The sequence below is a fragment of the Paenibacillus sp. P5_B5 genome (assembly GCF_056400365.1).
In genome coordinates this window covers 1-57,671 of sequence record NZ_JBFULK010000019.1, presented here as the reverse complement: position 1 = coordinate 57,671, position 57,671 = coordinate 1, and the positions used below count along the sequence as shown (strand labels likewise).

Annotated in this window: 65 protein-coding genes, 1 rRNA gene and 1 other annotated feature (1 of these 67 running past the window's edge); of the genes, 2 read left to right on the top strand and 64 right to left on the bottom strand. The window is 42.1% G+C overall.

Annotation, left to right across the window (positions count from 1 at the left end; all coding sequences use genetic code 11):
* The 48 genes from rplF to epsC form a co-directional block, all read right to left on the bottom strand.
* A protein-coding gene (gene rplF / locus AC1DOK_RS20810; RefSeq protein WP_477556245.1) for a 50S ribosomal protein L6 crosses the window boundary here: on the bottom strand, positions 1-68 show its 5' end (the start). The gene continues 475 nt to the left of window position 1, outside the view; only the first 68 of its 543 coding nucleotides appear in the window; its start codon is at positions 66-68; its stop codon lies beyond the left edge, outside the window.
* Between the two features lie 32 nt (positions 69-100).
* Positions 101-499, bottom strand: a complete 399-nt coding sequence (gene rpsH / locus AC1DOK_RS20805; protein ID WP_477556244.1) for a 30S ribosomal protein S8 — start codon at positions 497-499, stop codon at positions 101-103.
* 32 nt (positions 500-531) lie between these two features.
* Positions 532-717 (bottom strand): type Z 30S ribosomal protein S14, encoded by a 186-nt coding sequence (locus AC1DOK_RS20800; RefSeq protein ID WP_477556243.1) that lies wholly within the window; start codon positions 715-717, stop codon positions 532-534.
* A gap of 20 nt (positions 718-737) precedes the next feature.
* On the bottom strand, positions 738-1,280 hold the full coding sequence (rplE, locus tag AC1DOK_RS20795) for a 50S ribosomal protein L5 (protein WP_477556242.1): 543 nt from the start codon (positions 1,278-1,280) through the stop codon (positions 738-740).
* 27 nt (positions 1,281-1,307) lie between these two features.
* Positions 1,308-1,664 carry a 50S ribosomal protein L24 gene (gene rplX / locus AC1DOK_RS20790; RefSeq protein WP_477556241.1) on the bottom strand — a complete coding sequence of 119 codons (357 nt, stop codon included), beginning with the start codon at positions 1,662-1,664 and terminating at the stop codon, positions 1,308-1,310.
* Between the two features lie 42 nt (positions 1,665-1,706).
* The gene (gene rplN / locus AC1DOK_RS20785; RefSeq protein ID WP_477556240.1) at positions 1,707-2,075 is read right to left on the bottom strand and encodes a 50S ribosomal protein L14; all 369 of its coding nucleotides are present in this window, start codon (positions 2,073-2,075) and stop codon (positions 1,707-1,709) included.
* Between the two features lie 36 nt (positions 2,076-2,111).
* Positions 2,112-2,378 carry a 30S ribosomal protein S17 gene (rpsQ, locus tag AC1DOK_RS20780; RefSeq protein WP_477556239.1) on the bottom strand — a complete coding sequence of 89 codons (267 nt, stop codon included), beginning with the start codon at positions 2,376-2,378 and terminating at the stop codon, positions 2,112-2,114.
* Positions 2,379-2,406: 28 nt separating this feature from the next.
* Positions 2,407-2,604, bottom strand: coding sequence for a 50S ribosomal protein L29 (gene rpmC / locus AC1DOK_RS20775; RefSeq protein WP_477556238.1), 198 nt, complete (start codon positions 2,602-2,604; stop codon positions 2,407-2,409).
* The gene (rplP, locus tag AC1DOK_RS20770; RefSeq protein ID WP_477556237.1) at positions 2,594-3,028 is read right to left on the bottom strand and encodes a 50S ribosomal protein L16; all 435 of its coding nucleotides are present in this window, start codon (positions 3,026-3,028) and stop codon (positions 2,594-2,596) included. The genes rpmC and rplP overlap by 11 nt, the downstream gene beginning before the upstream one ends.
* Positions 3,029-3,030: 2 nt before the next feature.
* A complete protein-coding gene (rpsC, locus tag AC1DOK_RS20765) occupies positions 3,031-3,693 on the bottom strand; it encodes a 30S ribosomal protein S3 (protein WP_477556236.1) in 663 nt (220 codons plus the stop codon).
* A gap of 13 nt (positions 3,694-3,706) precedes the next feature.
* On the bottom strand, positions 3,707-4,039 hold the full coding sequence (gene rplV, locus AC1DOK_RS20760) for a 50S ribosomal protein L22 (protein WP_477556235.1): 333 nt from the start codon (positions 4,037-4,039) through the stop codon (positions 3,707-3,709).
* Between the two features lie 30 nt (positions 4,040-4,069).
* On the bottom strand, positions 4,070-4,348 hold the full coding sequence (rpsS, locus tag AC1DOK_RS20755; protein ID WP_477556234.1) for a 30S ribosomal protein S19: 279 nt from the start codon (positions 4,346-4,348) through the stop codon (positions 4,070-4,072).
* A gap of 36 nt (positions 4,349-4,384) precedes the next feature.
* Positions 4,385-5,215 carry a 50S ribosomal protein L2 gene (rplB, locus tag AC1DOK_RS20750; protein ID WP_477556233.1) on the bottom strand — a complete coding sequence of 277 codons (831 nt, stop codon included), beginning with the start codon at positions 5,213-5,215 and terminating at the stop codon, positions 4,385-4,387.
* 46 nt (positions 5,216-5,261) lie between these two features.
* Positions 5,262-5,558 carry a 50S ribosomal protein L23 gene (gene rplW / locus AC1DOK_RS20745; protein WP_477556232.1) on the bottom strand — a complete coding sequence of 99 codons (297 nt, stop codon included), beginning with the start codon at positions 5,556-5,558 and terminating at the stop codon, positions 5,262-5,264.
* Positions 5,555-6,181, bottom strand: a complete 627-nt coding sequence (gene rplD, locus AC1DOK_RS20740) for a 50S ribosomal protein L4 (RefSeq protein WP_477556231.1) — start codon at positions 6,179-6,181, stop codon at positions 5,555-5,557. The genes rplW and rplD overlap by 4 nt, the downstream gene beginning before the upstream one ends.
* 16 nt (positions 6,182-6,197) lie before the next feature.
* Entirely contained in the window at positions 6,198-6,824 is a 627-nt protein-coding gene (rplC, locus tag AC1DOK_RS20735; RefSeq protein ID WP_477556230.1) for a 50S ribosomal protein L3, read from the bottom strand.
* Between the two features lie 43 nt (positions 6,825-6,867).
* Entirely contained in the window at positions 6,868-7,176 is a 309-nt protein-coding gene (gene rpsJ, locus AC1DOK_RS20730; RefSeq protein WP_477556229.1) for a 30S ribosomal protein S10, read from the bottom strand.
* 412 nt (positions 7,177-7,588) lie between these two features.
* Positions 7,589-8,038 carry a hypothetical protein gene (locus AC1DOK_RS20725; RefSeq protein WP_477556228.1) on the bottom strand — a complete coding sequence of 150 codons (450 nt, stop codon included), beginning with the start codon at positions 8,036-8,038 and terminating at the stop codon, positions 7,589-7,591.
* 20 nt (positions 8,039-8,058) lie between these two features.
* Positions 8,059-9,063 carry an ABC transporter ATP-binding protein gene (locus tag AC1DOK_RS20720; RefSeq protein ID WP_477556227.1) on the bottom strand — a complete coding sequence of 335 codons (1,005 nt, stop codon included), beginning with the start codon at positions 9,061-9,063 and terminating at the stop codon, positions 8,059-8,061.
* A complete protein-coding gene (locus AC1DOK_RS20715; protein ID WP_477556226.1) occupies positions 9,060-10,076 on the bottom strand; it encodes an ABC transporter ATP-binding protein in 1,017 nt (338 codons plus the stop codon). The genes AC1DOK_RS20720 and AC1DOK_RS20715 overlap by 4 nt, the downstream gene beginning before the upstream one ends.
* 13 nt (positions 10,077-10,089) lie before the next feature.
* The gene (locus tag AC1DOK_RS20710) at positions 10,090-10,935 is read right to left on the bottom strand and encodes an ABC transporter permease (protein ID WP_477556225.1); all 846 of its coding nucleotides are present in this window, start codon (positions 10,933-10,935) and stop codon (positions 10,090-10,092) included.
* Positions 10,936-10,941: 6 nt separating this feature from the next.
* Entirely contained in the window at positions 10,942-11,892 is a 951-nt protein-coding gene (locus AC1DOK_RS20705; RefSeq protein ID WP_477556224.1) for an ABC transporter permease, read from the bottom strand.
* Positions 11,893-12,027: 135 nt separating this feature from the next.
* Positions 12,028-13,629: an ABC transporter substrate-binding protein gene (locus AC1DOK_RS20700; protein ID WP_477556223.1), complete on the bottom strand. Its 1,602-nt coding sequence runs from the start codon at positions 13,627-13,629 to the stop codon at positions 12,028-12,030.
* A gap of 341 nt (positions 13,630-13,970) precedes the next feature.
* Positions 13,971-15,161: an elongation factor Tu gene (gene tuf / locus AC1DOK_RS20695; protein WP_477556222.1), complete on the bottom strand. Its 1,191-nt coding sequence runs from the start codon at positions 15,159-15,161 to the stop codon at positions 13,971-13,973.
* 106 nt (positions 15,162-15,267) lie between these two features.
* Positions 15,268-17,343 (bottom strand): elongation factor G, encoded by a 2,076-nt coding sequence (fusA, locus tag AC1DOK_RS20690; RefSeq protein WP_477556221.1) that lies wholly within the window; start codon positions 17,341-17,343, stop codon positions 15,268-15,270.
* A 34-nt stretch (positions 17,344-17,377) separates the two neighbouring features.
* Positions 17,378-17,848, bottom strand: coding sequence for a 30S ribosomal protein S7 (rpsG, locus tag AC1DOK_RS20685; RefSeq protein ID WP_477556220.1), 471 nt, complete (start codon positions 17,846-17,848; stop codon positions 17,378-17,380).
* Positions 17,849-17,916: 68 nt separating this feature from the next.
* Complete coding sequence (gene rpsL, locus AC1DOK_RS20680; protein ID WP_477556219.1) at positions 17,917-18,336, bottom strand: 30S ribosomal protein S12; 420 nt, start codon at positions 18,334-18,336, stop codon at positions 17,917-17,919.
* Between the two features lie 180 nt (positions 18,337-18,516).
* Positions 18,517-18,768 (bottom strand): ribosomal L7Ae/L30e/S12e/Gadd45 family protein, encoded by a 252-nt coding sequence (locus AC1DOK_RS20675; protein WP_477556218.1) that lies wholly within the window; start codon positions 18,766-18,768, stop codon positions 18,517-18,519.
* Positions 18,769-18,945: 177 nt separating this feature from the next.
* Positions 18,946-22,566 (bottom strand): DNA-directed RNA polymerase subunit beta', encoded by a 3,621-nt coding sequence (gene rpoC / locus AC1DOK_RS20670; RefSeq protein WP_477556217.1) that lies wholly within the window; start codon positions 22,564-22,566, stop codon positions 18,946-18,948.
* Positions 22,567-22,663: 97 nt separating this feature from the next.
* On the bottom strand, positions 22,664-26,197 hold the full coding sequence (gene rpoB, locus AC1DOK_RS20665; RefSeq protein WP_477556216.1) for a DNA-directed RNA polymerase subunit beta: 3,534 nt from the start codon (positions 26,195-26,197) through the stop codon (positions 22,664-22,666).
* Positions 26,198-26,700: 503 nt separating this feature from the next.
* Positions 26,701-27,297 carry a class I SAM-dependent methyltransferase gene (locus AC1DOK_RS20660; RefSeq protein WP_477556215.1) on the bottom strand — a complete coding sequence of 199 codons (597 nt, stop codon included), beginning with the start codon at positions 27,295-27,297 and terminating at the stop codon, positions 26,701-26,703.
* A 122-nt stretch (positions 27,298-27,419) separates the two neighbouring features.
* Positions 27,420-27,782: a 50S ribosomal protein L7/L12 gene (gene rplL, locus AC1DOK_RS20655; protein ID WP_477556214.1), complete on the bottom strand. Its 363-nt coding sequence runs from the start codon at positions 27,780-27,782 to the stop codon at positions 27,420-27,422.
* 66 nt (positions 27,783-27,848) lie between these two features.
* Positions 27,849-28,355 (bottom strand): 50S ribosomal protein L10, encoded by a 507-nt coding sequence (rplJ, locus tag AC1DOK_RS20650; protein ID WP_477556213.1) that lies wholly within the window; start codon positions 28,353-28,355, stop codon positions 27,849-27,851.
* A gap of 73 nt (positions 28,356-28,428) precedes the next feature.
* Positions 28,429-28,586: a sequence feature (ribosomal protein L10 leader region), on the bottom strand.
* 67 nt (positions 28,587-28,653) lie between these two features.
* Positions 28,654-29,346: a 50S ribosomal protein L1 gene (gene rplA / locus AC1DOK_RS20645; RefSeq protein ID WP_477556212.1), complete on the bottom strand. Its 693-nt coding sequence runs from the start codon at positions 29,344-29,346 to the stop codon at positions 28,654-28,656.
* A gap of 83 nt (positions 29,347-29,429) precedes the next feature.
* On the bottom strand, positions 29,430-29,855 hold the full coding sequence (gene rplK, locus AC1DOK_RS20640; RefSeq protein ID WP_477556211.1) for a 50S ribosomal protein L11: 426 nt from the start codon (positions 29,853-29,855) through the stop codon (positions 29,430-29,432).
* Between the two features lie 241 nt (positions 29,856-30,096).
* Positions 30,097-30,630, bottom strand: a complete 534-nt coding sequence (gene nusG / locus AC1DOK_RS20635) for a transcription termination/antitermination protein NusG (RefSeq protein ID WP_477556210.1) — start codon at positions 30,628-30,630, stop codon at positions 30,097-30,099.
* A gap of 9 nt (positions 30,631-30,639) precedes the next feature.
* Positions 30,640-30,855, bottom strand: a complete 216-nt coding sequence (gene secE / locus AC1DOK_RS20630) for a preprotein translocase subunit SecE (RefSeq protein WP_477556209.1) — start codon at positions 30,853-30,855, stop codon at positions 30,640-30,642.
* Positions 30,856-30,873: 18 nt separating this feature from the next.
* Complete coding sequence (gene rpmG, locus AC1DOK_RS20625; protein WP_132420682.1) at positions 30,874-31,023, bottom strand: 50S ribosomal protein L33; 150 nt, start codon at positions 31,021-31,023, stop codon at positions 30,874-30,876.
* Positions 31,024-31,241: 218 nt separating this feature from the next.
* Complete coding sequence (locus AC1DOK_RS20620; RefSeq protein WP_477556208.1) at positions 31,242-31,613, bottom strand: cupredoxin domain-containing protein; 372 nt, start codon at positions 31,611-31,613, stop codon at positions 31,242-31,244.
* A 63-nt stretch (positions 31,614-31,676) separates the two neighbouring features.
* A complete protein-coding gene (locus AC1DOK_RS20615) occupies positions 31,677-33,323 on the bottom strand; it encodes a b(o/a)3-type cytochrome-c oxidase subunit 1 (RefSeq protein WP_477556207.1) in 1,647 nt (548 codons plus the stop codon).
* Positions 33,324-33,373: 50 nt separating this feature from the next.
* A complete protein-coding gene (locus AC1DOK_RS20610; protein WP_477556206.1) occupies positions 33,374-33,850 on the bottom strand; it encodes a cytochrome c oxidase subunit II in 477 nt (158 codons plus the stop codon).
* A gap of 63 nt (positions 33,851-33,913) precedes the next feature.
* Positions 33,914-34,084, bottom strand: a complete 171-nt coding sequence (locus tag AC1DOK_RS20605) for a cytochrome c oxidase subunit 2A (RefSeq protein ID WP_477556205.1) — start codon at positions 34,082-34,084, stop codon at positions 33,914-33,916.
* 246 nt (positions 34,085-34,330) lie between these two features.
* Positions 34,331-34,978, bottom strand: a complete 648-nt coding sequence (gene sigH, locus AC1DOK_RS20600) for an RNA polymerase sporulation sigma factor SigH (RefSeq protein WP_477556204.1) — start codon at positions 34,976-34,978, stop codon at positions 34,331-34,333.
* A gap of 120 nt (positions 34,979-35,098) precedes the next feature.
* Positions 35,099-35,611, bottom strand: coding sequence for an NYN domain-containing protein (locus AC1DOK_RS20595; protein ID WP_477556203.1), 513 nt, complete (start codon positions 35,609-35,611; stop codon positions 35,099-35,101).
* A gap of 6 nt (positions 35,612-35,617) precedes the next feature.
* The gene (gene rlmB, locus AC1DOK_RS20590; protein WP_477556202.1) at positions 35,618-36,361 is read right to left on the bottom strand and encodes a 23S rRNA (guanosine(2251)-2'-O)-methyltransferase RlmB; all 744 of its coding nucleotides are present in this window, start codon (positions 36,359-36,361) and stop codon (positions 35,618-35,620) included.
* Between the two features lie 73 nt (positions 36,362-36,434).
* Positions 36,435-36,866 (bottom strand): Mini-ribonuclease 3, encoded by a 432-nt coding sequence (locus AC1DOK_RS20585; protein ID WP_477556201.1) that lies wholly within the window; start codon positions 36,864-36,866, stop codon positions 36,435-36,437.
* Positions 36,867-36,892: 26 nt separating this feature from the next.
* Entirely contained in the window at positions 36,893-38,290 is a 1,398-nt protein-coding gene (gene cysS, locus AC1DOK_RS20580) for a cysteine--tRNA ligase (RefSeq protein ID WP_477556200.1), read from the bottom strand.
* Positions 38,271-38,963: a serine O-acetyltransferase EpsC gene (gene epsC / locus AC1DOK_RS20575; protein ID WP_477556199.1), complete on the bottom strand. Its 693-nt coding sequence runs from the start codon at positions 38,961-38,963 to the stop codon at positions 38,271-38,273. Before epsC ends, cysS begins: the two co-directional genes overlap by 20 nt.
* 104 nt (positions 38,964-39,067) lie before the next feature.
* Here epsC and AC1DOK_RS20570 point away from each other — a divergent pair, with 104 nt between their 5' ends.
* The gene (locus AC1DOK_RS20570) at positions 39,068-39,298 is read left to right on the top strand and encodes a hypothetical protein (protein WP_477556198.1); all 231 of its coding nucleotides are present in this window, start codon (positions 39,068-39,070) and stop codon (positions 39,296-39,298) included.
* A gap of 108 nt (positions 39,299-39,406) precedes the next feature.
* On the opposite strand, the gene gltX is transcribed toward AC1DOK_RS20570, so the two are convergent.
* The 4 genes from gltX to AC1DOK_RS20550 form a co-directional block, all read right to left on the bottom strand.
* Positions 39,407-40,864 (bottom strand): glutamate--tRNA ligase, encoded by a 1,458-nt coding sequence (gene gltX / locus AC1DOK_RS20565; protein ID WP_477556197.1) that lies wholly within the window; start codon positions 40,862-40,864, stop codon positions 39,407-39,409.
* A 94-nt stretch (positions 40,865-40,958) separates the two neighbouring features.
* Positions 40,959-41,435 (bottom strand): 2-C-methyl-D-erythritol 2,4-cyclodiphosphate synthase, encoded by a 477-nt coding sequence (gene ispF / locus AC1DOK_RS20560; RefSeq protein WP_477556196.1) that lies wholly within the window; start codon positions 41,433-41,435, stop codon positions 40,959-40,961.
* Positions 41,432-42,136 (bottom strand): 2-C-methyl-D-erythritol 4-phosphate cytidylyltransferase, encoded by a 705-nt coding sequence (gene ispD, locus AC1DOK_RS20555; protein ID WP_477556195.1) that lies wholly within the window; start codon positions 42,134-42,136, stop codon positions 41,432-41,434. The genes ispF and ispD overlap by 4 nt, the downstream gene beginning before the upstream one ends.
* Before the next feature lie 236 nt (positions 42,137-42,372).
* On the bottom strand, positions 42,373-43,437 hold the full coding sequence (locus tag AC1DOK_RS20550) for a PIN/TRAM domain-containing protein (protein WP_477556194.1): 1,065 nt from the start codon (positions 43,435-43,437) through the stop codon (positions 42,373-42,375).
* Positions 43,438-43,570: 133 nt separating this feature from the next.
* Here AC1DOK_RS20550 and AC1DOK_RS20545 point away from each other — a divergent pair, with 133 nt between their 5' ends.
* On the top strand, positions 43,571-43,966 hold the full coding sequence (locus AC1DOK_RS20545) for a nucleoside triphosphate pyrophosphohydrolase family protein (RefSeq protein WP_477556193.1): 396 nt from the start codon (positions 43,571-43,573) through the stop codon (positions 43,964-43,966).
* Between the two features lie 108 nt (positions 43,967-44,074).
* Here AC1DOK_RS20545 and pssA read toward each other — a convergent pair whose 3' ends face one another.
* The 12 genes from pssA to rrf all read right to left on the bottom strand — a co-directional run bounded on the left by pssA (position 44,075) and on the right by rrf (position 57,668).
* The gene (gene pssA / locus AC1DOK_RS20540; protein WP_477556192.1) at positions 44,075-44,812 is read right to left on the bottom strand and encodes a CDP-diacylglycerol--serine O-phosphatidyltransferase; all 738 of its coding nucleotides are present in this window, start codon (positions 44,810-44,812) and stop codon (positions 44,075-44,077) included.
* A gap of 64 nt (positions 44,813-44,876) precedes the next feature.
* A complete protein-coding gene (gene disA / locus AC1DOK_RS20535) occupies positions 44,877-45,956 on the bottom strand; it encodes a DNA integrity scanning diadenylate cyclase DisA (protein WP_477556191.1) in 1,080 nt (359 codons plus the stop codon).
* Between the two features lie 295 nt (positions 45,957-46,251).
* A complete protein-coding gene (gene radA / locus AC1DOK_RS20530; RefSeq protein WP_477556190.1) occupies positions 46,252-47,676 on the bottom strand; it encodes a DNA repair protein RadA in 1,425 nt (474 codons plus the stop codon).
* 285 nt (positions 47,677-47,961) lie between these two features.
* Positions 47,962-50,409, bottom strand: a complete 2,448-nt coding sequence (locus tag AC1DOK_RS20525) for an ATP-dependent Clp protease ATP-binding subunit (RefSeq protein ID WP_477556189.1) — start codon at positions 50,407-50,409, stop codon at positions 47,962-47,964.
* A 48-nt stretch (positions 50,410-50,457) separates the two neighbouring features.
* Positions 50,458-51,525 (bottom strand): protein arginine kinase, encoded by a 1,068-nt coding sequence (locus AC1DOK_RS20520; protein WP_477556188.1) that lies wholly within the window; start codon positions 51,523-51,525, stop codon positions 50,458-50,460.
* 12 nt (positions 51,526-51,537) lie between these two features.
* Entirely contained in the window at positions 51,538-52,083 is a 546-nt protein-coding gene (locus AC1DOK_RS20515; protein ID WP_477556187.1) for a UvrB/UvrC motif-containing protein, read from the bottom strand.
* A gap of 36 nt (positions 52,084-52,119) precedes the next feature.
* Positions 52,120-52,581 (bottom strand): CtsR family transcriptional regulator, encoded by a 462-nt coding sequence (locus AC1DOK_RS20510; protein ID WP_477556186.1) that lies wholly within the window; start codon positions 52,579-52,581, stop codon positions 52,120-52,122.
* 195 nt (positions 52,582-52,776) lie between these two features.
* Positions 52,777-53,460, bottom strand: coding sequence for an LrgB family protein (locus AC1DOK_RS20505; protein ID WP_477556185.1), 684 nt, complete (start codon positions 53,458-53,460; stop codon positions 52,777-52,779).
* Entirely contained in the window at positions 53,453-53,815 is a 363-nt protein-coding gene (locus AC1DOK_RS20500) for a CidA/LrgA family protein (RefSeq protein ID WP_477556184.1), read from the bottom strand. Before AC1DOK_RS20500 ends, AC1DOK_RS20505 begins: the two co-directional genes overlap by 8 nt.
* A gap of 18 nt (positions 53,816-53,833) precedes the next feature.
* Positions 53,834-55,138, bottom strand: a complete 1,305-nt coding sequence (gene aceA / locus AC1DOK_RS20495; protein WP_477556183.1) for an isocitrate lyase — start codon at positions 55,136-55,138, stop codon at positions 53,834-53,836.
* A gap of 37 nt (positions 55,139-55,175) precedes the next feature.
* Positions 55,176-56,744, bottom strand: a complete 1,569-nt coding sequence (gene aceB / locus AC1DOK_RS20490; protein ID WP_477556268.1) for a malate synthase A — start codon at positions 56,742-56,744, stop codon at positions 55,176-55,178.
* 807 nt (positions 56,745-57,551) lie between these two features.
* A 5S ribosomal RNA gene (gene rrf, locus AC1DOK_RS20485) occupies positions 57,552-57,668 on the bottom strand.
* Positions 57,669-57,671 lie beyond the last annotated feature (3 nt).

Here is a 57,671-nt window from a genome sequence, read left to right as displayed (position 1 = left end):
ACGGTATTATCAATTGTAACAGTCACACCGTTAGGAATAGCGATTGGCTTGCGACCAATACGTGACATGTATTTGCACCTCCATTCAATTGCGCTTTATATTACCAAACGTAAGCAATTACCTCTCCGCCGGCTTTAGAGAAACGAGCTTCCTTATCAGTCATTACCCCTTTAGAAGTAGAGATAATAGCGATTCCGAGGCCGCCGAGCACACGAGGGATTTCTTGGCTTTTCGCGTAAACGCGTAGGCCTGGCTTTGAGATTCTTTTTAGACCTGAAATTACGCGCTCGTTATTTTGGCCGTATTTCAAGAATAAACGGATAATCCCTTGTTTGTTGTCCTCCACAAACTCTGCATCACGAATGAAGCCTTCCTTTTTCAAGATCTCAGCGATTTCTCTCTTGATCTTGGAAGCTGGGATTTCAACTGTTTCATGACGTACGATATTCGCATTACGAATGCGAGTTAGCATGTCTGCAATTGGATCTGTCATAACCATTTGTGTAAACCTCCTTCCCGAAAATCAATGGATTACCAGCTTGCTTTTTTAACACCTGGTATTTGACCTTTATAAGCTAATTCGCGGAAACAAATTCTGCAAATCTTAAATTTACGAAGCACGGAGTGCGGGCGACCGCAGCGTTCGCAGCGGGTGTAAGCCTGCACTTGGAACTTCGGTGGACGTTGTTGCTTGATTTTCATCGAAGTTTTTGCCACTGAAAATTACACCTCTTTCATTATTTAACGAACGGCATACCTAATTGCGTTAGCAATTCGCGGGATTCTTCATCGGATTTAGCAGTCGTTACGATAACGATATCCATACCGCGCACTTTATCCACTTGATCATACTCAATTTCTGGGAAAATTAATTGTTCTTTTAAACCAAGTGTGTAGTTACCGCGACCATCAAATGCTTTTGATGATACACCACGGAAGTCACGAACACGAGGAAGAGAAACGTTGAACAATTTATCGAGGAAGTAGTACATGCGATCTCCACGCAATGTCACTTTCGCTCCGATTGGCATATTCTCACGAAGCTTGAAACCAGCAATTGATTTCTTCGCTCTTGTGATCACTGGTTTTTGACCAGTGATTTTTTGCAGATCCGTCACAGCGCTATCTAGCACTTTCGAGTTGGAAACTGCTTCACCTACACCCATGTTGATTACAACTTTTTCGATCTTCGGTACTTGCATTACCGTCGTATAGTTGAACTTCTGCATTAACGCAGGAGTGATTTCGTTAAGAAAACGTTCTTTCATTCTTGCTGCCATGTGTAAAGGCCCTCCTTTCCTTGGCTACTATTTATCGATTACTTCACCGGATTTTTTCGCTACGCGAACTTTTTCACCGTTCTCAAGCACTTTATAACCGACACGGGTAGGCTTGCCGCTTTTTGGATCAATCAGCATCACGTTGGATACATGGATCGCAGCTTCCTGATTCAAAATTCCGCCTTGCGGATTTTGTTGTGATGGTTTCGCATGTTTCTTAACCATGTTGATACCTTCAACCAGGACACGGTTTTGACGGGGATAAGCAGCTAAGACGCGGCCTTTTTTGCCTTTGTCTTTACCTGTAATCACGATCACCGTATCGTCCTTTTTCACGTGAAGCTTATTGTTATGAGACTCAAGTCTCTTTTTCAATCTTGGCATGTTCTACACCTCCTAAACGCTTCCCTAGTGGGAAACCCCTAATTAAATGACCTCTGGAGCCAGAGATACGATCTTCATGAAGTCCTTTTCGCGAAGTTCACGAGCTACAGGTCCGAAAATACGAGTACCACGTGGACTCTTATCTTCCTTCACAATTACTGCTGCGTTTTCGTCAAATGCGATGTAGGAACCGTCTTTACGACGAGTTGAGTTTTTCGTACGCACGATAACTGCTTTAACTACATCACCCTTTTTGACAACGCCCCCTGGTGTTGCTTCTTTCACGGAACAGACAATTAGGTCTCCGATGTAACCAGCTTTACGGCCAGTACCACCAAGAACTTTGATACACATAAGTTTCTTTGCACCTGAATTATCCGCAACACTTAAACGAGTAAAAGCTTGAATCATTGTATTCCCTCCTCCCTGTAGTTCACAGTTACATTATTAGATGATAACCGCTTTATTAACAACTTCTGTCAATCTCCAACGCTTATCTTTGGAGAGTGGACGAGTTTCCATGATTTTAACAACATCGCCAATTTTAGCTTCGTTATTCTCGTCATGAGCTTTGAATTTCTTCGTATATTTGATTCTCTTGTGGTAGAGATCATGTTTTTTGTAAGTCTCAACTGCTACAACAATGGTTTTATCCATCTTGTCGCTGACGACTTTACCAACCTGAACTTTACGTTCATTGCGCTGTTCAGCCATTTGTGAACCCTCCTATTCTTACGAATCCTTAACTAATACCAAGTTCTCTTTCGCGCAAAATAGTCTTCGCACGTGCGATTTCTTTGCGCAGTTCACGAATTTGAACTGGGTTGTCCAGTTGACCAGTAGCTAGTTGAAAACGGAGGTTAAAGAGCTCGTCTTTGAATCCGTTGATTTTGTGTTCAATTTCAGTAGTGGTAAGGTTACGGAATTCACTAGCCTTCATTTGCTTCACCACCCACTTCTTCCTTCTTCACGAACTTACACTTAATTGGCAACTTGTGCATTGCCAAGCGCATTGCTTCGCGAGCTACTTCTTCACTTACACCAGCAAGTTCAAACATGATCTTACCTGGTTTTACTACTGCTACCCACTTCTCAACGTTACCTTTACCACTACCCATACGTACTTCAAGCGGCTTCTGTGTAACTGGTTTAGCAGGGAAAATTTTGATCCAAACTTTACCACCACGTTTAATATAACGAGTCATCGCAATACGAGCTGCCTCGATCTGACGGTTTGTTACCCAAGCTGGTTCAAGTGCTTGTAATCCAAATTCGCCAAAGTGTACCTCAGTACCACCCTTTGCACGGCCAGCCATACTGCCGCGATGCTCTTTACGGTGTTTTACGCGTTTAGGCACCAACATGATTAGTTGCCTCCTTCCGATTGAACTTTCTTCTTAGCAGTCGGAAGAACCTCTCCACGATAGATCCACACTTTTACGCCGATAAGGCCATAAGTGGTGTGTGCTTCAGCAGTACCATAATCAATATCTGCACGAAGTGTGTGGAGTGGAACCGTTCCTTCGCTATAACCTTCTGAACGAGCGATTTCCGCTCCGCCTAGACGGCCGCTAGTAGCTACTTTAATACCTTTTGCGCCAGCGCGCATTGTTCTTTGCATAGCTTGCTTCATTGCGCGACGGAATGATACACGACGCTCTAATTGTTGAGCTATACCTTCTGCAACCAAGATTGCATCAATTTCTGGAGTTTTGATTTCTGCGATGTTAATATGAACTTTTTTGTCAGTCATATTAGCAAGATATCCACGGATAACTTCTACTTCCGCTCCACCTTTACCGATTACCATACCAGGCTTAGCAGTGTGAATTGTTACATTCACGCGATTAGCCGCACGCTCGATATCGATGTGGGATACTGCAGAGTCTTTCAGTTTATTCTTCAAGTATTCGCGAATTTTAACATCTTCAATAAGAAGTTTGCCGAAATCCTTGTCTGCATACCACTTGGATTCCCAATCACGAATAATACCTATTCTAAGACCAACCGGGTTTACTTTTTGACCCACACTTTATCCCTCCTTATTTCTCAGATACCACAACAGTAATGTGGCTGGTACGCTTATTGATACGACTTGCGCGTCCCATAGCACGAGCGCGGAAACGCTTCAGAGTCGGTCCCTGATTTACGTAAATCTCACTGATCACTAACTTGTTAGGGTCAAGTGAAAAGTTGTGCTCTGCGTTAGCAATTGCGGAATTCACAAGCTTCTCTACAACAAGAGAAGCGGATTTTGGTGTGTGACGTAAAATTGCAATCGCATCACCAACTGCTTTCCCTCTAATCAAGTCAACAACGAGCTGAGCTTTACGAGGAGCAATCCGAACAAAATTTGCAGCAGCTTTTGCTTGCATGGTAGTACCTCCTCTCAGACAGTATTGCTATTAGCGCTTGCCTGTTTTCTTATCGTCATCATGACCTTTATACGTACGAGTAGGTGCAAACTCACCTAATTTGTGTCCAACCATATCCTCAGTTACGTATACAGGTACGTGCTTTCTTCCATCGTAAACGGCGAATGTATGGCCGACGAATTGTGGGAAAATCGTAGAACGGCGAGACCAAGTCTTGATTACAGTTTTCTTTGTAGTAGAATCAACTGCTTCCACTTTTTTGAGTAAGTAACCGTCAATGAATGGCCCCTTTTTTAAGCTGCGTCCCATTGATGCTCCTCCCTTCTCTTAATCAGAATTCGTTCCTTATTTCGTGCGACGACGTACGATGTACTTGTCGGAAGCTTTGCCTTTTTTACGTGTTTTGAATCCAAGTGTCGGTTTGCCCCATGGGGACATTGGAGACTTACGACCGATTGGAGCGCGGCCTTCACCACCACCGTGTGGGTGATCGTTCGGGTTCATTACTACCCCGCGGACTTCAGGTCGTTTGCCAAGCCAGCGATTACGTCCAGCTTTACCGATCTTGATCAATTCATGGTCTCCGTTACCTACAGCACCAATAGTTGCGCGGCAAACCTTAAGAACTTTACGAACTTCACCGGATGAAAGGCGAACTGTTACATAACGCTCTTCTTTACCAAGCAATTGAGCTTCTGTACCTGCAGAGCGAACCATTTGTCCACCATGCCCAGGCTTAAGTTCAATATTGTGGATAACTGTACCAACTGGAATGTTCTCTAGTGGTAATGCATTACCGACTTTAATGTCAGAACCTACACCAGACTGGATCACATCGCCTACTTTAAGACCTTTTGGCGCTAAGATATATCTTTTTTCACCATCCGCATAATGAATCAATGCGATGTTAGCAGTACGGTTCGGATCATACTCAACTGTAGCAACGCGGCCTGGTATGCCATCTTTGTTACGTTTAAAGTCAATAATACGATATTTACGCTTATGACCGCCACCTTGGTGACGAGTAGTAATTTTACCTTGGTTGTTACGTCCAGCTTGTTTGCTCAATGGAGCAAGCAAGGATTTCTCCGGAGTGGATGTTGTGATTTCTTCAAAAGTCGAAACTGACATTCCACGTCGAGCCGGTGACGTTGGTTTATACTTTTTAATTGGCACCTTGATTCCCTCCTTACTTAACTAGTAAAACCTACTAAGAGGCTTTTTAGACTTGAGATGATTCAAAAATTTCTAGGTCTTTGCTTTCAGCTGTTAACTTAACGATAGCTTTCTTCCATTCGGAAGTGTAACCATTGTATTTGCCATAACGCTTCGGCTTAGCCGGCATTCTGAGCGTGTTAACTGCTTCAACTTTAACGCCAAAAATTTGCTCAATCGCTTGTTTAATCGCAGTCTTATTAGCTTTCATTTCAACTTCGAAAACATATTTCTTTTCCGCCATCATGTCACTAGTACGTTCAGTAATAATCGGGCGTTTGATTAGATCGCGTGGATTTGTCATTGAGCAAGTACCTCCTCAACTTTTTGCACCGCGTCTTTGGTAATAATAAGCTTGTCATACAACATAACGTCAAGTACGTTAATTCCGTCAGCAGCGACGAATTTCACACCTGGGATGTTACGAGTTGATAAAGCTACGTTCTCATTGTATTCAGCGGAAACAATTAGTGCTTTGCGTTCTACTTTGAGGTTATTCAAAATTGCAGCGAATTCTTTCGTTTTAGCTGCTGCCATTTCCAATTGATCAAGAACGATTACTTCGTTATCAATCACTTTGGATGATAGAGCAGATTTGATCGCTAAACGACGAACTTTCTTCGGTAATTTGTAAGCATAGCTACGTGGAGTAGGTCCGAATACAATACCGCCGCCCTTCCATTGTGGTGAGCGAATGCTACCTTGACGAGCACGTCCAGTTCCTTTTTGTTTCCACGGCTTACGTCCACCACCACGCACTTCCGAACGACCCTTCGTCTTGTGCGTGCCTTGACGCTCCGATGCTTGTTGCATCAGTACCGCTTCATGCAAAACGTGAATGTGTGGTTCAATTCCGAAAACCGCATCAGACAATTCAACTTCCCCTACCTGAGCGCCGGAAACGTTATATAAAGCTACCTTTGGCATCGATGTTCCTCCTTTCTTACTTTTTAACAGCAGACTTAACAGTTACATAGCATTTCTTTGGTCCAGGAATGGATCCTTTAACCATGATGATGTTACGTTCTGTATCCACTTTGATTACTTGAAGATTTTGTAAAGTTACAGTTTCAGAACCCATATGTCCAGGTAATTTCTTACCTTTCATTACGCGGTTAGCTGCAATCGAACCCATTGAACCTGGACCGCGGTGGTAACGCGAACCGTGAGCCATTGGACCAGTGTGTTGATTGTGGCGTTTAATAACACCTTGGAAACCTTTACCTTTGGAAGTACCTGTTACGTCAACGTATTCACCTGCTGTGAATAGATCCGCTTTAAGCTCCTGGCCAACTTCATATGCACCAGCTTCAATACCGCGGAACTCCTTAACGTAGCGCTTAGGTGTTGCGCCAGCTTTCTTCGCATGACCAACTTCTGGCTTGTTTGCATTTTTTTCTTTCTTATCTTCAAAACCGATCTGAATGGATTCATAACCATCGTTGTCTACATCTTTCTTTTGTAGAACCACGCAAGGACCCGCTTGGATCACAGTTACAGGAATCACTAGACCTTCTGGTGTAAATACTTGAGTCATCCCAAGTTTTCTACCTAAGATACCTTTTGTCATCGTTGACACCTCTTTTCCTTTTTGCCTTATGCTTTATTATTAATTACAATTTGATTTCAATGTCCACGCCGGACGGCAAGTCTAATCTCATTAATGCATCTACAGTTTGTGGAGTCGGATTCACAATGTCGATAAGACGTTTGTGTGTACGCATTTCAAACTGCTCACGAGAATCTTTGTACTTGTGCACCGCACGAAGAACCGTAATGATTTGCTTCTCTGTAGGAAGCGGAATCGGACCAGATACTGAAGCGCCTGAACGCTTAGCTGTCTCAACGATCTTCTCAGCTGATTGATCGATCACACGGTGATCATAAGCCTTCAAACGGATACGTATTTTTTGCTTTGCCATATAATTCCCTCCTTCTATCGCCCAATTTCGTATCGGACATACTCCGCGAAAATCTCCTGACAACCTATCCCATGGCAAAGGGCCCGGGTGTATCAGCAACCTCCCGCATCATCGCAACGTCACAGACCAACGCTCACTATTATATATAAAATAATCGCCTAATGCAAGTAAAATATTTTTGGTTTAAAAGAATTAATTTTACTAGCTGTATAAATGCGTTGTGTTACCTTACCTTAACAGGATTTTAACAACCTCGCCATATCAAATTATTAGCAAATATGGAGAACCAACATTGTGATCTATCATTTCTATATAAAACGAAAGAGACCACGTTCCTAGCAATAATAGCTAAGAGTATGATCTCATGATCGTATTCCTTCTATATAACGTGCACGAGTTGGAACAGACAATATTATAGAGTTAACCCTCTAACAACTAAAGATATCATCTGATAATCATTAGTTTCTTCTATAATATGCATAACCCAGTTATTAGCGAGTCTGTCTTTCAGTACATGAGCATCCTCACTAGCCAACTTTAAGCCTTGTATACGTCCCTCAGTCGCTACAAAATCAACACCACGTTTAATACCGAATCTTTGCTCAAGCCATACCTGTAGGCCATTAAACGTGTTAAATGTGATCTGGTAACCATCTTGGATAGCTCGCTCAAGCTGTTCACCATGTGAAGATGAATAAGAAATAAATTCGTTATAGTTATAATGCTCTGCTTGAGCTGACTCTAATGGCTTAATATCTCCTGAATTTGCACATTCAAGCAGAATTGCATCTGATATACCTGCTTGTCTTGCACGTTCAAGTAGTATCGCCGTATGCTGGGATAATTTTATTCTTTCATTCATTACATATCCCTCCTCTTCTATTATTTATCATTTAAATAGCAAGCTGCAAAATGACCTGGAGAGATTTCTTTAAGTTCCGGTTCTGCCTCAGCACATTGCTTCATTGCATGTGGACATCTAGGGCGAAACTTACATCCGACTATATCTTCCAACGGGCTCGGTAAATCTCCTTGCAACAAGGGCCTACTTGCCACCACCGCCTTAGGATCAGGAACTGGAATGGCTGCTAGCAATGCTTGAGTATAGGGATGAGCCGGATGTAGATATAACTCTTCACTTGTTGCTACTTCCACAAGCTTACCTAGATACATAACACCTATACGATCTGAAATATGGCGTACCATTGACAGGTCATGTGCAATAAACAAATAAGTAAGACCGAATTCTCCTTGTAAGTCTTCCAGCATATTCACAACTTGAGCTTGAACCGATACATCTAACGCTGAAATGGGTTCATCACACATAATGAATTCAGGATTTGCAGCTAATGAACGTGCAATACTGATCCGTTGCCTTTGGCCACCACTGAATTCATGTGGATATCGATCTGCATGTTCTGTTTTTAATCCAACCTTAGATAATAGTTCAAGTACTATTTCACGACGTTCAGAACGATTCTTATTCGAATGAATTTCTATTGGTTCGCTAATTAGCTGCATGACATTCATACCCGGGTTAAGCGATGAATACGGATCTTGGAAAATCGCTTGCATGCGTTTACGGTAGGGATGCATTTCCCTTTCACTCATAGCCGCTACATTACGACCATCATATAAAATCTCTCCCGAGGTAACATCATATAACCGAATTATACAACGTCCGAGAGTGGATTTGCCACAACCTGATTCTCCGACGAGTCCGAATGTCTCACCACGATGGATTTGGAAGCTAACGTTATCCACCGCTTTCAAAACCTTCGATGTACGGCCTAACAATGTTGTCTCCACCGGAAAATACTTCTTTAGTCCTCGAACATCTACTAGAACTTCTTTATCATGCAATTTATCTTGCCCCTGCTGACTCATTTCAAAGCCCCCTCTCTAGCAAGCTCCACTGCTTCTCCAGCTTGAACTCGTTCATCAAGTAACCAGCACATCGCTCTATGCCCAGGTCCCCTATCGAAGTAAGGAGGTCTTTGGTTACAAATTTCCATAGCATGAGGACATCTTTCTTTGAACGGGCAGCCTGTTGGTGGGTTCAGCATGTTAGGCGGTGTACCTTCAATGGGAAGCAGTCTTTCTTTGACACCATTCACTTGCTGAGGCAGTGAACGCATCAAGCCTTGCGTATATGGATGCTGTGGTGCTTCGAATATATCGATCACAGTACCTTCCTCCATGATGAGTCCACCATACATGACGATAACTCGCGTACACACTTGTGCGACGACCCCAAGATCGTGTGTAATTAGTAATATTGATGTGCCTGTGGTATCTCTTAATTGCTTCATAAGCGTTAAAATTTGTGCTTGAATAGTTACATCCAAGGCGGTAGTAGGTTCGTCCGCAATAAGCAGCTCAGGATAGCAGGATAAGGCCATAGCAATCATCACACGCTGACGCATACCTCCACTAAATTCATGTGGATATTGATCTATCCTCTTTTCAGGTGATGAAATGCCGACCTGCTTGAGTAGTTCAATGGCTCTTTGACGAGCTTCAGCTTTACTAAGCTTTTGATGTCGCTGTATGACCTCAATCAGCTGCTTGCCTATTCGAAGAACTGGATTAAGTGACGTCATCGGATCCTGAAAAATCATCGCAATCCGATTCCCTCTAATGTTCCGTAGTTCTTCCTCTGTCATCTCTAATATATTCTCACCCTGCAGGCGAACTTCACCTTCAATTATACGACCTGGAGGCTGGATTAAGCCTAATATGGATTTCGCTGTAATGCTCTTTCCACTTCCAGATTCTCCTACAATACCGACCATTTCTCCTTCGCTAACTGTGAAGCTGACGCCCCTAACGGACTGGACTTCGCCACTGCGTGTAAAAAATGACGTTTTTAAGTTATGAACCGTCAATAGCTCTGTCATATGCTTCACTCCATTACCGTTGATTTATTTTTGGTTCAAATGCAGCTCTGAATACATCTCCTAAGAAGTTAAAACTTAATACGGTTAACAATATAAATAGACCTGGGAATAAAGCGAGATAAGGTGCTTCGCCTATAAAGCCTTGCGCATCATACAGCATACTGCCCCAAGAGGAGTCAGGTGGCCGTACCCCAAGCCCCAGGAAGCTTAATGCCGATTCCATCATAATCGCACCCGCAATGTTAATGGATGCTGCAACAATAATGGTAGGCATGATATTTGGCACGATATGTCTCATTATAATTTTAAAAACACTTTGACCTGAGACTCGTGCATAAAGTACATATTCACGTTCTTTAATCGATAACGTTTCTGCACGCACAATCCGAGCAATGTTCATCCAGCTAAGTAGACCGATAATAATCACAATCGTAGTGATACTCGGCTTTAGATAAGCATTCAATATTAACATAATGAAGAAAGAAGGAATGGATAGGAAAATGTCCACCACGCGCATCATTAAATTATCAAACCATCCTCCAAAATAACCACTCATCGTGCCGACCGCGGTACCTACTGTAATGGATATTACCATTGCTATAAAACCTACGCTTAATGAGGCCCTTCCACCATATAACACTCGAGCCAAGTAATCACGACCATGGTCGTCTGTACCAAACCAATGAGTCGCGCTCGGTGGCTGTAATATTTCCGTTACAACCATTGCATTGGGATCATAAGGAACTAGAAAAGCAAATATAGACATTAAGATAAATACAACAAGGATAATTAGAGCAGCTAACCCTGCTTTTTGCTGTTTGAGTTGATCTTTAAGAAACCGCCATTTTAATTGATTCATCTTGTGTCACCTCGCCGTCTTGATTCTTGGGTCAACTACGCCATATAGTATATCAGCAATTAAATTACCAATTACGAGGAAAATAGAAGTGATCATCGTAATACCCATAATGATAGGATAATCAAGACTAAATACCGCTGAAATACCAAGCGACCCCATACCTGGCCACGAAAAGACGGTCTCTGTTATGAAAGCACCAGCAATAAGCTCGGAAAGTGACATTCCTAAAATGGTGATGACTGGCAGCAAGACGTTCTTTAATACATGACGAACAAGTACAACTGCTCGTGTCGAGCCATACGCATACTGAATCTGGACATAATCTTCTTCTAATTGACTAATTGTGTTTGAGCGAATATAACGCATATAAACGGATATCTGCATTAAGCTGAGAACGATACAAGGCATTATTCCGTGCTTAATAATATCTAGGATGGAATCAGATCCGATTGTTCGCATTCCCATGCTTGGCAGCCACTGCAGCTTTATTGCAAAAACGTAAATTAACATCATCGCAAACCAAAAGCTTGGAATTGAAATCCCAATATAAGAAAATAAACTTAAGGCACGGTCAACCAATCGGTTTTTATTGGCAGCTGAAATTAATCCAAGTGGAATAGCAATAAGTAAGGATAAAACCAGTGCAGAACCCATTAGACCGAGAGTAGCTGGTATTCGCTCGGCGATAAGTGTGGAGACCGGTCTATGATTAGCCAAAGAATAACCCAAATTACCTGAGAATACATTTTTCAGCCAGTATAGATACTGCATGTACACCGGCTGGTTAAGACCAAGACTCTCTCTAATTCTCTCTATATCTTCTGGACTCATATTCGGTGTAACGAACGAATTAACAGGATCGCCAGGTGCAAGCTTAATCAACGCAAAAGACACAATCGAGATAAAAAACAACAACGGAATGGCCTGCAGAATCCGACGCAAAATGTACTTTAACAATGTAACTCCCCCCGCAGACAACGCTGGCAATTTATGCACATGCGCTTTTATAAATCAAATGAGTTGTGCGATATCATTTCAAAATAGCGAAAATAAGCTGCTATAGACAGCTTATTTTCGTATAAAGAATCAATTTTATTGCTTCATATACACTTTGGACAAATCCTCGAACATGACAACTGGTTTCGGAACAGCTTCCTGCAAGCCGCCAAACTTCTTATCTACTGCAACAATACCTTTGGTGTAGGCAACTGGATAATAAGTCATTTCATTCGCAACCGTTTGTTGGATTTTCTTGTAGATTTCGCCGCGCTTGGCAGGATCCATTTCTACTGCACCTTGTTTCCATAAATCATCAAATTCTTTATTTTTGTAATGAGCGTAGTTATAGAGTTCATCACTCATAAACAAGGATTTATAAGCGTCAGGCTCATAACCCATAATATAACCGCCAAAAGACAAATCATAATCCTTATTATTCGCATCTAACGATTTATTGCCGAATACAGTAATATCCATTGGAAGAAGTTCAACCTCAATGCCTACATCTTTAAGCTTTTGTTGGACATAAAGTGCTTGACTTGTTTGTGGCTTGTTGGAATTCACATAAGCTAACTTAAGCTTTAATCCACCCACTCCAGCAGAACTCAATAATTCTTTTGCTTTATTCAAATTGTAGTCATATGTTTCAACTTCCTTGGTGTGATAAAGTGTATCGGGCGTTAAAATGGATGGTGCAGGCTCTGCAAAATCAAGTGAGTTGTAGGACGCTGCAATCATCTCATTCTTATCTAAAGCATAAGCAATCGCTTGTCGTACTTCTTTCTTCTGCATAGCTTCATTATTCAGATTGAAGGTCATGTATTGCAGACGACCTTCTGGGTAGACTACCATTTCAAACTTGCCTGTATCATTTAATCTCTTGTAATCTTGTGTATCGATCATTTTCATTTGGATCTCACCATTTTGAAGAGCAAGATTTGATGCATTCGGATCTTTCGCAATACGATAAGTTGCTGTATCTAATTTGGGTTTACCACCAACATAGTTATCAAAACGCTCTAGCATTACATATTCACCTGAACGATATTCCTTAAATTTAAAGGGACCAGATCCAACAGGCTTTGCGTTCTTTTGACTTTTCTCAATATCAGCTTCCCCTTCAAAAATATGCTTTGGAATCGGGAAGATTTGGACAAGCGCTCCCTCAAAAGCTGCTGATACCTGCGGCAGTATAAATTCTACCGTCAAGTCGTCAACCTTATTAACTTTGATTGGCTTGCCATCCAATACAAAATAACTGCGGAAAAAGCTATGCTGCTTTTCATCCAAAATGCTATTAATCGTGAAGACAACATCATCTGCTATCAGCTTATGACCATCATGCCATGTTAAGCCACTACGCAGCTTTAACGTATATTTCAAGTTATCTTCTGACGGTGTTAAGCTCTCTGCTAATACAAAGGTTTTTACCCCATTATTAACACTAAACAACGGTGCAAACAGCGCTTGGTTAATCGTCAAAGTTATACGATCACTTGCATACATTGGATTTAATGCTTTTGGATCATCTTGCACTGCAATAACTAAGTTGCCACCTTCTTTAGGTGTGCCAGTTTCTGGAGCTGCTGAACCGTTAGGTGTACCAGCATTTTGACCTCCATTTGAACTACATGCACTAGCAATTACCATGATGAACATTAGCGCTATCGCTAATATTGACCGTTTCTTTCTCATGCTGCTTCCCCCTCAATGTGGTCAATCATAAATCTAAAATTTATTATAACAAATTATTTTAAAACTTCAATACCTTAATCCGAGTAATTATATCTGATTAATATATAATTAAATCGGCTTTATCCATTTCTAACTATAGTTTCTTATATTATGTATTATAAGTTTGAATTTCATAACAGAAGAAGAAACGACTTCGCCATCTGTTAGACGGAAGCGTTTCTTCAAGTAATACTTAGAATTTGTTATATGAAAAGTTATAAATTCTATAATACTAAAGAAAGCTCATTGCTTTATAGGCAATGAGCTTCTTGTCATTACTTAACGCTAGGCGCAAAGTAAAATTATTTAATGATTGTAGCAACTGCGCCTGCACCAACAGTACGTCCGCCTTCGCGAATCGCGAACTTAGTACCTTGCTCAATAGCAATTGGGTTAATCAAATCTACAGTAACTTCGATGTTGTCGCCAGGCATAACCATTTCAGTACCTTCTGGAAGGTTGATGATACCTGTTACGTCAGTTGTACGGAAGTAGAACTGTGGACGGTAACCAGGGAAGAAAGGCTTATGACGGCCACCCTCTTCTTTAGTCAAAACGTAAATTTGTGCAGTGAACTGCGTGTGTGGTTTAACTGAACCTGGCTTAGCAAGACATTGACCACGCTCGATGTCGTTACGGTCAACACCACGAAGCAATGCTCCGATGTTGTCACCCGCTTGAGCGGAATCAAGAAGCTTACGGAACATTTCAACGCCAGTAACTACGCATTTGCGAGTTTCTTCAGCGATACCAACGATTTCAACTTCGTCTTGTACTTTAACTGTTCCACGCTCTACACGGCCAGTAGCAACTGTTCCACGACCAGTGATTGAGAATACATCCTCAACTGGCATAAGGAAAGGCTTGTCTGTTTGACGCTCAGGTTGTGGAATGTAAGTATCAACTTGTTCGAACAACTCGATGATTTTGTCAGCCCACTCGCCATCAGGGTTTTGCAACGCTTCACGAGCAGAACCACGGATGATTGGAGTGTCGTCGCCTGGGAATTCGTATTCGCTAAGCAAATCGCGAATTTCCATTTCAACTAGCTCAAGCAACTCTTCGTCTTCAACCATGTCGCATTTGTTCATGAATACAACGATGTAAGGCACGCCTACTTGACGTGACAACAAGATGTGCTCACGAGTTTGTGGCATAGGACCGTCAGCTGCGGAAACAACTAGGATCGCTCCGTCCATTTGTGCAGCACCAGTGATCATGTTTTTAACATAGTCAGCGTGACCTGGGCAGTCAACGTGTGCATAGTGACGGTTTGGAGTTTCATACTCAACGTGGGAAGTTGAGATTGTGATACCGCGCTCGCGCTCTTCTGGAGCTTTGTCGATTTGATCAAATGCGATAGCTGCGCCACCATATCTTTTGGAAAGAACAGTTGTAATTGCAGCTGTCAAAGTTGTTTTACCATGGTCAACGTGACCGATTGTACCGATGTTAACATGCGGTTTTGTACGTTCAAATTTAGCCTTTGCCATTTTAAACAATACCTCCTTGGGTAAATGAATGTTATTAATTATATAGGCAGGCCGAGATATCCAAATTCTGGTGAATAGGATATAACGACCGGCTTTTGACTAGAAATTACTCGCCTTTATGCTTAGCAATAATCTCGTCTGCAATATTTTTAGGCACTTCTTCATAGTGAGAAAGTTCCATTGAGTAAGTACCGCGACCTTGAGTACCAGAACGAAGTACTGTTGAGAATCCGAACATTTCGGACAAAGGTACTTTACCACGAATGAACTGAGCTCCTGCACGAGAATCCATACCTTCGATACGACCACGACGGGAGTTAAGCATACCCATTGCGTCACCCATGTACTCTTCAGGAACTGTAACTTCAACCTTCATGATTGGCTCAAGAAGGGCTGGATTACACTTGTCTTTAGCAGCTTTGAGTGCCATGGAACCAGCGATTTTAAACGCCATTTCATTGGAATCGACATCATGATAAGAACCGTCTACGACAGTTGCTTTAAGGTCAACGAGTGGGAAGCCAGCGATAACGCCGTTCTTCATGGATTCTTCGATACCTGCACCAATCGGGGCAATGTACTCTCTAGGAATCGCTCCACCGACAACCTTGCTTTCAAAGATAAAGCCGGAACCAGCTTCAAGCGGTTCAAACTCAATCCAACAATGTCCGTATTGACCACGGCCACCGGATTGACGAACGAATTTACCTTCAACTTTAGCGCCATTACGGAATGTTTCGCGATAAGCAACTTGAGGTTTACCCACGTTGGTTTCCACTTTAAATTCACGACGCATACGGTCTACGATAATTTCTAGGTGAAGCTCACCCATACCTGAAAGAATGGTTTGACCAGTTTCTTCATCAGTACGTGCTCTTAATGTCGGATCTTCTTCCGTCAATTTAGAAAGCGCGATACCCATTTTGTCTTGGTCAGCTTTAGTTTTTGGCTCAACTGCGAGGTCGATAACCGGATCAGGGAAGTTCATTGACTCCAAGATAACCGGATGCTTCTCATCACATAATGTGTCGCCAGTACCTGTATCTTTCAAACCAACTGCAGCTGCAATATCTCCGGAGTAAACTTCGGAAATTTCTTGACGGCTGTTCGCATGCATTTGAAGGATACGACCGATACGCTCACGTTTGCCTTTAGTTGCATTGATTACATATGATCCTGATTGCAATACACCGGAATACACACGGAAGAACGTGAGTTTACCAACATAAGGGTCAGTTGCAATTTTAAATGCAAGAGCAGCAAACGGCTCTGAATCGGAAGATTCACGCACAGTTTCTGTACCATCTTCAAGGGTACCCTTGATTGCTGGAACATCAATCGGAGCTGGTAGGTAATCTACAACAGCGTCCATCATCAATTGAACCCCTTTATTACGGTAAGAGGATCCACAGATAACTGGGAAAATTTTAACTTCACATACGCCCTTACGAAGCGCAGCTTTAAGCTCAGTAGTTGTAATTTCTTCACCCTCAAGGTACTTCATTGTTAAATCTTCGTCTAGCTCAGCAACTTTCTCGATGAGTTCGTTACGAAGTTCAGCAACTTTATCCTTGAATTCTGCAGGAATTTCAACTTCTTCGATATCAAGACCTTTATCGTCTCTGAACATGTGTGCACGTTCTTGAACGATATCGATAATACCTGTAAAGTCATTCTCTGCGCCGATTGGAAGTTGAATCGCAACAGCGTTCGCACCCAATTTAAGACGCATTGAATCGATAACATTAAGGTAGTCAGCACCAATGATATCCATCTTGTTAACATAAGCAACACGAGGAACACCATATTTGTCAGCCTGTCTCCAAACGGTTTCAGACTGTGGCTCTACGCCCTCTTTCGCACTAAATACACCAACTGCCCCATCCAACACGCGAAGGGAACGTTCAACTTCAACTGTGAAGTCAACGTGTCCCGGGGTATCAATAATATTGATGCGGTGACCTTTCCATGCAGCGGTAGTAGCAGCGGAAGTAATCGTAATTCCGCGCTCCTGCTCTTGTTCCATCCAGTCCATCGTAGCTGCACCTTCGTGCACCTCTCCGATTTTATGCGTACGGCCTGTGAAGAACAAGATACGCTCAGTAGTCGTTGTCTTACCAGCATCAATATGCGCCATAATACCAATATTACGCGTATCTTTTAAGGAGAACTCTCTTGACATACGTTTGTCTCCTTTCTAAATTGCAAGTATTATCCTACCAACGGTAGTGAGCAAATGCTTTGTTTGCTTCCGCCATTTTGTGAGTATCCTCACGCTTCTTAACAGAAGAACCTGTGCTATTGCTTGCATCGATAATCTCGTTTGCAAGTCTCTCTTCCATCGTTTTTTCACCACGAAGACGAGAGTAGTTCACTAACCAACGAAGACCTAAAGTCGTACGACGCTCAGGCTTAACTTCGATAGGTACTTGATAGTTAGCTCCACCTACACGACGAGCTTTAACTTCAAGAACAGGCATAATGTTCTTAATAGCTGTCTCGAACACTTCCATCGGTTCTTTACCAGTACGGTCTTTCACGATGTTAAAAGCGTTATATAGAATGGATTGTGCTGTCCCTCTTTTTCCATCAATCATGATGCGGTTGATAAGACGAGTGACCAACTTGCTATTATAAATTGGATCTGGTAATACATCTCTGCGAGTAACTGGACCTTTACGAGGCATAGTTATCCCCCTTTCTTTGAAAAATCATCCGTTTGGACGCTATGCATGTCATGCATTAGTCACGGATATTATTTTTTTACTTTAGGACGTTTTGTTCCGTATTTTGAACGGGATTGCTTACGGTTGTTCACACCAGCAGTATCAAGAGCACCACGAACGATGTGATAACGTACCCCTGGTAAGTCTTTAACCCTACCACCGCGGATCAATACCACGCTGTGTTCTTGCAAGTTGTGACCGATCCCTGGGATGTAAGCTGTTACCTCGACACGGTTAGTCAAACGTACACGGGCATATTTACGAAGAGCCGAGTTCGGCTTTTTCGGAGTCATTGTACCTACACGAGTACAAACACCGCGCTTTTGTGGAGCACTAAGATCCGTAGCTTCTCTTTTCAAGGCATTAAAGCCTCTTTGAAGAGCTGGGGATTTTGATTTAACCACTTTCGCTTGGCGTCCTTTACGTACTAATTGGTTAATTGTTGGCATTTCGCCACCTCCTCTCTAATAATAGAACCATTTCAATGCTATTTTGTTGACGATAGTTGAACACTTCAAGGAGAAGTGATCTCGGCGATAACAAGCCCACAGATCCAGGCGAGTCGTAAAAGAGCAAAGAGAAAGTTTTTGCCTTGGGCTTCGAACCCCTTTGACAAAAACAGTTCTGGTTTATTCGATTACGATTGCCACCATAGCTGTGCCTACATCGATACCACACGCTTTACCAAGCAACTTCATGGATTCTACGTAGTCAACTTCAACTCCAAGTTTAGAACAAAGAGCTGCCATTCTCATCGTCAATCGCGGATCTGCATCATTCGCCATAATAACTAATTGCGCTTTACCTAGCTCAACAACTCGCGTTGCTTGCTTTGTGCCAATGCTTAATTGCTTTGCCTGCTTCACCTTTTCGTAAGACATGGATGAAATCCCCCACTCAAAGTTTCGCATAAATAACGATCAACCCTAGGCACACTCAAGTATGATAACATTTCAGGCCAAGTGTGTCAAGAATAGATATTGAAATTTATCTCGTAAATATAAAACACCGTCCACACACATCAAGCGTAATGGACGGTGTTCTTGTTATTCAACAAACTATTCGACAGCTACCGTTTCTTTCTCAACTGAATCGGATTGCTGAAGGTCATCATTCGGTGTTGTAATTCGGATGTTGCGGTAACGAGGCATACCTGTACCCGCTGGAATTAGTTTACCGATAATAACATTCTCCTTCAGACCAAGCAATTGGTCGACCTTACCTTTGATTGCTGCATCCGTCAAGACACGAGTTGTCTCTTGGAACGAGGCTGCAGATAAGAAGGAGTCTGTTTCAAGTGACGCCTTCGTGATACCTAATAGGATCGGTTTAGCGACCGCTGGTTCAGTACCTGCGAAAAGTGCCACTTTATTTGCTTCTTCATATTCATGCATGTTAACGAAGGCACCAGGCAATAGTGTGGTATCACCAGCATCAACAATACGGATTTTACGTAACATTTGGCGAATCATAACTTCAACGTGCTTGTCGTTGATTTCAACCCCTTGGTTACGGTAAACGCGTTGAACCTCTTGCAGAATGTAGTTCTGCACCCCACGGATACCTTTGATGCGTAGCATCTCCTTCGGATCGATCGAACCATCAGTAAGCTCGTCACCTGCTTCAATATGCTGACCAATTGTTACACGAACACGCGAACCGTATGGTACAGGATATACGCGGGATTCTGCTTCACCTTCAACTTCGATTTCGCGACGATCTTTCGCTTCGCGAATATCTTTGACAACACCATCAACTTCAGTAATGATCGCTTGACCTTTCGGATTACGAGCCTCAAATAGCTCCTGAATCCGCGGCAAACCTTGTGTAATATCGTCTCCGGCAACGCCCCCGGTATGGAACGTACGCATCGTAAGTTGTGTTCCTGGCTCACCAATCGATTGTGCAGCAATAATACCAACTGCTTCCCCAATCTCAACATGTTGACCAGTCGCAAGGTTACGACCATAACATTTCTTACACACACCGTGTACAGAACGGCAAGATAGAACAGAACGGATCTGTAGTTTCTCTACGCCTGCATCAACGATTGCATTTGCCTCATTAGCTTCAATTAATTCATTGCGGCCAATGATAACTTCACCTGTTTGAGGATGACGGATTGTTTCAAATGCATAACGTCCTTCAATACGGTCAAACAAGTCTTCAATAACTTCTTTACCATCTTGAATCTTGGTGACAGTAAAGCCTTTATCTGTTCCACAATCATCTTCGCGAACGATAACGTCTTGTGCAACGTCAACCAGACGGCGAGTTAGGTAACCAGAGTCAGCTGTACGTAACGCTGTATCGGCTAGACCTTTACGCGCACCATGCGTCGAAATAAAGTATTCTAAAACCGTTAAGCCTTCACGGAAGTTCGACTTAATCGGTAATTCGATAATTTTACCAGCCGGGTTGGCCATTAGACCACGCATACCGCCGAGCTGTGTAATCTGAGATTTGTTACCCCGTGCTTTAGACTCAACCATCATGTTGATTGAGTTATATTTATCGAGGGATTTCATCAAGATATCTGTGATTTCATCCTTCGCTTTACTCCAAATACCGATAACACGGTCATACCGCTCATCATCTGTAATTAGACCACGACGGTATTGCTGCGTAACTGTACGAACACTTTCTTCTGATTTTCTAAGGATTTGATCTTTCTCCTCAGGTACGACTACGTCAGAAACGGCAACAGTAATTCCCGCTTTTGTCGAGTACGTAAATCCAAGTTCTTTGATTTTATCCAGAATAACCGAAGTCTCTGTTGTATGGTATTTACGGAAGCATTCTGCAATTATCGTTCCTAAATAATCTTTACCTACCGCTTTACACTCCGGTGTATCGGCCATCATTGCACGCAGGTCTGCACCTTTGTCGAAGGCAAAATACTGATCAGGTGTACCATACAGTAAGTTTGTTTTAGTAGGTTCATTGATAAACGGCAGATCTGCAGGGAAGATTTCATTGAAAATAACTTTCCCAACCGTTGTAATTAACATTGCTTCTTGCTGACGTTCAGTAAAGCATGTTTTGTTCAGTGCTTTTACTGGGATAGCAATACGAGCGTGAAGCGCTGCTTTACCACTTTGGTAAGAAGAAACTGCTTCATTGACAGTACGTACAATTGCACCGCTGCCTTTGGCTTGCTTGTTGTCCATCGTCAGATAGAATGATCCTAGAACCATATCCTGTGAAGGTGTTACAACTGGCTTACCGTCTTTCGGGTTAAGAATGTTACCTGCTGCAAGCATAAGAAGACGAGCTTCAGCTTGAGCTTCGGCAGATAGTGGTACGTGAACGGCCATTTGGTCACCGTCGAAGTCAGCGTTATAGGCTGTACATACGAGCGGATGCAGCTTGATCGCGCGACCTTCAACAAGAATCGGTTCAAATGCTTGAATACCGAGTCTGTGAAGCGTTGGTGCACGGTTAAGTAGAACCGGATGTTCACGAATCACTTCTTCAAGAACGTCCCATACATCTGGAGATACACGTTCTACTTTGCGCTTCGCACTCTTAATGTTGTGTGCTAGGCCTTTATTAACAAGTTCTTTCATTACGAAAGGCTTAAATAATTCGAGTGCCATTTCCTTCGGTAATCCACATTGGTACATCTTCAGGCTCGGTCCAACAACGATAACGGAACGGCCGGAGTAGTCAACACGTTTACCTAGTAAGTTCTGACGGAAGCGTCCTTGTTTACCCTTCAGCATATGGCTGAGAGATTTAAGAGGACGGTTACCAGGTCCAGTAACTGGACGGCCACGACGACCATTGTCGATAAGCGCATCGACAGCTTCTTGAAGCATACGCTTCTCATTCTGTACGATGATATCTGGTGCGCCTAGGTCTAGCAAACGTTTCAAACGATTGTTACGGTTGATTACACGGCGATACAGGTCGTTAAGGTCAGAAGTCGCGAAGCGACCGCCATCCAGCTGTACCATCGGGCGAAGCTCAGGAGGAATAACAGGAAGAACATCAAGGATCATCCAGTCAGGATGGTTCTTGGAGTTACGGAATGCTTCCATAACTTCTAGACGCTTGATCGCACGATTACGACGTTGACCTTGAGCCGTTTTCAACTCTTCTTTGAGTCGATCTACTTCACGATCAATTTCGATATCCTGTAATAGTTTCTTAACTGCTTCAGCACCCATTCCTGCTTGGAATGCATAACCGTACTTTTCGCGGTAAGAGCGATATTCCTTCTCCGAAAGCAATTGTTTTTTCTCAAGTGGTGTGTCACCGGGATCAGTTACAACATAAGAGGCAAAATAGATGACCTCTTCAAGTGACCGTGGTGACATATCCAAAGCAAGACCCATACGGCTTGGAATTCCTTTGAAATACCAGATGTGCGATACAGGAGCTGCTAATTCAATATGCCCCATGCGTTCGCGGCGCACCTTTTGACGTGTTACTTCGACGCCGCAGCGATCGCAGACAACACCTTTGTAACGCACGCGCTTGTACTTGCCGCAATGACATTCCCAATCTTTCGTCGGTCCAAAAATCTTCTCACAGAACAAACCCTCTTTCTCCGGTTTCAGTGTTCTGTAGTTAATTGTTTCCGGCTTCTTTACTTCTCCGCGGGACCACGAACGAATTTTGTCAGGCGATGCCAGACCGATTTTCATAAACTCGAAGTTGTTAACGTCCAACAAGGAGCAACCCTCCTTAAAGTTATGGTGACTTTATAAAGAGGAAACGGCATCACCATACGTTTAAAGGTGAGCACGTTTCCTTAGTAATTAAGACAGCTTACTCCACTCCGACTTCGGCGCCCTCAAGATTCAAATTGAGCTTATCATTCACAGCGTCTTCGTCATCATCGGATTCTTTCATTTCAATTTCTTTCTCATCGCCTGATAGGATTTTGACGTCCATACCTAAGCTTTGTAACTCTTTGATAAGAACCTTAAACGATTCTGGTACACCAGGCTCTGGAATGTTCTCACCTTTGACAATTGATTCATATGTTTTCACACGACCAACAACGTCATCGGATTTAACAGTCAGAATTTCTTGAAGTGTATAAGCCGCACCGTATGCCTCAAGCGCCCAAACTTCCATCTCACCAAAACGCTGTCCACCGAACTGCGCTTTACCGCCGAGAGGTTGTTGTGTAACGAGTGAGTATGGTCCAGTTGAACGCGCATGGATTTTATCATCAACCATGTGCGCAAGCTTGATCATATACATAATACCAACGGTAACTTCACGCTCAAACTCTTCACCTGAACGTCCATCGTACAAGATTGTCTTACCACTGCGTTGCATGCCAGCTTCTTCCATCGAGTCGAATACATCATACTCACTCGCTCCATCAAATACTGGTGTAGCTACATGCAATCCAAGTTGCTTCGCAGCCATACCAAGGTGAACCTCGAGCACCTGTCCGATGTTCATCCGTGACGGAACCCCTAGTGGGTTAAGCACGACTTCTACCGGTGTTCCATCCGGCATAAATGGCATATCTTCCTCTGGTAAAATGCGAGCAATAACCCCTTTATTACCATGGCGTCCGGCCATTTTGTCACCTTCAGAAATCTTACGCTTCTGAGCAATGTAAACACGCACAAGCTGATTAACACCTGGTGGCAATTCATCACCGTTCTCACGAGTGAACACTTTCACGTCAACAACAATACCATCAGTACCGTGTGGCACGCGTAAGCTTGTGTCACGAACCTCACGTGCTTTCTCGCCGAAAATTGCATGGAGCAAACGTTCTTCTGCAGTAAGCTCTGTAACACCTTTAGGAGTTACTTTACCAACAAGAATGTCTCCTGCGCCAATCTCAGCTCCGACACGAATGATTCCACGCTCATCTAAATTCTTGAGTGCATCTTCACCGACATTCGGGATATCACGTGTTATTTCTTCCGGTCCTAGCTTCGTATCACGAGCTTCGGACTCATATTCTTCAATATGAATAGACGTAAACACGTCTTCTTTCACTAATCTTTCACTTAACAGGATCGCATCCTCATAGTTATAACCTTCCCAAGTCATGAATGCTACGACTACGTTACGTCCTAGAGCTAATTCACCCTGTTCTGTTGATGGACCATCTGCGAGGATATCACCTACGCGAACAATATCACCTTTGTGAACGATCGGACGCTGATTAATGCACGTACCTTGGTTAGAGCGCATAAACTTATGCAACTTATGTTTTATTAAATCACCTGATACTAGACGACCATCTATCGATTGTTGACGACGAACCACAATCTCATTACCAGAAACGCGCTCAACAACACCATCATGCTTGGAAACGATACAAACTCCCGAATCCTTCGCTGATTTGTGCTCCATGCCTGTACCTACTAATGGCGCTTTAGGAATCAGTAATGGAACAGCTTGACGTTGCATGTTAGAACCCATGAGCGCACGGTTGGAGTCATCGTTCTCTAAGAACGGAATGAGCGCCGTTGCCACGGATACAACTTGTTTTGGAGAAACGTCCATATAATCCACACGTTCAGTTGGTAAGATTAAGTTCTCATCTTTGAATCTGACAATAACCGTTTCATCTGCAAACTTACTTTCTTCAGTAAGTTCCGCATTCGCTTGCGCGATAACGTAGTTGTCCTCTTCGTCTGCTGTTAAATACGAGATTTTCTCCGTAACAATACTTGTTTTCGGATCTACCCAGCGGTATGGAGCTTCGATGAAGCCATACTCATTGATTCTCGCAAATGTAGACAATGAGTTAATCAAACCAATGTTCGGACCTTCCGGCGTCTCAATCGGACACATACGACCATAGTGAGAGTGATGGACGTCACGCACTTCAAAGCCTGCGCGCTCACGCGTCAAACCACCGGGTCCTAGTGCAGATAAACGACGCTTATGCGTTAATTCTGCTAGCGGATTCGTCTGATCCATAAATTGCGACAATTGAGAGCTACCAAAGAACTCTTTAATAGAAGCAATAACCGGTCTAATATTAATCAATGCCTGTGGCGTAATGACGTTAGCATCTTGAATAGACATACGTTCACGAACAACACGTTCCATACGAGACAAACCAATACGGAATTGATTCTGTAAGAGTTCACCTACTGAACGCAAACGACGATTACCAAGATGGTCAATATCATCGGTACTACCGATTCCATGCAACAGGTCAACGAAATAGTTAATTGATGAAATGATATCTGCTGGCGTAATATTCTTGATAGATTTATCAATAACACCATTGGAAATCACTTTTACAACTTTGCCATCTTCAATTGGAGAGAAGACTTTGATCGTTTGAATTGGAATGTCCGCATCAATGATGCCATTAGGCACACGATAGTCTTGTTTACCTACACCGTTCTCTAAAGAAGGTAGGATTTGATCAAGTAGTCTACGATCAATTAACTGACCAGACTCTGCAATGATTTCCCCTGTATCTGGATCATACAAAGTCTCCGCCAATCTTTGATTGAATAGACGGTTCTTAATATGAAGCTTCTTATTAATTTTATAACGACCAACGTTCGCTAAATCATAGCGTTTTGGATCAAAGAAACGTGCGATTAGAAGAGAACGCGCGTTATCAATCGTAGGTGGTTCACCTGGACGTAGACGCTCGTAAATCTCGATTAATGCTTTTTCTGTTGTATCGGTATTATCTTTATCTAGCGTGTTTTGAATAAACTCGTCTTCGCCGAGCAATTCTAAGATTTCTGCATCTGATCCGAAGCCCATCGCTCTAAGAAGAACAGTAACTGGAATCTTACGCGTACGATCAATACGCACATAAATAATGTCCTTCGCGTCTGTCTCTAATTCGAGCCATGCTCCACGGTTAGGAATGACAGTTGCTGTGAACGTTTTCTTCCCGTTCTTATCAACTTTTGTGTTATAATAAACACTCGGAGAGCGAACCAATTGGGAGACAATAACCCGTTCGGCACCATTGATAATGAACGTTCCGGTTTCAGTCATGATTGGGAAATCTCCCATGAACACTTCTTGTTCCTTCACTTCACCGGTTTCTTTGTTGATAAGACGCACTCTCACTCTCAGTGGAGCTGCGTATGTGACATCACGCTCTTTAGAGTCATCGACGCTATACTTAGGTTCGCCTAAGTTATAATCGATGAACTCGAGCACAAGATTCCCCGTAAAATCCTGAATAGGGGAGATATCTTGAAACATTTCTCGAAGACCTTCGTCCAAAAACCATTGATATGATTTTTGTTGAATTTCAATCAGGTTCGGAATCTCAAGTACCTCATTGATTCGTGCATAAGTCCTGCGTTTACGTCGACCAAACTGAACCAGATGTCCCGCCAAGTTCATTCACCCCTCGAGTCTAATCAATATCTTATAACAAGAAGAAACTTCTCCACTTCCGATGATCGGACGGATGAGCTTCTTAAAGTTATTCCGAATTTATGAGCAGCGCTAATAAATTCATATAACTAACAAAACACTAAGAAATGACTTCGTCATCCTTGCTAAGGACTGATTTTTTCCAAATGAATAAGAATAATCATACAGGTTAAACCTATATTTTCTTATTCATGAAGAAAAGCTTCTATCGAAGCCCTCTTGATGTTGTCGTGATATCCTTGCATATGGATGGAATAATTTTACACTCATCTTGTTAGATTTGCCCAAAAAAACAAGTATATACGTTTAAGCTTATTATTATATACCTTCTTGTCGAAAAGCACTTGACATTTCGTTAAATGAAGACATATAGGGCAATTTTAATGCTGACATTTTTTAATAATACCATATTGAAAAAGTCAAGTCAAATTATTTCCACCATACAACATTTCCCGAATGCCCGATTATCTTGTTGCTTTAAAGATTCGATAGCCTTTATCTTTGGTTACCTCTTCTACTTCGCCAAATAATTCTTCTAATTTAGTATAAGCAGAGGGAGCACCTTGCTTTTTCTGAATAACAACCCATAACGAGCCACCATCAACAAGCACTTCTCTAGCTTCTGTAAAAATCCGATGAACCGTATCTTTACCTGCGCGAATCGGTGGATTAGTAAGTACGACATCGAACTTCCTATCTAGGACAGTTGATAGAGCGTCACTCTGCTGAATGATCACATTATGAATCTCGTTCGAACGAGCATTCAGCCCTGCTAACTCAAGTGCCCTTTGGTTGATGTCAACCATCGTAACTTTACCACTCGAAGCGATCAACGCTGCACTTAGACCAATTGGTCCATAGCCACAACCTACATCAAGCACATTAGCATCGTTAGATAACTCCATCGTCTCAATTAGCAGCTTACTACCATAATCAATGCCCTTCTTAGAAAATACACCTGCATCTGTCGTGAATTTAAACTTTCTACCACGCAGAACTTCTTCGACAATATGTCGCTCACTTCCCACTGTTGGCTTCTCTGTATAATAATGCTCCGACATTAGCAACCCTCCTTCGAACCTTTCTTTCAAAAATTGTAGATCCTTTATGTAATATATCTAATCCACTTTTGAAAGAAAGCAAACCCCTTAGGTTGCCCCAAGAGGTTTGCCGTTTATCTATATTACTTAACTTCTACAGCTGCGCCAGCTTCTTCAAGCTTAGCTTTTACTGCTTCAGCATCTTCTTTAGATACTTTTTCTTTTACTGCTTTAGGAGCGTTGTCAACTAGTTCTTTAGCTTCTTTCAAGCCAAGACCAGTGATTTCGCGAACCACTTTAATTACGTTGATTTTTGAAGCACCAGCGTTTGAAAGGATTACGTCGAATTCGGATTGCTCTTCAGCTTCAACAGCTGCGCCGCCTGCCATTACAGCTACTGGAGCTGCTGCAGTAACACCAAATTCTTCTTCGATTGCTTTAACCAAGTCGTTTAATTCTAATACTGTCATGCCTTTGATGGCTTCCAAGATTTGTTCGTTGCTCATGGTTATACCTCCATTGTTATATTAATTCATTTTTTTAAAATTCATTAGACTACACGGTAATACGTATTACGCTTGTGCGCCTTCTTGTTTCTCTGATACAGCTTTAACCGCAAGGGCGAAGTTGCGAACAGGAGCTTGAAGGACGCTGAGTAGCATGGATAGAAGACCTTCTCTGGAAGGTAGATCTGCCAGTGCTTTGATTTGAGTTAAATCAACAACTTTACCTTCAACCACGCCACCTTTAACTTCAAGTTTGTCGTTTTTCTTCGCAAACTCAGTTAAAATTTTGGCAGGAGCTACTACATCATCTTTACTGAATGCAATCGCTGTTGGTCCTGTCAAGTATTGATCCAAATCAGTTAAATCAGTTGTTGCTGTTGCGCGGCGAAGCATTGTATTCTTAAGTACTGCGAATTCAATACCTGCTTCACGCAAAGATTTACGAAGTTGCGTTACTTGCGCTACATTCAATCCACGGTAATCCGTTACGATTGCGCATGAGCTAGCACGAAGCTTCTCCGCTAATTCACCAACCAATAGTTCTTTCTCAGCTAAAACTTTTGCATTTGCCATTGTTACACCTCATTTCAATCGCATATTCATTTGCCTTACAGCAAACTTATCTGTCTTCGGCATTTCTCGTGCCTGAGCAATAAGAAATGCCTTCGCAGACAATACGAAGGCATGACGTTTCCCTCTCGACTCACCATAAGGCAAGCCGATCGGAATTTATATCACAACACCTCGGCAGGGAATTAAGCTTGTTAAGGCACCTACTGTCTACGGTCTATATATTCAATCTCACAACATTAGCTAGATTATCATGACTAACTATGAAAGTCAATCACTATCCTTTAATTGGAATGACAACCTATCTGAATGATTGCAAATTCACGTGAACGCTTGGTCCCATAGTTGAGGAGATCGCAACGTTCTTCAGGTATACACCTTTAGCCGCTGCAGGTTTCGCTCTAACTAGAGCATCCATCAAAGCTTTGAAGTTGTCTTGCAACTTGTCAGCATCAAAGGAAACTTTACCAATGCCTGCATGAATTTGTCCTTGTTTGTCAAGGCGGTACTCGATTTTACCTGCTTTAATCTCTTGAACAGCTTTAGTAACGTCGAAAGTTACAGTACCTGCTTTAGGGTTCGGCATAAGGCCTTTACCACCAAGCAGACGACCAAGCTTACCAACTTCACTCATCATGTCAGGAGTTGCTACGCAGACATCAAAATCGAACCAACCTTGTTGGATTTTATTAATCATATCTTGATCGCCAACGAAGTCTGCTCCAGCCGCTTCCGCTTCTTTTGCTTTGTCACCTTTGGCGAATACAAGTACGCGTTTTGTTTTACCAGTTCCGTGTGGCAATACAACTACACCACGAACAGCTTGGTCTTGCTTTCTTGGGTCAACGCCCAAACGAACAGCGATGTCTACAGTTTCGTCAAACTTAGCTGATGCCATCTTTTTAACTAATTCAATCGCTTCTTGTGACTCGTATAGCGTTTCAGCTAATACTTGTTTGGAAGCTTCGATATATTTCTTACCATGCTTAGCCATTTGTGTTCCTCCTTTGTGGTATTAACGGGGAGCCCTCCCACTGATTCGGCAACTAATTGCCGTCGTTCCTATTGTAAACTAAATTAGTCTACGATTGTGATGCCCATGCTACGAGCAGTACCTTCAACCATACGCATTGCAGCTTCAACAGATGCAGCGTTTAAGTCAGGCATTTTTTGCTCAGCGATTTCGCGAACTTTATCGCGTTTAACTGTTGCTACTTTCTTCTTGTTTGGTTCACCAGAACCCTTAGGGATACCAGCGGAAACGCGAAGTAAAACAGCAGCAGGAGGAGTTTTCGTAATGAATGTAAACGAACGATCCTCAAATACTGAGATTTCAACTGGGATAATTAGTCCCGCTTGATCTGCAGTTCTCGCATTAAATTCCTTACAGAAAGCCATGATGTTAACACCTGCTTGACCGAGTGCCGGACCAATTGGTGGTGCTGGATTCGCTTTACCTGCAGGAACTTGCAACTTAACTAATTTAATAACCTTCTTTGCCATGTGAGACACCTCCTTGCAATAGTGTGGTAAAACGGGATCATGCTGAGTCCCTCCCACCGGGGAAACGACCACGACGTTCATTAAGAACAATCGCATTTCTTAAGGTGACGTTCAGAATTCAACGAGTTAACCCAGATAAATTCTGTTTCACTGAAAAAGCCTACTCCTCTTGCAGGAACAGGCCCAGCAGAAACCTCATATATTAGAATTGCCCAACCTGACGGAAGGATGCATTTCTAAACTATAGCTTCTCCACTTGATCGAAATCTAGCTCAAGTGGGGTTTCCCTGCCAAACATGTTGACATGGACCTTTAACTTGCTCTTATCAAACAAAATTTCCTCAACAGTTCCAACAAAGTTTGCAAACGGACCAACTTTAACGCGAACCGTTTCCTTAAGACTAAACTCAACCACCGGTCTCGGCTCTTCCATTCCCATATGCTTGAGAATAGCTTCCACTTCTTCCGGATGTAGTGCTGTTGGTTTAGAACCAGAACCTGTAGAGCCGACAAAACCAGTAACGCCAGGCGTATTACGCACAACGTACCAAGAATCATCCGTCTGTACCATCTCGACAAGCACATAGCCAGGATAGACTTTGCGCATTACAGATTTCTTCTTCCCGTCCTTGTTCACGATTTCTTCTTCCATCGGAACGAGCACGCGGAAAATTTTATCCGTCATGTCCATGGATTCCACACGTTTCTCCAAGTTAGCTTTAACTTTGTTCTCATACCCCGAATAGGTATGAACTACGTACCAACTTTTCTCCATTGAATTCACCTATAGATCCATAATATAACGCACAAGATTACTAATCCCTAGGTCGAGTAGGAAAAAATAGATAGCGACAACGGCGATTGTGCCAACTGTCACCAGAGTATAACTCGTTAACTCTTTACGGCTTGGCCATTTTACCTTTTTCAGTTCAGCACCGCTGTCTTTGAAAAAGCCAAAACTAGATGAAAAGCCTTTTTTGATATTCGCTAAGAAAGACACAAACTACACCCCCACATACTACCTGGTCTCACGATGGCCGGTATGTTCATTGCAATATTTGCAATATTTTTTCAGTTCCATACGGTCTGGATGGTTGCGCTTATTTTTAACGGATGTATAGTTTCTTTGTTTACAATTCGTGCACGCCAGTGTAATGAATACCCGCATGTTGTACACCTCCCGAGACATACTCCAATTTCTGCCCCGTTTAAGTGCATCATAAAGAAGCGTTTTACAGGGCTACCTGCAATACTTTATCATATGTCATATTGCATGTCAAGCGAAACATTGCCCACGCATCCTAGTGTTTCATTCTAAATATTTTTTATACAACAAAGGTGAATCGCCTATTAATAATAGGACAATCCACCTCGTAATTTGACCCTTTATTCTACTATTAACTTACCAACCATGGTACCATGACCATTACCACACATAATTGAACATTTGAATTCAAACGTACCTGCTTTATCAGCTACAAATTCTTTTGATCCCGGCTTATCTATCTTTACTTTAAAATCCGCGATTTCAACGCCATGCATACCTTCTTTATTAACGAGTGTCAATTTAACCTTATCACCTTTTTTAACTCTGATTTCTTTGGGTTCCCAATCAAAATTAGTGCCTGTCAATGTAATCTCTTTCACTTCGCCAGATGTACTCCCCGAACTGGCTCCCTCTGATTTACTACCGCACGCACTAAGTACAGACGCTATTATAAATACGGACACAACTAAAATTGCTAATTTTGTTCTCATGGGTAAACCCCTCCAAATTTCAATGTATGTTTAATAGAACTTTAAACCAGTAATACTAGCTAATCACCAAGTCTTGAAGCCTGGTGAGCCCACAGTGTCACCGCCAATCATACCTATGACCGGAATTGAATATGCAACTAGGATTAGAACTACAGTTACACCAATCCATAACCCCCAACGTTCGAGAACCTTAGGTGTCTCTCCAGATTGTTCAGAAGCCTCTGCAATTGGGTATTCTTCTGTCTCACCATGAGCCGAACGCATCAATGCAACGATATTATATATCATCAGAATGACACCAATGAATAGGATTACGCCACCAATGGCCATAGCCACATGATAAGGAATCCATCCAGCAGCTTCTGCGCTACCGTTATAGTCAGTACCTGCAGTACGACGAGGAGATCCTACTAATCCAACCCAGTGCATTGAACCTGACATGAACAGCATACCTACACACCAGGTGAGGGTTTGGATGATCCCTAGTTTATTGATCTTCTTGGTTAGTGGTCTACCGAGCATAATCGGGATTAACCAATAGACAATTCCAAAGAATGTTAATGCAACACTTGTTGCAACTGTTAAATGGAAATGACCTGTAATGAACAGCGTGTTATGAACAACAGCGTTCATTTGATTACTCGCGTTAATTACTCCACCTGCACCAGCTGGGATAAATACCAACATGCCAACGAATGGTGCAAAGAACCTTACATCACCCCAAGGCAAGAACTTTAGCCAACCGAACAGTCCTTTGGCACCCTTGGATCTGCCATACATTTCGAATGTTGCGAACATTGAGAATGCAGTCATTAATGAAGGAACAATAACCATAAAAGTTAATACAACCTGTAGATACTTCCAGATCGATGAAATCCCTGGTTCCATCAACTGATGATGAAATCCGACTGGAATTGAGAATAGAATAAACAAAATAAATGATAATCTAGCTAACGAGTCACTAAATATTTTGCCGCCGATAATTTTGGGAATAACGACATACCAGCAAATATAAGCAGGTAACAGCCAGAAATACACAAGCGGATGTCCAAAGAACCAGAATAACGTACGACTAAGTAATACATTGACCGTCTCTACCCACCCAAACGACCATGGAATGAGCTGTAAAACAACTTCTGCCGCTACCCCTATGGTTGCAACTTGCCACAGAATCATTGTTGAGACAGCCATAAAGGAGAAAAGAGGCGAGAGCTTATTACTATTGGCTTTGCGCCAAGCACGGTACTGAACAAAAATACCAAACCCACTCATCCAGCTTCCTACGACCACTAATGCCAAACCGATATAGAAATAAGGTGAAGCTTTCATTGGTGCGTAGAAAGTATAAAGAACAGTAGCTTGTTTGGTCAGAATACAGATCGTTCCCATTACAGTTCCGATTGACATCAACCAATAACCTATCCATCCAAGCCTACGAGCTACCGGAAGCAGCTGCCCTCCGAGTGTTGAGGAAATACCTGAATATAAAAATCCTATGATAAAGTAAGTCGTGAAAATAAGTGCCATTAACACACCATGCGCAGTCAACAACTCGTAATAACCGATTAAGGAAGGCAGCGTGATCATATTCCCTTTAACAAGCCCTTGTAATACACCTGCAATTCCGCCTATTAACAGTGCACCGAATGCGAATAAAATATGAGCCAAGACGAGCTTTGCATCTTTTGGATCAAAACGTTTATCCTTCATAGCGAAAATCTCCCTCTAAAAAGTATTGAATGTGCTCGTTTGCAGGACATTTACTTCACGATAATTCTTGCTTGCATAACCTCATGTCCAGTTCCGCAGTATTCATTGCACAGAACGAGATATTCGCCCGGTTTGTCAAATTTATAACTCAGATGATTAACTTCACCTGGAGTTACCATCATATTGACTGTTGTTCCTACAATTTCAAACCCATGAACAACGTCTTTACTCGTTATATTGAACATTACAGTTGATCCTACTGGAACTTCCATCTCTCCTGGATCAAACGAAAACAAGTACGCTGTCATATTAGCTTCATACAAATTATCGCCTGCTTGAACAAGTCCCGGTTTATCGAATGGTGGTGTCTTATCCACCTTAGTCGGATCTACTTTGCCATGCTGACTATCACTTGTCGGCGGGTTCATCCCCATTGCAAAACCAGAGATGCCAACAATAGCTAGAAACAGAATGAGCATAGCCATACCAATTGAAAGCCAAATTTTCTCTAAACGATGAATATGCATATTTCCCCCTCTTTCTCCTAAATGACGTTTGCCAAATCCAAGCAAGATACTTATCCGAGATGATTAGGTTCGATAAACAAACAAAACGAAGACAAGTAACCATGTAATTAGAATGACACCGCCGACGATCAATACCGATACAAATGTGCCTTTAAGAGATGGCTCACTATCCATACGCTCCTGCTTTGGTATAATCACTGTTTGCCCTTGTTCCTTGATTACTGGTTCCCCCATACAGGCACCTCCCAAAATATTCCTATTGATGCCATTATTCTATCACCCGAGCAATTTTGTCCAAAGTGATATTTATCACAACCACAACTCTTAATTGTTACATTATTGTTAATTATCAAATAATTTAAATCATTCTCACCACATAACTAATTCGACAATCGCCGCCCTTATTTCCATTTCAAAACACAAAAAAACAAGCAACTTCAAAAGAGTTGCTTGTTTAACTATGATTTATTTTTATAGAATTTAAACCAAATCCCTAACTTCTAAATATCGTTCGAGTTTGCGTTTCACACGTTGTAAAGCATTGTCGATAGATTTCACATGACGATCCAGATCGACTGCAATTTCCTGATAGGAACGTCCATCTAGGTAAAGCATCAATACCTTGCGTTCAAGATCACTTAAGATTTCACCCATCTTATCTTCAAGTCCAATGAACTCTTCTTGATTAATAATAAGTTCCTCTGGATCAGAGACCTTAGACCCACAAATGATGTCGAGCAGCGTCCGGTCCGAATCCTCATCATAGATAGGCTTGTCTAGAGAGACGTATGAATTCAGCGGAATATGCTTCTGTCTAGTAGCTGTTTTGATAGCTGTAATGATCTGCCTAGTAATACATAGCTCTGCAAACGCTTTAAATGACGCGAGCTTGTCCCCGCGAAAATCACGAATTGATTTGTACAAGCCGATCATACCCTCTTGTACAATGTCCTCTCGATCCGCACCTATTAGGAAATAAGAACGAGCTTTCGCCCGAACTAAGTTACGGTATTTATTAATTAAGAATTCAAGCGCTTCACTATTGCCTTGTCGGACAGCTTCCACAATATCTTCATCCAACGCGAGATCATAAACGCTTATTCTCGACTCTTTGAGGTCGACACCCATTATAATCCCTCCGGCTCGTGAAGCTTGAAAAATTTACAAAATTTAAGATAGGTTCAGTATACATGAAGAAAACTGACATCGTCAACGGGGTCAATTACAAATTTTACCGTAAAAGCAGGATTATTCCCCTCTTCTCATCCTTTCAAACCATTCTTTTGTCGCCGAATTCATGTTTTTGTCAAACGTATTTCGTTCCGGTTTAAGGTCACGCGCAATTTGGGTCTGTATCTCTTTGCGACTATGTTTAATTTTGGTCAAAAGCTCGCCCGCAGTGAGACGTAGCGCGCCTTTGCCGAAAATAACGTGCTGCTCAATCATATCAGATGTTGCTACGTATACTTGTTTACGCCTGCCAATTAAGTCTGTTACAAGACGTTCAATGAGCTCGTCCGCCGTCTCTTTTTCCTTGGTATAAAGAACACTTAATCTACTCTGTAAATATTTTTTGCCAAGGCCTGGAACTTGGTACGCATCAAACACTAAATACGTCTTCATTCCGGAGTAAGATTGGAACTCTGCTAGTTGATGAATGAGCACATTACGCGCTTCTTCCAAGTTGTAATCCTTTAATTTTTGCAAATCTGGCCAAGCACCAATAATGTTGTAGCCATCAACAACCAAAAACTCCTGCATTATGCATCAGCTCTGCTTACGCTGCCGAACAACCTCATACATCAGCACACCAGCCGCAACAGAAGCGTTCAGCGAGTTGATTTTTCCTTGCATAGGTAGCTTAACAAGAAAGTCGCACTTTTCTTTAATAAGACGGCCAACTCCCTTAGCTTCATTCCCGATAACGAGTGCGATCGGCATTGCAAAGTTACTGCGGTATACGTCATCTGCTGCACTAACGTCCGTTCCCGCTACCCATACTCCACATTCCTTCAGCTTATCGATCGTTTGTGCAATATTGGTGACTCTCGCTACAGGAACATATTCTACTGCTCCAGCGGAAATTTTAGACACAGTTGCAGTAAGCCCGACCGACCGGCGTTTCGGAATAATGACGCCATGTACGCCAGTACAATCTGCAGTACGAAGAATTGAGCCGAGATTATGAGGATCCTCAATCTCATCTAGGATCAGAATAAACGGATCTTCGCCGCGTTCACGAGCCGCTTCGAGAATGTCATCGATCTCGACATAATCATAAGCTGCAACTTGGGCAACGACTCCCTGATGTTGTAACCCTTCTGCCATCGTATCGAGCTTACGCTTGTCCGCAAACTGTACAATAATGCCATGCAGCTTCGCTTCTGCAACGATTGGCTGAGTGAGCGCCTTCTGAGCGTTCTCTGCAATCCATATTTTATTTATGGTTCTCCCTGCCTTCATTGCTTCTAGGATCGAATGCTTACCACCAATAAATTCTTCTTCAGACATAATTAGAACCTCCTTTAAGTTTGTGAATACAAGTCTTGCGTTAGCAAAACTACTTGGAACGCATACGCTTATTTTAATCCTGCTGAATTAATAAATTGAGCAATTCTCGTAAACGAGCGTGTTCACCTTTGTAATGCAAATAACCAATTAAACACTCCATAGCTGTTGAGTGACGATACTCAAGAACATCCGCATTCTTGGGAATAGATCCAGACTTAGCATTACGTCCCCGGCGGACAACGTCTTGTTCTTCTTCAGTAAGCAGTGGCATCCATTTCTCTAACGCCTTCGACTGTGCTTTTGCAGAAACAAATTGCGTCGATGCACGGTGCAAGAAGTTGGGCCGCTGATTCGGTTGTGAAATCACCACTTGCCGAATGAACATTTCAAATACTGCATCACCAACATAAGCCAGCACTAATGGGTGAATTAGTGCTGGGTTCTTATCTGGTGAATAATATAATAAACTCATATCCTTCATTACATCTACCTTGTTATCATCCATAGTTAGGCCTTCCATTCAATCTTCATTTATTTGCGGCGCCAGCGAATTCCTTGTGGAGTATCCTCTAAGAAGATACCTTTTTCCGTCAATAAATCACGAATTTCGTCAGCACGCGACCAATTCTTATTCTTACGCGCATCGATCCGCTCTTGAATCAGAGCTTCGACTTCTTCATCTAATAAATTACCGTTCTCCGCCGGTAGTATACCTAGTACAACATCAAAAGCTTTAAATGTTTGCAGTAAGCTTTCGAGTGTTTCTACTGTTACCCGCTCCCGGTTTAAATAAATATTCGTTTCCGAAACAAGATCAAATATCGCTGTAATCGCATCAGGCGTATTGAAATCATCATTCATTTTAGCTTCAAAATAAGTACTAATCTCTTGAATCCGCGCTGCAACTTGCTCATCAACAGGTCCATTCATTGCAATCGACAACCGATGCTCAAGATTTGTTATTGCATTCCAGATGCGATCTACCGAGCTGTCTGCCTGACGAACGGTTTCCTCACTGAAATTAAGCGGATTCCGATAATGTGCATTCAGCATAAAGAACCTTAGCGTTTGCGGGCGTACCTGCTGGCGAATATCTTTAAGCATAATAAAGTTACCGAGCGATTTCGACATTTTTTCATTATCCATATTGATAAATGCATTATGCATCCAATATCTTGCCATTGGTTTACCTGTGACTGCTTCAGATTGAGCAATTTCACATTCATGATGCGGGAAAGCTAGATCCTGTCCGCCACCATGAATATCGATCGTTTCGCCCAGATACTTTTGGACCATTGCTGAGCATTCAATATGCCAGCCTGGACGCCCTTCTCCCCAAGGAGAGATCCAAGAAATTTCACCGGGCTTAGCACCTTTCCAGAGCACAAAGTCCTGCGGACTTTCTTTGCGCTCATCTACTTCAATCCGAATTCCATACTGTAGCTCATCTAAGTTCTGATGGGATAGCTTGCCGTATTCATCAAACTTGGTCGTACGATAATAGACATCGCCGCCATTTGGATATGCGAATCCCTTTTCCACCAGTTTCTCAATGAATGAAATAATAGCATCAATGTTATCCGTTACACGAGGATGATCCGTTACTGGATTAATGCCAATGGCACTTACATCTTCTAAGTACGCCTGAATAAACCGCTCTGCAAGCTCATTAACGCCCTCGCCCGTTTCCTCTGCAGCACGAATGATCTTATCATCCACATCTGTAAAATTGACAAGATACGTAACATCATAACCTATATAAGTTAAATATCTACGTACCACATCAAAAAAGATCGCAGGTCTAGCGTTACCGATATGAATGTAATTGTACACCGTAGGTCCGCAGACGTACATTTTCACCTTACCTTGCTCTAGGGGAACAAACGTTTCTTTTTGCCTTGTCATCGTATTATAAATTTTCAGAGTCATGCTTTATTGCGCCTCCATTCTTTTGTCTCTCAGCAGCAAGTTGATGTTGTAATTCAACCACTTGTTCTTTAACTCTATCAAGCTCACTAGTCAAATTTCGACATATATCTATAATTGGATCTGGCAGATCACCATGATTCAATCGATTAATACGTACACCATCGCGCTTAACAATCCGCCCAGGGATACCTACAACTGTACTGTTTGTTGGCACTTCCTTAAGCACGACTGCGTTAGCACCAATCCGTGAATTATCACCTACACTGAATGATCCAAGCACTTTAGCCCCTGAGGAAATCACGACGTTATTACCGATTGTTGGATGACGCTTGCCTTTCTCATTCCCCGTACCGCCGAGCGTGACACCTTGATATAGGACAACATCATCACCAATTTCACAGGTTTCACCAATCACAATTCCCATCCCATGATCTATAAAGAGCCTCTTGCCAAGACGCGCACCAGGGTGGATTTCGATGCCTGTAATAAATCTAGATGCCTGTGAGATCACACGAGAAATAGTGAACATTCTTTTCTTATAGAACCAATGTGCAAATCGGTGATGCCAAATCGCGTGTACGCCAGAATACGTAAATATAATTTCAAATGTACTGCGAGCCGCTGGATCATTCTCATACACAGCTTTAATATCCGATTTTATTGTGTCCCACATTAGTGACTCCCCCTACAATCAACCACACGAATTTATGATCTGAAGGATATAAATTCTATAACAACAAAAAAGCCTCCACAGCCTATTAAAGGCTGCAGAGGCGTGTGAATCAACGCGGTTCCACTCTGCTTGGCGACAATCCTTCGTCAAAAAACGACTACTACGACTATCACGGCTTATGCGCTTATAACGGAGACGATCCGGCTACACCTACTTTGTCTCTAGGACAGGTCGGCGCAGCAGCTCCCAGGTGCATGTTCAGTCAATCGGGTATGAATGATTCACAGCCAAGCCATCCACTTATTTCTCGTGATGGTCAAGATCATTCTCTCTGAGAAACCCTGTTGTGAATCAAGCTTGATTCACCTAACTTACTTTTCCTGATCAAGGCTATTACGTATACTAATTAATATACTACCTACAGTATATCCAATAAAGGATGGTTATGACAATAACTTATGCATACGAGCTTTAACTTTTTCTTTGCCAAGCAAATAAATGGTCATATTGAGGTCCCGTCCATGCATCTGACCAGTCAACACTACTCGAATGGACATGAATAGCTGTTTGCCTTTGTAGCCTGTTTCTTTTTGTACATTCTTCAGTAGTCCGGCAATTGACTCCGGTGTATATACCTCAGCATTCTCCACTTGATTAAGGAAAGCACCAACTACAGTTGGTACATGCTCCTCTGCAAGTAAAGCTTGCGATTCTTCGTCCATGATTAACTCTTCTCTGAAGAATAAATCAGATAAACCGACAATTTCTGATGCATGGTTCATTTGTTCCTGATACAGCTTCACAAGGTCCCTTGCCCAGCTATATTGCGCTTCTGATAATTCCAAAGGCAATAGCTCTGCTTTCTGTAGATGAGGGATCGCCATCTGTGTCAATCGTTCAATATCCGCCTGCTTGATATAGCTGTTGCTAATATGATTTAACTTATTGGTATCAAACACAGCCGGGCTCTTAGATAGGCGTTGTTCATCAAATACCTCAATAAGCTCGTCGAGCATATACATTTCTTGTTCACCCTTTGGTGACCAACCTAGAAGCGCGATAAAGTTAACCATTGCTTCCGGCATAAATCCAAGCTCATCATACTGCTCAATGAATTGAATAATCGATTCATCACGCTTACTTAACTTTTTCCCATTCTCGTTAACGATTAAGGTCATATGACCGAAAATAGGCACTTCCCAGCCGAAGGCTTCGTAAATCATTAATTGACGCAATGTATTGGTGATATGATCTTCCCCACGCAGTACATGTGAAATGCGCATGAGGTAATCATCGATTACTACCGCAAAATTGTACGTAGGAATACCGTCTTTTTTGACAATAACCCAGTCGCCTGTAGTCGCCGCTTCAAATGTAATTTCACCTTTGACCATATCAGCAAACGTATACGAGCGCTCTTGTGGAACATGAAAACGAATGCTTGCTGCTCGTTCTGCTGTAATATGCGCCTGACGCTGCTCTTCTGTTAAATGACGGCACTTACCAGAGTATTGCGGAGTATGGCCTTGAGCCGTTTGTTCTTCACGTTCTTGCTCAAGCTCCTCTTCCGTACAATAGCAATGATAAGCCAATCCACGATCGAGTAACTCTTGCACATGCTTGGTGTAAATATCAAGACGTTCTGTTTGACGATACGGTCCATACTCCCCGCCTACATCAATACTCTCATCCCAGTCAACGCCTAGCCATTTTAGATATTTTAACTGACTTTCTTCCCCGCCAGCGATATTACGTTTAAGATCTGTATCTTCAATTCGGATGATAAACTTACCATTATGATGACGCGCAAACAAGTAGTTAAACAGCGCTGTTCTTGCATTCCCTATGTGTAAATGTCCTGTTGGACTCGGGGCGTAACGAACACGAACTGGATTAGTCATATCTAATACCTCTCTTATCACGAATAATTAATTATCATAGCACATGTTTAAGCAAGAAGAAACGGTTTCTGTTCCTAAGGAACAGCCCTCTAAATTAGCCTTTGACTAAACAAACAACGGACTGAGCAGCAATCCCCTCGCCTCTACCTGTAAAGCCAAGCTGTTCCGAGGTTGTAGCCTTTACATTCACTTGATCCACCTGTGCCTCAAGTGCTTCGGCAATGATGACTTCCATTTGTGTAATATAGGGTGCCATCTTAGGCTTCTGAGCAATTATCGTAGAGTCAATATTGCCAAGCTGATAACCCCGCTCCTTCGCAAGCTTCCATACATTCTTGAGCAGCACAAGGCTGTCAGCGTCCTTAAATTCTGCTGCTGTATCCGGAAAATGCTTACCAATATCACCAAGTGCAAGCGCTCCTAAGATCGCATCCGTAATGGCATGAAGTAATACATCCGCATCGGAATGACCGAGCAAGCCTTTCTCATAAGGGATATCTACCCCTCCTATAATACACTTACGACCCTCAACCAATTGATGAACATCAAAACCTTGTCCAACTCGAATCATCTAACACTCTCTCCCCTCACATTATGTAAAATCCATTCCGCCCAAGGTAAGTCTTCTGGCGTTGTAATTTTGATATTATAATAATCTGCTTGTACAACCTGTACAGTTTTACCTAACCGCTCTACTAGCATAGCATCATCTGTTCCTACAAAATGTTCAGCAGCAGCACGCTCATGTGCTTCCTTTAATACGGAAAGCCGAAAAGCTTGTGGCGTTTGGATAGCCCACAAGCTTCTACGATCAGGTGTTGACTCAATTTGTCCCTGCTCATTAACAACTTTAATCGTATCTTTAACAGGTACAGCTAATACAGCTGCATCACTTCGCATAGCCTCTCTCCAACAAGCGCGCATATGTTCTTCTGCAGGGAATGGCCTTACACCATCATGGATTAGCACCCATTCGGTCTCAGCTATGAACGCTTCTAGCCCTGCCTTCACCGAATACTGTCGCTCCGTACCCCCAGTAATGACTGCACTTACCTTACGTAGTTCATATTGTTCTATATATGTATGGCATCGCGCCTCATCGCCCTCTGAGACAACAAGCACAATAGAATCCACTTCTTGCATGCGTTCAAACAGTAGCAGTGTGTGTACAAGGATCGGCTTGTCCCCTAACAATAAGTACTGCTTACTCTCCGCAGTCCCCATCCTTGAACCTCTCCCTGCAGCAACCACAACGACTCCCAGTCGTCCCATGTTATCTCTCTCCCAGTTATCAGGTATGATAGTTCGTTAAATTGTGATGCGAAGTAAACGCAGAGTTGTATATGTCCTGGAAAGCGAAGCGGTCCGCCTTTGAAAATGTATTCTTACCCTATAAAGGGTAACTAAATCAAAGAATATATTTTCAACAGCGGATGTAAGGATATATACAAACTCGCAGTTTACGATGTAATACATCACAAATTTAATCTTTCTCAATCATACATGGATTACTGGGCTTTTTCCAATAATTTTGGCTTTGCAAAGATCATTCGACCCGCAGACGTCTGCAATACGCTCGTTACCATCACTTCCAGCATAGCACCTATGAATTCCCGTCCACCTTCGACAACAATCATTGTACCATCATCTAAATAGGCTACGCCTTGTCCATATTCTTTGCCGTCTTTAATAACTTGCACCAAAATTTCTTCACCTGGTAATACGACAGGCTTAATTGCATTAGCCAAATCATTAATATTAAGCACAGCTACGCCCTGCAATTCACATACCTTATTCAAGTTAAAATCGTTCGTAATCACCTTACCAACGAGTAATTTAGCCAGCTTAACCAGCTTAGAGTCCACTTCCGAAACATCTTCAAAATCACCTTCATAAATAAGTACCTTTACATCAAGCTCCTTCTGAATTTTGTTCAGAATATCAAGCCCTCTGCGTCCCCTATTACGTTTAAGTAAATCAGACGAATCTGCGATATGCTGAAGCTCTTCAAGAACGAATTCTGGTATGACGAGTGTACCTTCAATAAATCCTGTTTTACAAATATCCGCAATACGACCATCAATAATGACAGAGGTATCCAGAATTTTATGCTCCAGATCTTTACTATAGGTTTTGCCTCCACCGCCCCCGATTTGAAGCTTATTTGCAAAATAAGCTAATTCTTCACGCTTACCTAGCCCAATTCGGAATCCTATTATGCCAAGCACTGCTGTTACAGCTAAGGGAAATAAGGGACCTAACCAAACTACACGAGCCATTGAAGGAAATAACAGTACGGATACAATCAGACCCGACATGAGTCCAAACAACCCCGAGAATATTTCTGATAAAGGAATATTCGTTACGCTCGCTTCCCCATGCTTAAGCAATTTACTTCCATAGTGTGCCAATCCCGCAGTTACTGCAAACATTCCCGCTACAATGACCAATGTGGCTAACAAGGCTATCCCAGGACTCGATTCTAAACCAAGCGTATAAACGATTGCATCGCTCCATTGATAACCTAATAAACCACCCATAATTGCGCATAAGAATCCAATCCATTTCTTCATGGCAGACTTCACCTCCATATCTTTGTCTATTTACAATTATGTTCCAAAAAACAGCTCACTAATCATAAAATTGAAATAATAATCTGTATCTTATATAATTAACTCAGAACTGATAATAAATGAGGTGAATGGAATGAACGCTCCAACGCTTAAGGAATTCCAAGATCAAGTATCTGAATTATTACTCCGTCACCGAAGCCTTCTGGATGTGTTATCCAAACTTCAACAGTCTAGTGCTGGAGTTAGTCGATCTGTCATTAAAGCAACGACAGAGTGTGGATGCATCGAGGTCAATGCTTCTAAGCAGCCTTACTCTCCAGAAATGTCTTTGGAGGATGCCAAGAAAGAGCTTGGTACTCACATGAATGGACAATTGTGTGAGAATTGTATGGAAATTGTTGAATCTGAGATCGGTAAACATATATTTTATATTTCTGCACTAGCTAATATCCTTGATATTGATCTGGAAGAGGTTGTTGAGAACGAATCCAAGAAATGCGCTACGCTTGGCTTGTTCAATATGTCCTAATATCCAGAGATTACGAGTTAGACGATATCATTTCTTTAACTCAAAAAAGCATTTATCTTCTCTATTAAGAGAAAATAAATGCTTTTTATTTTCATTACTCTGTAGTTATTAAAAGTTGAATTTAGAAGCATCTTCCTTGGATTGCTCTTTGCGACTTTTTCTACGCATTTTTGTCACCAGGCCATCAACGTTTTTTTTTAGGCCATAGAGCGCATAAATAAGCAGCAATACTAAAATACCTTTAGAAATATACTCTGGAAAACGAACGGCTAGCACAACTGCAGCGATTACAACAAGTGGTGTAATCCATATAGCTGCTTTTGGAATACCTGTTTTTTTGAAATTCGGATATTTAAGACGAGAAACCATCAAGTACGATAGTAACACCGTGCTCAGCATCAGAAGATAGACCGATATGTCTGTATTAAACAGCGCTAATGTGCTGAGAATACCTCCCGCTGCCGGAATCGGTAGTCCAATGAAATACCCTGGTACACCCGCAATAACATTAAATCTTGCCAATCGAATTGCACCACAGATTGGAAAGATTGCAGTTACGATCCACGCTGCATACGGATTAATTTCCGTGAATGCAACATAGTACATGATGAATGCAGGCGCCACACCAAACGAAATGACATCCGATAAGGAATCAAGTTCTTTACCAAATTCACTTTGGACATTCAATGCTCTTGCGACCCTGCCGTCCAAGCCATCGAGTAGCATAGCTACGATGATAAGTACTGCAGCTGTAGGCGCTTCATTATTAAAAACAAATATTATGGCAAGTATCCCTAAGAACAGATTGCCCAGTGTAAATATATTCGGAAGTGATTTAGCTATCATTTTTTGTCCACCTCAAGTTTTAATCTACCCAAAATCCTAACACAATATTAAGATTGTATGAGAATTATATATGTCTGTCAATAAAGACCTGGTCCTTAATCCGTTTTAGCCCCTCTTTAATTGCTCGGGCTCTCACCTCTCCGATACCATCAACTTCATCCAATTCTTCAATTGTTGCAGACAATATATTAGGCAGGCATTCAAACTTCTCGATCAAATTATGAATAATGACCGAAGGCAGACGAGGTATTTTGCTTAGAACACGGAAGCCGCGAGGGGCAACCGGTTCTTCAACAATCGAACTCGTATTCGGATATCCCAATAACCGAATCAAATGACTCGGCTCTGGCAGATCGTCACTATTCATACGAACCACAGAATTGAAAATTTCTTTCACTTTATCTTCATTCAACTCACGAATGTAGTCCTTGATTAATAATCGCGTTTCATTCCCAGTATTGCCCACCATTTCTTCGAGCTGCATCGAAATAAGTCGGCCTTCCGTACCAAGCTCTGTGATGTAACGTTTAATCTCTGTCTTAATACGTAATACCATCTCCACACGTTGCAAAACATGTGTCACATCATGTAAAGTAACCAATTCCTCAAATTCAGATGCTCCCAAATTAGTCATCGCTTGATCAAGTTCCACTTTGTAACGTTCAAGTGTTTGAATCGCTTGGTTGGCTTTGGTCAGAATCACACCAATATCCTTAAGCGAGTAGCGGAGACTGCCTTGATACAGTGTAATAATATTCCTTCTTTGAGAGATCGAAACAACAAGTTTGCAGGTTTGTTTAGCTACCCGCTCCGCCGTACGATGACGAATCCCTGTTTCGGTCGAAGGAATCGTCGACAGAGGATTGAGCTGTGTGTTTGCATACAATATTTTTCTCGTATCCTCACTAAGAATGATCGCACCATCCATTTTGGCAAGCTCATATAAATAAGAAGGTGTAAAATCGCAGTTAATGCTAAATCCGCCGTCAACTAGCGCTTTCACTTCATCCGAGAAACCAACTACGATCAGCGCCCCTGTCTTAGCGCGAAGCACATTCTCTAGACCGTCCCGAAACGGTGTGCCCGGTGCCACAAGCTGTAATAGCTGGGACATAACGTCTCTTTTGTTCTCTTCTTTCGTCATTAATTATCCTCCTGTAAGAAGAAACGATTTCACCCTCTCTTAACAGACGGGTGCGTTTCAAACACCGTCAATTGGTGAGAAATCCTTGAATTATCTATTTCAAAAAAACACTCATCAAATCCATTATTCCCATACCTATATAATATTGAAATTGCTCAAAATTCATGCTCTATTCACATAAACCAGATAAGGGATGGATCCAAAAGCTAAATTCCATATAAGTATACCGGATATTTCCTTTTAATAAAAGAAGTCAAGCGGGAATACTTTAAGCGACAGCATTCCCTTCCCCCTTTTACTCTTCTTTATCCCAAGGAGCTGATTGTTTACCATTCTTAGAATGAATAGGACCAAATACAGAGTGAATAACTTGGCTCAATGTCTTACAAGGAATAACTTTAATTGTTTTGAAAGACGTAGTAGGTTTCAAACCATTAGTGGCGACATAAACCTTCTTAAAGCCCATTCTTTCAAGTTCTCTAATACGAAGTTCCAGTGTAGGGACTTTCTTCAACTCGCCTGTTAGTCCAATATCAGCAATGAACACAGTGTCATTAGCGATACCGACATTTTTCCATGAAGAAACGATACTCATAATCGCAGCTAAGTTAGAGGATTGTTCTTTTAGTCTGATACCACCAGTAGTTTTCACGACCACATTTTTATCATGTAAAGGAATATTCGTCCTTTGTTCCATAATACTGATGAGTGTATTAACATGTTCTTTCTTTAAGCATTCAGCAATACGACTAGGATAAGGCATAAAGGTTGTTGAAACTAAGCTTTCTATTTCCAGAATGATTGCTCTTGTACCCTCTTTTACAACTGTTAACGCACTTCCACTAACAACATCATTTTCCTCTCTCTGTGTCATAAAGAACTCGGATGGGTTATCCACTGGCACTAAGCCAGTCTCATCCATGAGGAAAAATCCTAGCTCCCCTGTGCTGGCGAAGCGATTCTTTGTCGAATATAGTTGTTTTAACTCTTCCCCTTCTTCTCCTTCAAGGACAAGAACGGTATCCACCAAATGTTCCAAAGCTCTTAAACCAGCTAGCTCATTATCTTTGGTCATTTGCCCAACCATTATAACGGCTCTTGGTCTTTTGTCATCCTTTGCTAACTTCAATAATGTAGTAGCGCATTCCATCGTTTGTGTTGGAGAACCGGGTCTAGAAGGGTACTCATCCAATACGAAGGTCTGAATACTATCAATAATAATTAGGTCAGGGTCTACTTGTTCAATACAGCCTAATACATTATTTAAGCTATTGTCGCTGTATACCCAAACATTATCATGTATACTTGGCAAGATTCTTTCTGCTCGTCTTCTGATTTGTGAATCACTTTCTTCACCCGAAGCATACAGCACTTTTAATCCTTGCCTTGCCACATCATCACTAATCTGCAAGAGCAGAGTCGATTTCCCTGCACCTGGAACGGCTGTAATAATGGTAAGGGAGTCTTTCACTATTCCCCCACCCATTACTCGATTAAACTCATTATATTTTGTGGCAATTCTATCGCTGTTATGTGAAACCGTATCCGTTAACCGTTTGACGGATACATTCTTCTTTGTCGCGATAGCCTTCTGATTACTAACACCGCCAACATCCTCTTCTTCAAGGCAATTCCACTCCCGACAACTGCTACATGCACCTTGCCATTTTGGATGCTCATGACCACAACTGGTACATCTATATATTGTTTTCTTTTTCATACAAGATTCCCACTTCCTCAATACATAAATTTAATCAAATAAGTCATCATACTGTTCCAATTTCGTATTCTCATCATAACATTTTAAGGTTTGCCCCTTCTTTGGCGGCATAAAAAATCCCCTTCGGTCAACAGTGTTAAGTTCATCATATCATGAACTCTTTTTTCACTGCCAACCGTTAGGGGACAATACCAAAAAAACATTCTCGTGAATCCTAGCTACTTACTCCTAGGATTCACAAAGAATGTCTTATCATGTAACGCTATTTCATTTTAGATCATCTTATTATTGATTAATTTGAACTGCATTCTCATTATTTATCACAACAAGTGCACCATCTTGTTCATCAATAGTAACAGAGCCGTTTTTGCTAATCGTGCCTTTTAATAGCTCCTCAGACAGACGATCCTCGATATGCTTCTGGATTGCTCGACGTAACGGTCTAGCGCCAAACATCGGATCAAAGCCTTCTTTGGCCAGGAACTTCTTGGCATTGTCCGTTAGCGTGAATTCGATTTCTTGCTCTTTCAATCGTTTACGCAACTCTTCCGCCATCAATGTAACAATTTCAGCGATATGACTTTCTTCAAGTGAGTGGAACACAATGATTTCATCAATCCGGTTAAGGAACTCTGGACGGAATGATTTCTTAAGCTCGCCCATCACTTTATCTTTCATATTGTCGTAATCTTTACCTGAGTTCTGAACGGCAGTGAATCCGAGTGTTGAATTCTTCTTAATCATTTCGGCGCCGACATTCGAAGTCATAATAATTAAAGTATTGCGGAAATCGACTGTCCGACCTTTCGAATCTGTTAAACGGCCATCCTCAAGCACCTGCAAGAGAATATTGAACACCTCTGGATGTGCCTTCTCAATTTCATCAAGCAGGACAACAGAATATGGTTTACGGCGTACCTTCTCAGTCAACTGTCCGCCCTCTTCATAGCCAACATAACCTGGAGGCGCTCCAACCAACCTTGATGTCGAGTGTTTCTCCATATACTCGGACATATCAATTCGAATCACAGCGTTCTCGTCACCGAACATCGCTTCTGCAAGAGCACGAGCAAGCTCCGTTTTACCTACACCTGTTGGTCCAAGGAAGACGAACGAGCCTACTGGACGCTTGGGATCTTTCAGTCCTGCACGAGCACGGCGGATGGCACGAGAAACAGCTTTAACTGCTTCCTCTTGGCCGATTAAACGTTCATGAAGTATGCCTTCCATCTTCAGTAACCGCTCAGTTTCCTCTTCTGCCATCTTCGATACAGGAATTCCAGTCCAGGATGCCACAATCTGCGCAATATCTTCGGGTGTTACTTCGGTATCCAGGCGACCTTGCTTTTCTTTCCATTCGTTCTTCGTCGTATCTAATTCTTCGCGCATTTTTTGTTCCGTATCGCGAAGACCAGCTGCTTTCTCAAACTCTTGACTTTGAACCGCGGCATCTTTCTCCTTACGGATATCTTCGAGTCTATTCTCAAGCTGTTTTAAACTTGGCGGAACAGTGTAAGAGCGAAGCCTTACCTTGGAACTAGCCTCATCGATTAAATCAATTGCTTTATCCGGTAGGAAGCGATCAGGGATATACCGGTCGGATAATTTGACCGCTTCAATAATCGCCTCATCTGTAATCTTCACACGGTGATGTGCTTCATAACGATCACGCAAGCCATATAAGATCTGTATTGCTTCTTCTGGGGAAGGCTGATCGACTGTAATAGGCTGGAAGCGGCGTTCAAGCGCTGCATCCTTCTCGATGTACTTACGGTACTCATCGAGTGTTGTAGCACCTATACACTGCAGCTCACCGCGTGCTAGAGCCGGCTTTAAGATATTGGATGCGTCAATTGCGCCTTCCGCGCCACCAGCACCAATTAATGTATGCAACTCGTCAATGAACAGAATGATATTGTTTGCTTGGCGAATCTCATCCATGATTTTCTTTAAGCGATCCTCAAACTCACCTCTATATTTAGTACCCGCTACAACTGAGCCCATATCGAGCGTCATGACGCGTTTATCTTTAAGTGTCTCTGGAATTTCGTTATTAATGATCAGTTGCGCAAGTCCTTCAGCAATTGCTGTCTTACCGACACCAGGTTCACCTATTAGAACCGGGTTATTCTTGGTACGACGACTAAGCACTTGAATAACACGCTCAATCTCTTTGGCACGACCGATTACCGGATCGAGATTTCCCTCTTTCGCTGAAGCGGTCAAATCACGAGCTAGAGAATCTAGCGTTGGCGTACTTACATTTGCACTCGGACTGTGTGAGCTTGATACAACTTCACTCGAACCGAGCAACTGAAGCACTTGCTGTCTCGCTTTATTAAGGGATACACCAAGATTGCTTAGTACACGCGCTGCCACACCTTCGCCTTCACGAATCAGTCCAAGAAGAATATGTTCAGTGCCTACATAAGTATGACCTAGCTTACGTGCTTCATCCATTGATAATTCAATTACTTTCTTAGCACGAGGCGTGTAAGCAATGTTAGTCGGTTGCTCCTGTCCTCTGCCAATTAATGACTCCACTTCATCTTGGATTTTCTCGAGTCCTAGATTGAGTGCAATCAAAGCTTTGGCTGCAATTCCTTCACCTTCGCGAATTAATCCAAGTAAAATATGCTCAGTACCAATATTGTTATGTCCTAACCGAACTGCCTCTTCTTGAGCTAAAGATAAGACCTTCTGAGCTCGTTCCGTAAATCTTCCAAACATCATGATCTGCACCTCCAAGATTTATAATTGCAATGCTTTTGAATCAATAAATTAATTTCCTTCGCCACGAAGGCATTCGCGGATAATTTGTGCCCTGCGCATATCTCGCTCATCTGCATTAAGCTTAGTTCCCGCATGCTTCTGCAAGAATCCCGGCTGTGTCATCACAAGTAATTCATTTAGTACAGTGATGGGTACATTCTTGATAATACCAAGATCAACACCAAGTCGTACATCAGAAATACGTTGTGCAGCCTCCTTAGAATCGATAATCGCAGCATACGACAGAATGCCTAACGATCTTGAAACACGATCAATAATACGTGTTTTCATTTCTACCATTAGCTTACGTCGTTCAGCTCGTTCATGCTCAATGATCTGTCTGACAACACTGTGCAAATTATCAATTATTTCATCTTCTGACTGACCTAAAGTAATTTGGTTAGATACTTGGAACACATTTCCTACTGCCTCACTGCCTTCGCCATATAAGCCACGAACGGTTAGGCCTACTTGTGTAACTGCTGTTAAAATACGATTTATTTGTTGGGTAATCACAAGCGCAGGCAAATGCATCATAACTGACGCCCGGATCCCTGTTCCAACATTTGTTGGACAGCTTGTTAAATATCCCTTTTTCTCATCATAACCGTAATCCAAATGCTCTTCAAATACATCATCTATCCGATTCGCAATATCCCATGCTTCCTTTACTTGAAAACCTGGACATAAACACTGAATTCGTAAGTGATCCTCTTCATTTACCATAATCGATACGGACTCATTATCACTTAAAATAACTGCGCCGTTACGTGAATCATTAGCCATATTAGGAGAAATCAAATGCTTCTCAACAAGCACTCTTCTCTCCATTTCATTCTGATCAGCCAGCGGGATAAGATTGAAGGATGAAATTTCCTGCAAATCTCCGCTGTCTACAATGGATGTAACACGATTAAGTACATCTTGAGATTGTACATTTGTTGCAAGCATAGGAAAAGGAACATCCCTAACATTACGAGCGAGACGTACTCTTGAGGAGATAACAACATCCGTATCTGGACCTTCTCCTCTCATCCACTCACTTAATGCTTCGTCAGTAAACCGAGATTGAGTCATGATTTCTCCTCCTTAACTACTAGCCTGATCTTTGCTAGGAATTTTCTTTTCTAGATCACGAATTTGATCACGGATTTTGGCAGCCATTTCGAACTCTTCAGACTCGATTCTATCCTGCATATCCTTCTTAAGCTGTTCTATTTCACGCTTATATTTAATTAATCCACCAGAACGTTTTGGCACCTTGCCAACATGAATCGTATTCCCATGAACACGACGGAATAGTGGATCAAGCTTATCTGCAAAATTCTTATAACAATGAACACAACCAAATCTACCTAATTTACTAAACTGCGAATACGTCAATCCACAATGCTCACAATGAATGGATTGCAGAGGTTTAGAAGCGAATGCCCCTACACCAGCTGATGTCGAGGGATCAAAGTCAAGGAGCCCAGACAGCAAGTTATGGATAGAGAACCCATTTGGTGTTCCAGGAATCATATCCCCCTTCTCACGCGCACATGACTCGCACAAATGAAATTCCGTCTTCTCACCATTCACAATTTTTGTAAAATGAAGCGTAGCTGGTTTTTTACTGCACTCTTGACACACCATTGCAATCCCTCCCACTTCTATATATAAACAAACTATTTATTTGCTAAGCAATGTAATTAACATGGACTTCAGAACCCTTGCCCGAAGCTGATCGCGCTGTGGCAGCTTTAAGTTTAGAGTATCGCGAGAAATTGCTGCTTTAATTAATTTCGCCTCTCGAACCGTGATATGTCCGCCCTCATGTAGACGATAGACTAAGCCATCAGAAGACGTTTGATCAATCTGGTCCTGAATCGTATGGAAAATAAAATCAATTATTGAGCCGCAAGACTGCAAATGAATTTTTTGGATGCGAATATATCCGCCTCCACCACGTTTGCTTTCCACTAAATAGCCCTTCTCCAGCGTAAATCTTGTGGAAATGACATAATTAATTTGAGAAGGGACACATTCAAAACGCTCAGCTAATTCATTGCGTTGAATCTCAACTGCGCCTTCAGGACTCTGCTGTAACATATGCTTCAAGTGCTGTTCAATTATTTCGGATACGTTACGCAATCCCTCTCCTCCTGACTTTGACTTTCTTTGACCTTAACTAAATTATAAACCTTGCTTTTCTGTTTTGCAAGCATAACTATTACGTGCTTAACATGTGTTATTAACATTATTTTGGTCAAATTCGCAAGTAATATTCGCAAAGCAAAAACCACAACCATAATTGCATTGTGGATTCTTCATATAGGTCTATATTGACTATTTGAACAGAATGTATATGGGGATAAACATCAGGGCACTAGCAATACCTGTAAGTCCCATAGCAAGTCCACTTAAACTACCTTGAAGCTCGGAGTCCCTTATAACTACAGCTGTTCCTATACCATGTGAAGAGGTACCTATAGCAATCCCTATTGGAACATCGCCACGAATACCAGATATTCTTAACAGAGCCCTCCCAAACATACTACCCATAAGTCCCGTAGCTACAGCAAACACCGCACTTAGCTCTGGAATACCTCCCAGTTGCCTTGAGATTTCAATAGCAATCGGAGAAGTCGTCGATTTAGGCATCATGCTAAGAATCAGTTCCAGACTTCCCCCCATTAACGATATCAGAGACCATACACTCACAATACCTACTGCCGAACCAATCGTTATACCCGATAAAATGGCTATCGTATATTTACGAGCCAATTCTCGGTACTTAAATATGGGTACACCTAACGCGACTGTTGCAGGTCCGAGAAAGAATGCGATGATATCCCCACCAGATTGATAAGCTTCATAAGGAATATCGAATATCATCAGAAAGGCAATAATAGCTCCGGCACACATAAATAAAGGATGAATCCAGCTTAATCTCTTGTTTAAACGCAGAGCCATAACGTAGGCCGCAATACTAATAGTTATTCCAAATAGCGGATAGAGAAGGCTAAGCATCGAGCTCGCCTCCTTTATCTACTTCTCTTTTTAACAATGATGATGTCACAAAGCCTGTTACTAGTAGAACCATACATGTACTAAGGACCAGTGTTATGATAATCGTAAGCCCGTACTGTCTAAGTAACGGGTAGAACATCATCGAACCAACTACAATTGGAGTGAAAAACAGCAACATATGCTTTGTCATCCACACCGCCGATGCTTCAACCCATCTCAGCTTGATTACCTTCAAATATAACGCAAACGTAAATAAAATCAGACCGATTAGATTCGCGGGTAACGGTAAATGCAGCCAAGCTTTAAGAAGCATACCAAGTAAATGAAATCCAAGTAAAATGGCTAGACCAAGCATATGTGCCTCCTAAACCCATTAATGGAACTGTTCTGCCTCTGTCGAATTGACGTAAGCTGTTGTAGAAGAGGTTCCTCCTGAAACAACCTGTGATATGTCGTCAAAATACCCCGTACCTACCTCACGTTGATGCTTCACCGCTTCGTATCCTTCACTCTCCATCATAAATTCAGCTTGTTGGAGCTGTGAGTAGGCTGACATTCCGCGTTCTTTATAACCCTTTGCTAATTCAAACATACTGTAATTTAATGCATGGAAACCAGCGAGTGTAACGAACTGGAATTTATAATTCATCTTAGCCAGCTCTTGCTGAAAGTTCGCGATTGTAGGTGCATCTAATTTCTTTTTCCAGTTAAAAGAAGGTGAGCAGTTGTATGCTAGCATTTTGCCTGGAAATTTGGCATGGATCGCTTCTGCAAACCGCCTAGCTTCTGCTAAGTTAGGCTCTGATGTTTCACACCATATTAGATCCGCATAGGGAGCGTAGGCGAGCCCTCTAGCTATTGCTTGATCTAAACCATCCCTCGTACGATAGAAGCCTTCAGCTGTTCTTTCTCCGGTTAAGAATGGACGATCATATTCATCTGCATCACTTGTAATCAGATTGGCTGCATTAGCATCAGTTCTGGCGATCAATACGGTATCAACCCCAAGTACATCAGCCGCTAAACGTGCTGCGATTAGATTTCTCACTGCCTGCTGAGTTGGTAGAAGTACCTTACCACCTAAATGACCACATTTTTTCTCAGAAGATAATTGATCTTCAAAATGCACTGCTGCTGCACCAGCCTCAATCATCGACTTCATAAGTTCAAATACATTCAGAGGACCTCCGAAACCAGCCTCTGCATCAGCGATAATTGGCGCATAGAAATAAATATCGCTCTTTCCTTCCGAATGTTGAATTTGATCAGCACGCTGCAAGGCTTGATTAATTCTTTTGACTACTTGCGGGACACTATTCACTGGATATAAGCTTTGATCGGGGTACATATGTCCAGATAAATTCGCATCGGCAGCTACTTGCCAACCGCTCAAGTAGATAGCCTGAAGACCCGCTTTAACTTGCTGAACCGCCTGATTACCTGTTAATGCACCTAGTGCAGGCACGTAATCTTCTGTATGGAGTAAATTCCAGAATCTATCCGATCCTAGCTTAGCAAACGTGTGTTCGATCTGGACAGAGCCTCGAAGACGAATAACCTCCTCCGCTGAATACGTTCTTATAATTCCGTCCCATCTAGTGGATTTCCAAGACTTCCTGAGCTCATTTATTGTAATTTCGTTTATTGTTTTTTCATTTATTCTATTTTCGTGATTCATATACTTCTTCCTCTCTATAATTAATTCATAATTCAATTTATTTTAAGTGCTCATAGGCTGGAATCGTCATGAATTCGATATAATCGCTCGACTCAATCAGTTCAATCAAGAATGCTTTAGCTACAGCAAACTGCCCCTGATTAAAGGTCTCTGATCCCCTCACTTGCTCAAGGTTAGCCATCTCTTCATCAATCAGTGTGCGAACTAATGATTCAGTAACTTTCAAACCATTATCCAATATCCCAGCAGGATGATGAATCCATTGCCATATTTGTGTGCGAGAGATTTCGGCTGTTGCCGCATCTTCCATCAGATGATGAATAGGGACTGCTCCTGAGCCTCTAAGCCACGCCTCCATGTACTGTATAGTTACATTGATATTTATCCTTAATCCTTGTTCCGTAATTGACCCTTCTGGAGCTACAAGTAAATCAGCAGCAGTTACCTTCACATCTATACGCTTATTCGTTGTTATCTGATTGGCATCTGGCATTTGATCATTAAAAGCATCCATAGCAATTGACACTAACCCTGGGTGTGCAACCCATGTTCCGTCATGTCCATCTGCAGCTTCACGCATTTTATCAGCCTTCACTTTATCCATTGCAGCCTGATTCGCAGCTTGATCATTCTTGATTGGGATTTGTGCAGCCATTCCCCCTATTGCATGAGCATTACGTTTATGGCAGGTTTGGATAACGTAAGATGTATAAGCCTTCATAAAGGGTACCGTCATAGTTACTTGAGCGCGATCTGGCAGGATCATGTTTGGTTGATTCTTCAACTTTTTAATATAGCTAAAAATGTAATCCCAACGTCCGCAATTAAGCCCTGCACTATGATCACGTAATTCAAACAGAATCTCATCTGCTTCAAAAGCTGCTAGTATCGTTTCAATTAATACCGTCGCCTTAATAGTACCTCTAGGGATGCCAAGCTCTTCTTGCGCAAAGACAAACACATCGTTCCATAAGCGAGCTTCTAAGTGACCTTCAATTTTAGGGAGATAAAAATAGGGACCTGAATTACGTTCTAGCAGTGCATGCGCATTATGATAAAAGAACAATCCAAAATCAAATAAGCTTCCTGATATCCATTCACCATTCACATGGACATGCTTCTCTTCCAAATGCCAGCCCCTTGGTCGTACAAACAGTGTAGCGATCTCATCCTTTAAAGCATACTGCTTACCTTCTGGGTTAACATATCGTAGTGACCGTCTAATCGCATCATGCAAGTACATTTGACCCGAAATTGTATTCTCCCAAGTAGGAGAGTTCGCATCCTCAAAATCAGCCATAAACACCTTTGCTCCCGAATTAAAAGCATTGATCACCATCTTCGCGTCTCCTGCTGGCCCCGTTATTTCAACCCTGCGATCTTGCAGATCATCTGGAATTTGAGCAATGCTCCACTCACTCTCCCTAATTAACTTTGTTTCAGTCAGAAAGTCTGGCAAGACACCCGTGTCAATCTGACTCTGCCGTTCTTTACGCGCGCAGAGTAACTTCTTTCGCCTATAGTTAAAACGCTCATGAAGCTTACCAATAAAACCTAGTGCCTCAGGAGAAAGAAGTTTATCATACTCCGATGAAGTTGGAGCCATAATGGTCACACAGCCGGCTTGTTGATCACGAATTGAATTCGTCGGTAGGTTATTAAGAGTAAACTTCATCTCTTGCTTAACACCTATTGCATTCGTCTCTTGATTATTATGAGTAAGCCTAATCTCGTGATTATCACAAGTAAACTTCATGTCTTGATTAACATAAGTAGACTTTATTGGTTGCATATCATGAGCATACATTTCTTGCTTTATTCGAGCGTTTACTTCTTGTTTATCACGAGTAGGCTCCATCCCTCTTACCTCCCAATTGCTTCTTCTTCCAAAAATCCACTACCATTACATCTCCTGCAGTTTACAACTCCATGACCATAGCAACTCAAGCACTCAGTCCCCTCTTCACAACCCTGACCTGAACACTCTGCACAATCGGATTCCCCATTACCTGAACAATAATAACAATCCATTTGCCTTCCCCCCTTCAGCTTTCTGTTATAATACAGTTATTGTATTTATGTTCAAACTATTATATAACAGAATATTCAGAAAAGTGATTTAATTTTCTTGTTTTTCTAAATTTTATAATTCACTGTTCTGGATTTGTACAGAAAAGAGCCACTCTCCAATTGGAATAGTGGCTCTACTAGTGATTAATTATCATCTTTCAGGCGATCCTAATCGATAAAAATCAAAACTTAATGAAAATTAATCGGATTAGACTGTACATTTTGCAGTCAAACACCTAAAGAACTGGGTTGAAAACTCTCAATATTAGTTCCTATAGTTCCTTGAATTAGGTTTCTACACAACAAAAAACCAATATTCATAATCGAATAGTGGCTTACAGTTGCTTGGCAACGTCCTACTCTCCCAGGACCCTTCGGTCCAAGTACCATCGGCGCTGGAAGGCTTAACGGTCGTGTTCGGGATGGGTACGCGTGGTTCCCTTCCGCCATCGTCACCAAACAG

What these genes read in the sequence shown, in the direction of transcription:
- rpsH (WP_477556244.1), bottom strand. Translation starts at nt 499, where the DNA reads ATGGTTATGACAGATCCAATTGCAGACATGCTAACTCGCATTCGTAAT.
- rplE (WP_477556242.1), bottom strand. Translation starts at nt 1,280, where the DNA reads ATGGCAGCAAGAATGAAAGAACGTTTTCTTAACGAAATCACTCCTGCG.
- rplX (WP_477556241.1), bottom strand. Translation starts at nt 1,664, where the DNA reads ATGCCAAGATTGAAAAAGAGACTTGAGTCTCATAACAATAAGCTTCAC.
- rplN (WP_477556240.1), bottom strand. Translation starts at nt 2,075, where the DNA reads ATGATTCAAGCTTTTACTCGTTTAAGTGTTGCGGATAATTCAGGTGCA.
- rpsQ (WP_477556239.1), bottom strand. Translation starts at nt 2,378, where the DNA reads ATGGCTGAACAGCGCAATGAACGTAAAGTTCAGGTTGGTAAAGTCGTC.
- rpmC (WP_477556238.1), bottom strand. Translation starts at nt 2,604, where the DNA reads ATGAAGGCTAGTGAATTCCGTAACCTTACCACTACTGAAATTGAACAC.
- rplP (WP_477556237.1), bottom strand. Translation starts at nt 3,028, where the DNA reads ATGTTGGTGCCTAAACGCGTAAAACACCGTAAAGAGCATCGCGGCAGT.
- rplV (WP_477556235.1), bottom strand. Translation starts at nt 4,039, where the DNA reads ATGCAAGCAAAAGCTGCTGCAAATTTTGTTCGGATTGCTCCTCGTAAA.
- rpsS (WP_477556234.1), bottom strand. Translation starts at nt 4,348, where the DNA reads ATGGGACGCAGCTTAAAAAAGGGGCCATTCATTGACGGTTACTTACTC.
- rplW (WP_477556232.1), bottom strand. Translation starts at nt 5,558, where the DNA reads ATGACAAATCCACGCGATCTAATCAAACGCCCGATTATTACTGAACGT.
- rplD (WP_477556231.1), bottom strand. Translation starts at nt 6,181, where the DNA reads ATGCCAAAGGTAGCTTTATATAACGTTTCCGGCGCTCAGGTAGGGGAA.
- rplC (WP_477556230.1), bottom strand. Translation starts at nt 6,824, where the DNA reads ATGACAAAAGGTATCTTAGGTAGAAAACTTGGGATGACTCAAGTATTT.
- rpsJ (WP_477556229.1), bottom strand. Translation starts at nt 7,176, where the DNA reads ATGGCAAAGCAAAAAATACGTATCCGTTTGAAGGCTTATGATCACCGT.
- AC1DOK_RS20725 (WP_477556228.1), bottom strand. Translation starts at nt 8,038, where the DNA reads ATGAATGAAAGAATAAAATTATCCCAGCATACGGCGATACTACTTGAA.
- AC1DOK_RS20720 (WP_477556227.1), bottom strand. Translation starts at nt 9,063, where the DNA reads ATGAGTCAGCAGGGGCAAGATAAATTGCATGATAAAGAAGTTCTAGTA.
- AC1DOK_RS20715 (WP_477556226.1), bottom strand. Translation starts at nt 10,076, where the DNA reads ATGACAGAGCTATTGACGGTTCATAACTTAAAAACGTCATTTTTTACA.
- AC1DOK_RS20710 (WP_477556225.1), bottom strand. Translation starts at nt 10,935, where the DNA reads ATGAATCAATTAAAATGGCGGTTTCTTAAAGATCAACTCAAACAGCAA.
- AC1DOK_RS20700 (WP_477556223.1), bottom strand. Translation starts at nt 13,629, where the DNA reads ATGAGAAAGAAACGGTCAATATTAGCGATAGCGCTAATGTTCATCATG.
- tuf (WP_477556222.1), bottom strand. Translation starts at nt 15,161, where the DNA reads ATGGCAAAGGCTAAATTTGAACGTACAAAACCGCATGTTAACATCGGT.
- fusA (WP_477556221.1), bottom strand. Translation starts at nt 17,343, where the DNA reads ATGTCAAGAGAGTTCTCCTTAAAAGATACGCGTAATATTGGTATTATG.
- rpsG (WP_477556220.1), bottom strand. Translation starts at nt 17,848, where the DNA reads ATGCCTCGTAAAGGTCCAGTTACTCGCAGAGATGTATTACCAGATCCA.
- rpsL (WP_477556219.1), bottom strand. Translation starts at nt 18,336, where the DNA reads ATGCCAACAATTAACCAATTAGTACGTAAAGGACGCCAAGCGAAAGTG.
- AC1DOK_RS20675 (WP_477556218.1), bottom strand. Translation starts at nt 18,768, where the DNA reads ATGTCTTACGAAAAGGTGAAGCAGGCAAAGCAATTAAGCATTGGCACA.
- AC1DOK_RS20660 (WP_477556215.1), bottom strand. Translation starts at nt 27,297, where the DNA reads ATGTCGGAGCATTATTATACAGAGAAGCCAACAGTGGGAAGTGAGCGA.
- rplL (WP_477556214.1), bottom strand. Translation starts at nt 27,782, where the DNA reads ATGAGCAACGAACAAATCTTGGAAGCCATCAAAGGCATGACAGTATTA.
- rplJ (WP_477556213.1), bottom strand. Translation starts at nt 28,355, where the DNA reads ATGGCAAATGCAAAAGTTTTAGCTGAGAAAGAACTATTGGTTGGTGAA.
- rplA (WP_477556212.1), bottom strand. Translation starts at nt 29,346, where the DNA reads ATGGCTAAGCATGGTAAGAAATATATCGAAGCTTCCAAACAAGTATTA.
- rplK (WP_477556211.1), bottom strand. Translation starts at nt 29,855, where the DNA reads ATGGCAAAGAAGGTTATTAAATTAGTTAAGTTGCAAGTTCCTGCAGGT.
- nusG (WP_477556210.1), bottom strand. Translation starts at nt 30,630, where the DNA reads ATGGAGAAAAGTTGGTACGTAGTTCATACCTATTCGGGGTATGAGAAC.
- rpmG (WP_132420682.1), bottom strand. Translation starts at nt 31,023, where the DNA reads ATGCGGGTATTCATTACACTGGCGTGCACGAATTGTAAACAAAGAAAC.
- AC1DOK_RS20620 (WP_477556208.1), bottom strand. Translation starts at nt 31,613, where the DNA reads ATGAGAACAAAATTAGCAATTTTAGTTGTGTCCGTATTTATAATAGCG.
- AC1DOK_RS20615 (WP_477556207.1), bottom strand. Translation starts at nt 33,323, where the DNA reads ATGAAGGATAAACGTTTTGATCCAAAAGATGCAAAGCTCGTCTTGGCT.
- AC1DOK_RS20610 (WP_477556206.1), bottom strand. Translation starts at nt 33,850, where the DNA reads ATGCATATTCATCGTTTAGAGAAAATTTGGCTTTCAATTGGTATGGCT.
- AC1DOK_RS20605 (WP_477556205.1), bottom strand. Translation starts at nt 34,084, where the DNA reads ATGGGGGAACCAGTAATCAAGGAACAAGGGCAAACAGTGATTATACCA.
- sigH (WP_477556204.1), bottom strand. Translation starts at nt 34,978, where the DNA reads ATGGGTGTCGACCTCAAAGAGTCGAGAATAAGCGTTTATGATCTCGCG.
- AC1DOK_RS20595 (WP_477556203.1), bottom strand. Translation starts at nt 35,611, where the DNA reads ATGCAGGAGTTTTTGGTTGTTGATGGCTACAACATTATTGGTGCTTGG.
- rlmB (WP_477556202.1), bottom strand. Translation starts at nt 36,361, where the DNA reads ATGTCTGAAGAAGAATTTATTGGTGGTAAGCATTCGATCCTAGAAGCA.
- AC1DOK_RS20585 (WP_477556201.1), bottom strand. Translation starts at nt 36,866, where the DNA reads ATGGATGATAACAAGGTAGATGTAATGAAGGATATGAGTTTATTATAT.
- cysS (WP_477556200.1), bottom strand. Translation starts at nt 38,290, where the DNA reads ATGACTCTGAAAATTTATAATACGATGACAAGGCAAAAAGAAACGTTT.
- epsC (WP_477556199.1), bottom strand. Translation starts at nt 38,963, where the DNA reads ATGTGGGACACAATAAAATCGGATATTAAAGCTGTGTATGAGAATGAT.
- gltX (WP_477556197.1), bottom strand. Translation starts at nt 40,864, where the DNA reads ATGACTAATCCAGTTCGTGTTCGTTACGCCCCGAGTCCAACAGGACAT.
- ispF (WP_477556196.1), bottom strand. Translation starts at nt 41,435, where the DNA reads ATGATTCGAGTTGGACAAGGTTTTGATGTTCATCAATTGGTTGAGGGT.
- ispD (WP_477556195.1), bottom strand. Translation starts at nt 42,136, where the DNA reads ATGGGACGACTGGGAGTCGTTGTGGTTGCTGCAGGGAGAGGTTCAAGG.
- AC1DOK_RS20550 (WP_477556194.1), bottom strand. Translation starts at nt 43,437, where the DNA reads ATGAAGAAATGGATTGGATTCTTATGCGCAATTATGGGTGGTTTATTA.
- AC1DOK_RS20545 (WP_477556193.1), top strand. Translation starts at nt 43,571, where the DNA reads ATGAACGCTCCAACGCTTAAGGAATTCCAAGATCAAGTATCTGAATTA.
- pssA (WP_477556192.1), bottom strand. Translation starts at nt 44,812, where the DNA reads ATGATAGCTAAATCACTTCCGAATATATTTACACTGGGCAATCTGTTC.
- disA (WP_477556191.1), bottom strand. Translation starts at nt 45,956, where the DNA reads ATGACGAAAGAAGAGAACAAAAGAGACGTTATGTCCCAGCTATTACAG.
- radA (WP_477556190.1), bottom strand. Translation starts at nt 47,676, where the DNA reads ATGAAAAAGAAAACAATATATAGATGTACCAGTTGTGGTCATGAGCAT.
- AC1DOK_RS20525 (WP_477556189.1), bottom strand. Translation starts at nt 50,409, where the DNA reads ATGATGTTTGGAAGATTTACGGAACGAGCTCAGAAGGTCTTATCTTTA.
- AC1DOK_RS20520 (WP_477556188.1), bottom strand. Translation starts at nt 51,525, where the DNA reads ATGACTCAATCTCGGTTTACTGACGAAGCATTAAGTGAGTGGATGAGA.
- AC1DOK_RS20515 (WP_477556187.1), bottom strand. Translation starts at nt 52,083, where the DNA reads ATGGTGTGTCAAGAGTGCAGTAAAAAACCAGCTACGCTTCATTTTACA.
- AC1DOK_RS20505 (WP_477556185.1), bottom strand. Translation starts at nt 53,460, where the DNA reads ATGCTTAGCCTTCTCTATCCGCTATTTGGAATAACTATTAGTATTGCG.
- AC1DOK_RS20500 (WP_477556184.1), bottom strand. Translation starts at nt 53,815, where the DNA reads ATGCTTGGTCTAGCCATTTTACTTGGATTTCATTTACTTGGTATGCTT.
- aceA (WP_477556183.1), bottom strand. Translation starts at nt 55,138, where the DNA reads ATGAATCACGAAAATAGAATAAATGAAAAAACAATAAACGAAATTACA.
- aceB (WP_477556268.1), bottom strand. Translation starts at nt 56,744, where the DNA reads ATGGCTCCAACTTCATCGGAGTATGATAAACTTCTTTCTCCTGAGGCA.